This window comes from Streptomyces sp. NPDC057543, assembly GCF_042801895.1.
Classification (GTDB): Bacteria; Actinomycetota; Actinomycetes; order Streptomycetales; family Streptomycetaceae; genus Streptomyces.
In genome coordinates this window covers 1-44355 of record NZ_JBHVFF010000031.1, presented here as the reverse complement: position 1 = coordinate 44355, position 44355 = coordinate 1, and the positions used below count along the sequence as shown (strand labels likewise).

The 44355-nt window shown below is 71.6% G+C and carries 35 protein-coding genes and 1 pseudogene; 19 read left to right on the top strand and 17 right to left on the bottom strand.

Annotated features, from left to right (window positions below; all coding sequences use genetic code 11):
- Positions 1-79: 79 nt before the first annotated feature.
- Together ACFU8Q_RS08405 and ACFU8Q_RS08400 are read right to left on the bottom strand one after the other, a co-directional pair.
- Positions 80-574 (bottom strand): DUF402 domain-containing protein, encoded by a 495-nt coding sequence (locus tag ACFU8Q_RS08405; RefSeq protein ID WP_384449630.1) that lies wholly within the window; start codon positions 572-574, stop codon positions 80-82.
- Positions 555-1475 carry a GNAT family N-acetyltransferase gene (locus tag ACFU8Q_RS08400; protein ID WP_384449627.1) on the bottom strand — a complete coding sequence of 307 codons (921 nt, stop codon included), beginning with the start codon at positions 1473-1475 and terminating at the stop codon, positions 555-557. The genes ACFU8Q_RS08405 and ACFU8Q_RS08400 overlap by 20 nt, the downstream gene beginning before the upstream one ends.
- A gap of 69 nt (positions 1476-1544) precedes the next feature.
- Between ACFU8Q_RS08400 and ACFU8Q_RS08395 the strand changes: the two genes are divergently transcribed.
- Positions 1545-1922, top strand: a complete 378-nt coding sequence (locus ACFU8Q_RS08395; protein ID WP_384449624.1) for a GntR family transcriptional regulator — start codon at positions 1545-1547, stop codon at positions 1920-1922.
- Between the two features lie 83 nt (positions 1923-2005).
- Here ACFU8Q_RS08395 and ACFU8Q_RS08390 read toward each other — a convergent pair whose 3' ends face one another.
- On the bottom strand, positions 2006-3127 hold the full coding sequence (locus tag ACFU8Q_RS08390; RefSeq protein ID WP_384449638.1) for a DUF5925 domain-containing protein: 1122 nt from the start codon (positions 3125-3127) through the stop codon (positions 2006-2008).
- A 195-nt stretch (positions 3128-3322) separates the two neighbouring features.
- Between ACFU8Q_RS08390 and ACFU8Q_RS08385 the strand changes: the two genes are divergently transcribed.
- Complete coding sequence (locus ACFU8Q_RS08385) at positions 3323-4132, top strand: SGNH/GDSL hydrolase family protein (RefSeq protein ID WP_384449622.1); 810 nt, start codon at positions 3323-3325, stop codon at positions 4130-4132.
- A gap of 272 nt (positions 4133-4404) precedes the next feature.
- Positions 4405-4668: a hypothetical protein gene (locus ACFU8Q_RS08380; RefSeq protein WP_266745309.1), complete on the top strand. Its 264-nt coding sequence runs from the start codon at positions 4405-4407 to the stop codon at positions 4666-4668.
- A 246-nt stretch (positions 4669-4914) separates the two neighbouring features.
- Here ACFU8Q_RS08380 and ACFU8Q_RS08375 read toward each other — a convergent pair whose 3' ends face one another.
- Both ACFU8Q_RS08375 and ACFU8Q_RS08370 read right to left on the bottom strand, forming a co-directional pair.
- Positions 4915-5667 (bottom strand): ABC transporter permease, encoded by a 753-nt coding sequence (locus ACFU8Q_RS08375; RefSeq protein ID WP_384449635.1) that lies wholly within the window; start codon positions 5665-5667, stop codon positions 4915-4917.
- A gap of 71 nt (positions 5668-5738) precedes the next feature.
- On the bottom strand, positions 5739-6716 hold the full coding sequence (locus ACFU8Q_RS08370; protein ID WP_384449619.1) for an ATP-binding cassette domain-containing protein: 978 nt from the start codon (positions 6714-6716) through the stop codon (positions 5739-5741).
- Between the two features lie 64 nt (positions 6717-6780).
- Here ACFU8Q_RS08370 and ACFU8Q_RS08365 point away from each other — a divergent pair, with 64 nt between their 5' ends.
- Positions 6781-7488, top strand: coding sequence for a TetR/AcrR family transcriptional regulator (locus ACFU8Q_RS08365; RefSeq protein WP_384449616.1), 708 nt, complete (start codon positions 6781-6783; stop codon positions 7486-7488).
- Positions 7489-7511: 23 nt separating this feature from the next.
- Here ACFU8Q_RS08365 and ACFU8Q_RS08360 read toward each other — a convergent pair whose 3' ends face one another.
- The 3 genes from ACFU8Q_RS08360 to hmgA form a co-directional block, all read right to left on the bottom strand.
- Positions 7512-8738, bottom strand: coding sequence for a type ISP restriction/modification enzyme (locus ACFU8Q_RS08360; RefSeq protein ID WP_384449613.1), 1227 nt, complete (start codon positions 8736-8738; stop codon positions 7512-7514).
- 60 nt (positions 8739-8798) lie between these two features.
- Positions 8799-9566, bottom strand: a complete 768-nt coding sequence (locus ACFU8Q_RS08355; protein ID WP_384449611.1) for a GntR family transcriptional regulator — start codon at positions 9564-9566, stop codon at positions 8799-8801.
- Positions 9567-9648: 82 nt separating this feature from the next.
- Positions 9649-10977 carry a homogentisate 1,2-dioxygenase gene (gene hmgA / locus ACFU8Q_RS08350; protein ID WP_384449608.1) on the bottom strand — a complete coding sequence of 443 codons (1329 nt, stop codon included), beginning with the start codon at positions 10975-10977 and terminating at the stop codon, positions 9649-9651.
- 122 nt (positions 10978-11099) lie between these two features.
- Here hmgA and ACFU8Q_RS08345 point away from each other — a divergent pair, with 122 nt between their 5' ends.
- The 8 genes and pseudogenes from ACFU8Q_RS08345 to ACFU8Q_RS08310 all read left to right on the top strand — a co-directional run bounded on the left by ACFU8Q_RS08345 (position 11100) and on the right by ACFU8Q_RS08310 (position 21416).
- Positions 11100-13235, top strand: coding sequence for a right-handed parallel beta-helix repeat-containing protein (locus tag ACFU8Q_RS08345; protein ID WP_384449605.1), 2136 nt, complete (start codon positions 11100-11102; stop codon positions 13233-13235).
- 62 nt (positions 13236-13297) lie between these two features.
- Positions 13298-14080 (top strand): hypothetical protein, encoded by a 783-nt coding sequence (locus ACFU8Q_RS08340; protein ID WP_384449632.1) that lies wholly within the window; start codon positions 13298-13300, stop codon positions 14078-14080.
- The gene (locus ACFU8Q_RS08335; protein WP_384449602.1) at positions 14077-15360 is read left to right on the top strand and encodes a hypothetical protein; all 1284 of its coding nucleotides are present in this window, start codon (positions 14077-14079) and stop codon (positions 15358-15360) included. Before ACFU8Q_RS08340 ends, ACFU8Q_RS08335 begins: the two co-directional genes overlap by 4 nt.
- 48 nt (positions 15361-15408) lie before the next feature.
- Positions 15409-16029, top strand: coding sequence for a TetR family transcriptional regulator (locus tag ACFU8Q_RS08330; protein ID WP_384449599.1), 621 nt, complete (start codon positions 15409-15411; stop codon positions 16027-16029).
- Positions 16030-16118: 89 nt separating this feature from the next.
- Positions 16119-16340 (top strand): annotated as a pseudogene (locus tag ACFU8Q_RS08325) (molybdopterin dinucleotide binding domain-containing protein); the annotation flags it as partial.
- 284 nt (positions 16341-16624) lie between these two features.
- Positions 16625-18076 (top strand): CitMHS family transporter, encoded by a 1452-nt coding sequence (locus ACFU8Q_RS08320; RefSeq protein ID WP_384449596.1) that lies wholly within the window; start codon positions 16625-16627, stop codon positions 18074-18076.
- A 2-nt stretch (positions 18077-18078) separates the two neighbouring features.
- Positions 18079-19356: an MFS transporter gene (locus ACFU8Q_RS08315; protein ID WP_384449593.1), complete on the top strand. Its 1278-nt coding sequence runs from the start codon at positions 18079-18081 to the stop codon at positions 19354-19356.
- Positions 19357-19529: 173 nt separating this feature from the next.
- Entirely contained in the window at positions 19530-21416 is a 1887-nt protein-coding gene (locus ACFU8Q_RS08310) for an ABC transporter ATP-binding protein (RefSeq protein ID WP_384449590.1), read from the top strand.
- A 275-nt stretch (positions 21417-21691) separates the two neighbouring features.
- Here the strand turns inward: ACFU8Q_RS08310 and ACFU8Q_RS08305 are convergent, their stop codons facing one another.
- The 3 genes from ACFU8Q_RS08305 to ACFU8Q_RS08295 form a co-directional block, all read right to left on the bottom strand.
- On the bottom strand, positions 21692-25066 hold the full coding sequence (locus ACFU8Q_RS08305) for an ATP-binding protein (RefSeq protein WP_384449587.1): 3375 nt from the start codon (positions 25064-25066) through the stop codon (positions 21692-21694).
- 84 nt (positions 25067-25150) lie between these two features.
- The gene (locus tag ACFU8Q_RS08300; RefSeq protein ID WP_384449584.1) at positions 25151-28075 is read right to left on the bottom strand and encodes an FG-GAP repeat domain-containing protein; all 2925 of its coding nucleotides are present in this window, start codon (positions 28073-28075) and stop codon (positions 25151-25153) included.
- Positions 28075-30663, bottom strand: a complete 2589-nt coding sequence (locus ACFU8Q_RS08295) for a S8 family serine peptidase (protein WP_384449581.1) — start codon at positions 30661-30663, stop codon at positions 28075-28077. The genes ACFU8Q_RS08300 and ACFU8Q_RS08295 overlap by 1 nt, the downstream gene beginning before the upstream one ends.
- 288 nt (positions 30664-30951) lie before the next feature.
- On the opposite strand from ACFU8Q_RS08295, the gene ACFU8Q_RS08290 reads away from it, so the two are divergent.
- Entirely contained in the window at positions 30952-32340 is a 1389-nt protein-coding gene (locus ACFU8Q_RS08290) for an aldehyde dehydrogenase family protein (RefSeq protein ID WP_384449578.1), read from the top strand.
- Between the two features lie 49 nt (positions 32341-32389).
- Positions 32390-33469: a Zn-dependent alcohol dehydrogenase gene (locus ACFU8Q_RS08285; RefSeq protein ID WP_384449575.1), complete on the top strand. Its 1080-nt coding sequence runs from the start codon at positions 32390-32392 to the stop codon at positions 33467-33469.
- 249 nt (positions 33470-33718) lie between these two features.
- On the opposite strand, the gene ppk2 is transcribed toward ACFU8Q_RS08285, so the two are convergent.
- The 4 genes from ppk2 to ACFU8Q_RS08265 are packed head-to-tail and all read right to left on the bottom strand — an operon-like array spanning position 33719 to position 37154.
- Entirely contained in the window at positions 33719-34744 is a 1026-nt protein-coding gene (gene ppk2 / locus ACFU8Q_RS08280) for a polyphosphate kinase 2 (protein ID WP_384449572.1), read from the bottom strand.
- Entirely contained in the window at positions 34710-35693 is a 984-nt protein-coding gene (locus ACFU8Q_RS08275; RefSeq protein ID WP_384449569.1) for a DMT family transporter, read from the bottom strand. Before ACFU8Q_RS08275 ends, ppk2 begins: the two co-directional genes overlap by 35 nt.
- Before the next feature lie 33 nt (positions 35694-35726).
- Positions 35727-36449 carry an ArsR/SmtB family transcription factor gene (locus tag ACFU8Q_RS08270; protein WP_384449567.1) on the bottom strand — a complete coding sequence of 241 codons (723 nt, stop codon included), beginning with the start codon at positions 36447-36449 and terminating at the stop codon, positions 35727-35729.
- Positions 36450-36464: 15 nt separating this feature from the next.
- Positions 36465-37154 carry a TetR/AcrR family transcriptional regulator gene (locus ACFU8Q_RS08265; RefSeq protein ID WP_384449564.1) on the bottom strand — a complete coding sequence of 230 codons (690 nt, stop codon included), beginning with the start codon at positions 37152-37154 and terminating at the stop codon, positions 36465-36467.
- 65 nt (positions 37155-37219) lie between these two features.
- Between ACFU8Q_RS08265 and ACFU8Q_RS08260 the strand changes: the two genes are divergently transcribed.
- The 3 genes from ACFU8Q_RS08260 (at position 37220) to ACFU8Q_RS08250 (ending at position 39459) form a co-directional block, all read left to right on the top strand.
- On the top strand, positions 37220-38371 hold the full coding sequence (locus ACFU8Q_RS08260; protein ID WP_384449561.1) for an acyl-CoA dehydrogenase family protein: 1152 nt from the start codon (positions 37220-37222) through the stop codon (positions 38369-38371).
- Between the two features lie 91 nt (positions 38372-38462).
- Positions 38463-38753: a YiaA/YiaB family inner membrane protein gene (locus ACFU8Q_RS08255; RefSeq protein WP_384449558.1), complete on the top strand. Its 291-nt coding sequence runs from the start codon at positions 38463-38465 to the stop codon at positions 38751-38753.
- 82 nt (positions 38754-38835) lie between these two features.
- Positions 38836-39459 (top strand): TetR/AcrR family transcriptional regulator, encoded by a 624-nt coding sequence (locus tag ACFU8Q_RS08250; RefSeq protein ID WP_384449556.1) that lies wholly within the window; start codon positions 38836-38838, stop codon positions 39457-39459.
- Between the two features lie 12 nt (positions 39460-39471).
- Here the strand turns inward: ACFU8Q_RS08250 and ACFU8Q_RS08245 are convergent, their stop codons facing one another.
- On the bottom strand, positions 39472-39933 hold the full coding sequence (locus tag ACFU8Q_RS08245; protein WP_266745291.1) for a MaoC family dehydratase: 462 nt from the start codon (positions 39931-39933) through the stop codon (positions 39472-39474).
- A 164-nt stretch (positions 39934-40097) separates the two neighbouring features.
- Here ACFU8Q_RS08245 and soxR point away from each other — a divergent pair, with 164 nt between their 5' ends.
- Complete coding sequence (gene soxR / locus ACFU8Q_RS08240) at positions 40098-40571, top strand: redox-sensitive transcriptional activator SoxR (RefSeq protein ID WP_384449553.1); 474 nt, start codon at positions 40098-40100, stop codon at positions 40569-40571.
- 84 nt (positions 40572-40655) lie between these two features.
- Here soxR and ACFU8Q_RS08235 read toward each other — a convergent pair whose 3' ends face one another.
- The gene (locus tag ACFU8Q_RS08235) at positions 40656-41267 is read right to left on the bottom strand and encodes a hypothetical protein (RefSeq protein WP_384449551.1); all 612 of its coding nucleotides are present in this window, start codon (positions 41265-41267) and stop codon (positions 40656-40658) included.
- 227 nt (positions 41268-41494) lie between these two features.
- On the opposite strand from ACFU8Q_RS08235, the gene ACFU8Q_RS08230 reads away from it, so the two are divergent.
- A complete protein-coding gene (locus ACFU8Q_RS08230) occupies positions 41495-44323 on the top strand; it encodes a penicillin acylase family protein (protein ID WP_384449548.1) in 2829 nt (942 codons plus the stop codon).
- The last annotated feature ends 32 nt before the right edge of the window (positions 44324-44355 follow it).

Here is a 44355-nt window from a genome sequence, read left to right as displayed (position 1 = left end):
GACCCGGACCCGGACCCGGACCCGGACCCGGACCCGGACCCGGACCCGGACCCGGACCCGGACCCGGACCCGGGGCCGGTCAGGCCAGCAGCGTCGCGAGACCCTCCGAGCGGGCCAGGTGTTCCAGCTCGTCCAGGGCGCGGCGGGCAGCCCCGGCCGCCGCCGGATCGCGTCCGGCGAGACCGCTCTCCTCGAACTCGTCCTCGTCCAGCCGGAGTACGGACGTGCCGTCCGCCGACACCCACAGATCCAGGTCCAGATCCTCGACCAGCAGCTCCCCGTCCCGCAGCACCGCGGGACGGGTCACGTCGCAGTACCAGCCCTTGAGTTCACCCGCTCCGGTACGGACCTCCTTCACCGCGAACCAGCGATCGCGCCAGTAGTGCTCGGTGAACACATCGCCGGGCTCGAACCGTACGAAGCCGAAGTCACGCACCCCCGGCGCGGCCCACGGTGCACGCACCGTCACCCGGGTGCCGTCGTCGCGGACCACATCCGCCGGGTAGCGGATCTTGGTCCGTCCGGCCTTCACCAGGGCGACCGTCAGCGCGGTCTCAGCCGAGCTTGCGGACATACCGCACCTCCGTGGCACAGATCTCGTAGCCGAACCACCGGTTGACAGCCAGCATCGGGGCGTTCTCCGCGTCGTTCCCGGTGTACGCGTCCGTGTATCCGGCGGCGCGCGCCCGGTGCAGCGAGTCGTTCTTGGCGAGCCTGGCCAGGCCCCGGTTGCGGTACGCCCGGCGGGTGCCGGTCATCCCCGACATGTAGCGGGTCAGTCCGTCGGTCTGCGCCGCGCTGAACGCCGCCACCTCGCCGTCGACCACCACGACCGAGGTGAGCTCGTGGTCGAGTCCGGGATGGCGCCAGATCTGCCGGAGCCAGTCCTCATAGTCGGACAGTTCGGCCGGGGTGTCGCTCGGCTCGTCGGCCGTGGTCTCGGCGTCCGCCTCGAAGAGCGGGCGCGGATCGTCGGCGAAGTCCGCGCCGGTGCGCAGCTCGACGCCGGCCGGGGGATCCTGCTGGGGCGGCAGCGACCCGCCGGCCAGATCGAGGCGGAGGAAGTGCGCCGAACGGCTCGGTGCGTAGCCGCGCTTCTCGGCGAAGGCGCGGTTCGCCGGGGTGTCGAGCACCCAGCTGTAGACCGCGACCGCGCCCTCCCGCGCCAGATGCTCCTCGGCCGTGTTCAGCAGCAGCCCACCCGCCCCGAGCCCGGTGCGGTCCGGATGTGTGTACGGATTGCAGAACGCCTGGCCCGGTTCGGGGCTGTCGTGGGCGAGGCCGACCTGGGCGGTCCCGATCAGCTCTCCGTCCTTCTCGGCGACCAGCAGCCGGTAGCGCTTGTCGGGATGGGCGGAGGCGAGATCGAAGGCGACCTGCTCGGGCGTCGTCACCATGTAGGGCAGTGCGGCGCGCCGGACCCGCACCCAGGCCTCCGCGTCGGCGGGCAGGAAGTCGCGCACGAGGACAGTCATGGGCCGGACGTTACGCGTGGGTGCCTATCGGTCGCCCCTGATTTTCCGGCGGTGGGGGACAATCGGCGGGTGACTTTGAAGATCGCCCTTGATCCGGACGCCGGTACCGCCCCGTACGAGCAACTGCGGACGCAGATCTCCGAACTGGCCCGCTCCGGCGCGCTGCCCGTCGGTTTCAGGCTTCCGACCGTACGCGGCTTCGCCGAGGAGCTCGGCCTCGCCGCGAACACCGTCGCCAAGGCGTACCGGGCGCTGGAGGCCGACGGGGTGATCGAGACCCGTGGCCGCAACGGCACGTTCATCGCCGCCGCCGGTGATGCGGCGGAACGCCATGCGGCGGCCGCCGCACAGGAGTACGCGGAGCAGGCGCGGCGGCTGGGCCTGTCGCGGGCCGACGCGCTGTCCCTGGCCGAGGACGCGTTGCGGGCGGCGTACGAGCCGCGCTGAGGCGGGACGTGGGCCGGGGCTCCGGCCCGGGGCCGTCCGGCGGCCGGTTCGTCGTCCATCGCCGGACGGGCTTGAACGGCGGCTCAGAGATACAGGCCCGCGTCCGCGCCGGAGTCCTGCTTCGGTACCGACGCGGGACTGCTGCCCCGCCGCAACGCGTACAGCTCGGCGAGCGTGGCCCCCTCGCGGCCGAGCCCTTCCTCCGTGCCCAGCCAGGCCACCGCCTCCTTGCGGGTCAGTGAGCCCACCTCGATCCTGGCGAGGCAGCGGCCGGGCCTGACCACGGCCGGGTGGAGTCGCTCCAGGTCCTCGTTGGTGGTGACCCCCACCAGCACGTTGCGGCCCTGGCCCAGCAGTCCGTCGGTGAGGTTCAGCAGCCGGGACAGCGCCTGGCCCGCCGTGTGCTTCGCCTCGCCGCGGATCAATTCGTCGCAGTCCTCCAGGAGCAGCAGCCGCCAACGGCCCTTCGCGGTGCCCTCGTCCTCGCCGATCGCGATGTCCATCAGATAGCCGACGTCGTTGAAGAGCCGCTCCGGATCGAGCACGCAGTCGACCTGGCACCAGTCCCGCCACGAGCGCGCGAGCGTGCGCAGTGCGGACGTCTTGCCGGTGCCGGGCGGGCCGTGCAGCAGGAGCAGCCGGCCGGCGATGTCGTCGGGGGTGACCTTCATCAGCCGGTCCATGGCATCGGCCACCGGTGCCGTGTAGTTGTCGCGGACCTCGTCCCAGGTGCCGGCGGCGATCTGCCGGGTGGTGCGGTACGGGCCGCGGCGCGGGGACACGTACCAGAAGCCCATCGTCACGTTCTCGGGCTGCGGTTCCGGTTCGTCCCGGGCGCCGTCCGTCGCCTGGCCGAGGATCCGCTGCGCAAGCTCCGGGCTGGTCGCGGTGACCGTGACGTCGGCGCCGCGGCTCCACCGTGAGATGAGCAGCGTCCAGCCGTCGCCCTCGGCGAGGGTGGCGCTGCGGTCGTCGTCACGGGCGGCACGCAACACCTTGGCGGCCGGGGGCAGCAAAGTGGCCCCGGTCTTGACGCGGTCGAGGGAGGAGCTGTGCGAGTACGGCTGCTCGCCCGTCGCGAAGCGGCCGAGAAACAGCGCGTCGACGACATCGGACGGGGAATCGCTGTCGTCGACGGTGAGCCGGATCGGCAGAGCGGACTCAGGGTTGGCAGACATGGCGCCCATGATCCGGCACGAGGGCATCCCGCGCACCCAGGTTTCATCACCTTCCGCCCCGCTCGAGCGGGGCAATTACGGACATGACACGGCGTCAAGGGGGCGCACAGGAGAACTCGTCGGAGCAACTTGGCATGGACACTTCCAATTGGAGCGTGCCTACTGCTACCACGGACACGGCAGACCGGCGGAGATCCTGCCGGTCGGTCCAAGGGAGGTTCCATGAAGATGTCCAGACTCGTGGCGTTCTCGTCCTCGCTCCTGCTCGGTGCCGTGCTCGCTCTGACCGGAGCGGCCACCGCCAACGCCGCCACGTCTGTTCAGGCCGTCGACTACGTAGCCCTCGGTGACTCGTACTCCTCGGGTGTCGGATCCGGCAGTTACGACAGTGCCAGCGGGGACTGCAAGCGCAGCACCAAGGCCTATCCCAAGCTCTGGGCCGCCGCCAACTCGCCCTCGTCCTTCGCCTTCACCGCCTGCTCGGGTGCCCGTACGAGTGATGTCAAGGCCGGCCAGCTCGGCCCGCTCAACTCCTCGACCGACCTCGTCTCGATCTCCGTCGGCGGCAATGACGCGGGCTTCGCCGACGTCATGACAACCTGCGTCCTGCAGTCGGAGGCCACCTGCCTCAGCCGGATCGCCACGGCCCGCAGCTATGTCGACACCACCCTGCCCGGCAACCTCGACTCGGTGTACTCGGCGATACGTGCCAAGGCGCCGTCCGCGCGTGTCGTCGTCCTCGGCTACCCGCGCTTCTACAAGATCGGCGGCAGTTGTGTCGTCGGTCTGAGCGACAAGGTGCGCGCCGCGATCAACGACGCCGCCGACTACCTCAACGCGGCGACCGCCAAGCGCGCCGCCGACCACGGCTTCACCTTCACCGGTGTCGCGGGGAAGTTCACCGGGCACGAAATCTGCTCCGGAGACGCCTGGCTGCACAGTCTCAACTGGCTCAACATCGGTGAGTCGTACCACCCCACCGCGGCCGGACAGTCGGGCGGCTACCTGCCCGCCTTCGCCTCGGCCGCCTGACCCCCCACCCAGTACCTGCGCCGGGCCCGTCCGGTCGTCCGACGGGCAGGAGGCCCCCGTCCGCAGGGGTCTCCGTCCGGCACCCTGTCGATCGCTGCCGGCGAACCACTTCCGTTCTGTCCAACTCGCCCTGGAATCGGGTGGATTCGGAGTGGGTGTGTCAACCTCCGTATGTGTGTGCTCAATCCTGCGACCGGGATACACGAGTGTCGTCGCGGGGGGATAGGGTTAATCTGCCCGGGCCGGGTGCCCTCGTACGGGTGGGGAGTGACATGGAACAGATAACGATGCGCAGCAGGCCGCGTGTGCCTGCCATCACATGCGGGAGCAGCGCGACGAGTTCGCGCCTCGACCGCCATCTCGCGGTGCTCGGCGGACCCGCCGTCCCGCAGCGGGAGTCCGCGGAGGCGACGCTGCTGATGCGCGAGCTCACCTCGCGCGATGCCGCCCATCGCCGTCGGAGCAAGAGCGCGCGGGTCTCCCTCTTCGCGCCGCTGCGTCGACTGCGCCGCTCGCTCTTCGGCAGCCGCCACTGACCCGACGGCCCGTCACGACCGCCCAACGGTCCACCGCCCGGGCTCTCCCCGGCCAGGGTTCATCGTCCAGCTGCCCCCGCTCGGGCCGGTCGGACGATCTCACCGTCCCGGCGCTGCGCTGCTGTCCGCTCTCCCGTCTCCCCGGAGCCCGCAGCAGCGCTTCGGTGTGTTTGCCGTGGCCCATCGGTCTGCCCGGCGCCCCGGGTCGGCCCACCGTGCCGCCTCGGTGAGCGCGGAGCGTGGCGGTCATTCGCCGCCGCGCGCGTAACGCCGTACGGCCAGCGGCACGAACACCGCGAGGAGCACCACCGACCAGGAGAGCGTCCCGGCCACCGGATGGGCGACCGGCCAGGCGGCGTCGGCCGCCGGGGACGCGTTGCCGAACAGTTCGCGGGTGGCCGAGGCCATCGCGCTGATCGGGTTCCACTCCGCGACCGTCCGCAGCCAGCCCGGCAGGTTGTCGGTCGGGATGTACGCACTCGACAGCAGCGGCAGGATGAAGGTGGCGCTGCCCAATTGGCCGGCGACCTCCTCGTTGCGGATCAGCAGCCCCAGCCAGCAGCCCAGCCATGACGTGGCGAACCGCAGGAGCAGCAGCAGCCCGAAGGCGCCCAGGGCGGCGAGCAGGCCGCCCTCGATCCGCCAGCCGACCGCGAGGCCGACGAGGATCAGCGGAATCATGCCGATGGCCGTGGTCACCAGATCGGCGGCGGTCTGGCCGAACGGTACGGCGGTCCGGCTCATCGGCAGCGTAAGGAGCCGGTCCATCACCCCGCGGTGGCAGTCCTGCGAGGCCTGGAACATCCCGACCATGATGCCGTTGGCCGCCGTCGCCGCCAGCAGACCCGGCACCAGGAAGGCGCGGTACTCCTGGCCGGGCATGGCCAGGGCGCTGCCGAACACGTAGCCGAAGAACAGCAGCATCGTGATCGGCATGGTCTGGGTCAGGATCATGACGCCCGGCGCGGCCTTGATCCGCTGGAGGTGGCGGCCGAGCATGGCCAGGGCGTCGGCGACCGGGGTGCTCGTGGCCGGTGTGGCGTTCAGCTCGTGGGCCGGTGCGATGCTGCTCATGCTGCCGTCTCCTTCAGGGGTGGGGAGGTGCGGCCGTCGCTGCGGCCGGTCAGGCGGAGGAAGACCTCGTCGAGCGTCGGCGGGCGCAGGCTCGCGTCGACCAGCGCTACGCCCGCCGCGTCGAGTTCGCGGACGATGCGGGGGAGGGTGAGCGTGGTGTCGGTCGTGACGGCGCCCACGGTGCGGCGCTCGTGGTCGAGCACCGGTTCGGTGCCGGTGAGCTGATCGAGTACGGCTGCCGCCGGGACCAGCGCCGAATCATGGGGGACGACGACTTCGGCGTAACTGCCGATGCGGGCCTTCAGCTCGGTGGGGGTTCCGCGGTGGGCGGCCCGGCCCCGGTCGATCAGCACGATGTCGTCGGCCAGTTGGTCGGCCTCCTCCAGGTACTGCGTGGTGAGCAGGACGGTCGTGCCCCGGCCGGCCAGTTCCCGTACGGCCGTCCAGATCTGGTTGCGGCTGTGCGGGTCGAGTCCGGTGGTCGGCTCGTCCAGGAACAGCACCCGGGGGCGGGTCAGCAGACTGGCGGCGAGGTCGAGACGGCGGCGCATGCCGCCCGAGTAGGTGCGGGCCGGGCGGTCGGCGGCCTCCGCCAGCTCGAAGCGCTCCAGGAGCTCGTCGGCGCGGGTGCGCGCGGCCTCGCCGCGGAACCGGAGCAGCTTCGCGAAGAGCCGCAGGTTCTGCCGGCCGGACAGCTCACCGTCGACCGAGGCGTTCTGCCCGGTGACGCCGATCGCCGCGCGCACCGCACCCGCCTCGCGCACCACGTCGTGGCCCGCCACCCGGGCGCTGCCGCCGCCCGGGGGTGTCAACGTGGTGAGGACCCGGACGGCGGTGGTCTTGCCCGCGCCGTTCGGCCCCAGTACTCCGCAGACGGTGCCCTCGGCAACCGCGAGATCGAGTCCCCGCAGCGCGTGGACATCGCCGTAGCGCTTCTCCAGACCTTCACTAAGTACACCGTACGTAGTTGTCATGCGACCTACCGTACCGCACTACGTACGGTGTACGTAACTACGATGGTGGGAGAGGTGATGATCAATGGTGGGGCGACCCGCTGTACCCGAAGTGATCTGGGCGCGCCCCGAGCGTGCGGGCCGCGGCCCCAGGCCCGCGTTCAGCCGCGCCGACATCGCGGCGGCCGCCGTCCGCATCGCCGATGCGGAGGGTTTCGACGCGGTGTCCATGCGGAAGGTCGCGGCGGAGCTCGGCTGCGGCACGATGTCGCTCTACAACTACGTGCCGCGCAAGGAGGACCTGTACGAGCTGATGCTCGACGCGGTCAGCGCCGATTACGAGTTCCCGGAGCCGTCCGGCGACTGGCGCGCCGATCTCGTCGCGCTGGCCCATCAGGCCCGCGCGATGATGCACCGCCACACCTGGGCGCCCCGGCTGATGTCACCCGTGTACGGCTTCAGCCCGAACGCCCTGCGCTATCTGGAGTACACGCTCAGCTGTCTGGACGGGGTCGACGCGCGGTTCGGCGAGAAGATGGAACTCATCGCCATGGTCAACGGTGTGGTCACCACCTACGTGGCCAACGAGATCGCCACGGCGGAGCGCAGCCGTTCGCTGCCCTGGTCCGAGGAGCAGGAGCACGCCGCGCGCACGAACTATCTGATCAGCCAGATCGCGACCGGGAAGTATCCGCGGATGGCGGCGGGATTCGCCGAGGACTCCGGGCCGATCGATCTGGAGGGGGTCTTCGACCGGGCGCTGCACCGGGTGCTGGATTCTTTCGACCGGTAGCGCACGGGCCCCCGGGCGCCCCGTCACAGCAGTGCGAACTGCCCGTCCGGGCCCTCCTCCTGATGATCGAGCACCGAGGCCGGCCGCCGGACCGCGGCCGGGACCGGCAGGACACCCGCCGCGCGGAGGTCGTCGGCCGTGATCCGCGGGCCCTCCGCCAGGCCCTCCTGCCGAGGCCGGAGTTCGGCCAGCAGGGCGAGCACGGTGATCAGTTCCAGCAGCTCCGAGGTCCACTCCTGGGGCCAGGTACGCGGCCGGACCGCTTCCAGGCCGTCCATGTCCTTCGCCCCGGCCGTCGCCGTACGGCGTGCGAACCAGAGCTCCAGAATCCGGACGCCGCCCACCCGGAACTCCCATGCCCCGGCGGGCACGGGCGAGATGCGGCCCGTGCCGAGCAGGAGCGCCTCGTCGGCCGGGTCGTACTCCAGCGTGGCCGGTACGGGCGGAACCGAGGCCCGCACATAGGGGCGGCGCCCGGCGGGCAACCGCGGGCGCTCCCCGCCCCGGGCGCCGCGCAGTTGCAGCCGCAGCAACTCCTGCCCCAGCTCCACGCCCGCCGACCAGCGCGCCGTGTCGGCCGGCAGCGGGACCACGCACCCGGCGGGGGAGTGACGGGCCGCCGCGAGTGTCCACGCCAGCACGGAACGGTCCGTGACCGCGTCCCCGTGGCGGTCCCGGAGCAGTGCGAGGAGTCCCGGGGCCAGGTTGGGTTCGAGACCTCCGGGGCGCCGGTACAGCGGCCGGATCCGGCCCGGCCGGCCGGCGGGGGAGTGGCCGTCGGGCAGGAGCGCCGTCACGGACAGGGCGGGTCCGGTGTCCTGGGGCACGTACCCGTGCTCGACGGCGAAGAGCTGGTGCCCGTCGGCGACCCGCCACAGCTCGGGGCGGGCCGCGTCGATCAGCCGGTGGTCGGGGAGCAGCCACTGTTCGTCGAACGGGCCGTGCAGGATCCGTACCGGCTCGGGGCACGGTCCGGTCTCGCGGGCGAAACGTCCGGTGCCGGTGGCCTGTCCCGGAAGCGCCGCCACCGGCGTCTGCGGGGTACGCAGTCGGGTGGGCCGGAACAGCCGTTCGCGCTCGGCGGCCTCCGCCCGGACCAGCCGCCCCCAACGGGCCTTGAGCGAACCGGCGTCCGGGGCGGTCACCCAGGGGCGCCCGGTCCGCAGCGGCCGTACGGACCATGGCATGAGGTCGTCGAGCAGCGGGCTTTCGTCGCCCCCGCCGGTTCCGGCCGCCGCCCGTGCTGCCACCGTGTCGTCCTCCCCGTCGCCACCGCCTCCGGCATCGTAACGGCGCCGGAGGGCGGGCCGTCAGTGCGCTTCCACGGTCACCGAGAAGGAGAACCGGTCGCCCCGGTAGCGGATCTGTGCCACATCCACCACCCGGCCGCTCTCGTCGTACGTCACCCCCGTGTAGAAGAGGATCGGGCTCAGCAGCGGGACCTGGAGGAGTTCGGCGGTCGCCGGGTCCGCGAGGCGCGCCTCGACGGTGTCGGTGATGCGCGCGATCCGGACGCCGACCCGGTCGCGCAGCACCTTGGTCATCGGCCAGCGTTCGAGATCGGCGACATCGAGCCGGGCCGCCACCTCGGGACGCACCGCGTTCTCCGCCCAGTTGGTGGGCTCGTCGCTCTCCCCGTCGCGGCGCAGCCTGCGGTAGCTGACGACCTCGGCGCAGTCGGGGAAGTACTCGGTGAGATCGCCCGGCACGGCGATCGGACCGTGGCCGAGGACCTCGGCCCGCTCGCCCGACTGCTGGGCCACGATCGCGTCGATCGAGCCCAGCAGCCGGACCGGTGACACCCGGCGGGCGCGCGGCTCGATGAACGTGCCGCGCCGCCGGTGCCTGCTGATCAGCCCTTCCGTCTCCAGCTCCTTGAGTGCCTGGCGCATCGTCAGGACGCTGACGCCGTAGTGCGCGGCGAGTTGCTCCTCGGTCGGCAGCCGCGCCGAGGCGTCCTTCGTGCGGCCCAGTATCGAGGCGCGCAACGACTGCGAGACCTGGTACCACAACGGCAGTTTGCGGTTCAGGACCAGCGAATCGGGGGCGAAGGCGTGTCCCTGGGACAGCTTGGGCATCTGAGGCACCTGGGTCACCTGGTCTCTCCGTACTGCGACACAGCGGACGCGACGACGCGGGGCCGATACGTGGCGTCGTCGCCTACGGCCTGAAGTTGCGGCTCAGACCCTGCCACACGTCGTCGTAGCCGCGTTGCAGATGGTCGGCGGCGGTCGCCTGCCCGGTCGCCGTCACCGGCCAGCGGGTCTCGAACATGAAGGCCAGGCCGTCGTCGATCTTCTGCGGCTTCAGCTCCGCCTCGCTCGCCCGGTCGAAGGTCTCCCGGTCGGGACCGTGCGCCGACATCATGTTGTGGAGCGAGCCGCCGCCCGGTACGAACCCGCCCTTGCCGGCCGTCTTCGCGTCGTACGCGCCCTCGATCAGGCCCATGTACTCGCTCATCACATTGCGGTGGAAGTACGGCGGCCGGAACGTGTCCTCGCCGACCAGCCAGCGCGGTGCGAAAACGACGAAGTCGACCCCGGCCAGCCCGGGGGTGTCGGACGGCGAGGTCAGCACCGTGAAGATCGACGGGTCGGGATGGTCGTAGCTGATCGAGCCGATGACATTGAAGCGGTGCAGGTCGTAGACGTACGGGGTGTGGTTGCCGTGCCAGGCGACCACGTCCAGCGGCGAGTGGTCATAGGTCGCGGACCAGAGGTTCCCGCAGAACTTGTTGATCACCTCCACCGGGCGCTCGTCGTCCTCGTAGGCGGCGACGGGGGCGAGGAAGTCCCGGGCGTTCGCCAGGCCGTTGGCGCCGATCGGACCGAGGTCGGGGAGGGTGAAAGGCTGACCGTAGTTCTCGCAGACGTAGCCGCGGGCGGTGGCGTCGAGCAGTTCCACACGGAAACGGACGCCGCGCGGGATCAGCGCGACGTGCCCCGGTTCGGCGCGCAGCAGGCCCAGTTCGGTACGGAGCAGCAGGCCGCCCCGCTCCGGGACGATCAGCAGCTCGCCGTCCGCGTCGCTGAACACCCGGTCGGTCATGGACGCGTCGGCGTGGTAGAGGTGCACGGCCATGCCGGTGCGCTGCGTCGCGTCGCCGTTGCCGCCGAGGGTCCACAGGCCGGCCACGAAGTCCGTACCGGCCGTGGGCGCGGGGAGCGGATCCCAGCGCAGCCGGTTGGGATCGGGTGCGGAATGGGTGAACGGGGCTGTCCGGATCGCCCCGTTGTCGATACGGACGAACGGGGGATGAGCGGCCGACGGGCGGATCCGGTAGAGCCAGGAACGGCGGTTGTGTGCCCGCGGTTCGGTGAAGGCCGAGCCGCTCAGTTGCTCCGCGTAGAGTCCGAGGGGCGCGCGCTGAGGAGAGTTACGGCCGTGTGGCAGCGCCCCCGGCACCGCCTCCGAGCTGTGCTGATTGCCGAAACCGGCGCAGTACTCAAGTCCTTCCGCCGTCTTCCTCGCCTGCTCGATGCCGCTCATGTGCGCTCCCGGTGCCGAAGAAATCCTATGGATAACCGTAGGAATCGAAGCGAAGCGCGTCAACGGCATTCGTGGTGCACAGGGGGGTTCCAAAAGTTGAACAATGCTCTACTCTCCCGCACATGTCGTGGACACGAAGACTTCTGGTGGTTCTGGCGGCGCTCGCCGTCGCCCTCCTCGCGGCTCCCGCCGCCCAGGCGCACGAGGAACGTCCGGTCACCCTGCCCGACGGAACCGGCAGCGTCCCCGTGTACCGCTCCGGCGAACCGGATCTGCTGGTCTGCAAGAGCGACCGGGCGGACTTCGAGCGCCGCACATCCGGCTTTCCCCAGGGGCTGCGGGACCGGAACCTGAAGTTGTTCGACCGGTGTCTGAAGTCCGGCTACCGCCATCTGCAGCAGGCCGTCGACGCGGTCGACAGGCCCGGCATGAACATCGCCATCCTGCCCGGCCTGTACGAGGAGGAGCCCTCGCTGCCCAAGCCGGTGGGGGAGTGCGCCCGGCTGAAGGCGCCCAACTCCAAGCTCGGCTACCAGATCCTGTCCTACGCGCAGCAGGCGCAGTGCCCGCACAACCAGAACCTGGTGGCGATCCTCGGGAAGAAGAACCTCCAGATCGAGGGGACGGGCGCCGAGCGCACGGATGTCGTCGTCGACGCCAAGTACCAGAAGCTCAACGCGATCCGCGCGGACGGCTCCGACGGCGTCTACTTCAAGAACTTCACCGCCCAGCGCACCACGTTCAACTCCCTGTACGTCCTCGCCCAGGACGGTTTCGTCATCGACTCCGTCCTCACCCGGTGGAACGACGAATACGGCTTTCTGACCTTCGCGAGCGACCACGGGCTGTACAAGAACTGCGAGTCGTACGGCAACGGGGACTCGGGCATCTACCCCGGCAGCGCGTCGAACATCAATGACGCGTACGGCTACGACGTGCCGCGCTACTCGATCGAGATCACCGGCTGCCGCAGCCACCACAACATGGTCGGCTACTCCGGCACCGCGGGCGACTCCGTCTACGTCCACGACAACGAGTTCGACCACAACATGGGCGGCGCCTCGATGGACAGCGCCTTCCCCGGCCACCCGGGACTGCCGCAGAACCACGCCCGCTTCGAACGCAACCTGATCCACGACAACAACGCCGACTACTACCCGTACGTCGCCGACGGGACCTGCGCCAAGCCGCCCGTGGACCGCGGCTACGAGGACGGCGTCGTCTGCCCGCAGATCTCCATGCCGCCCGGCTCCGGCATCATCACCGCGGGCGGCAACTGGAACCTCTACGAGAACAACTGGATCTACGGGCAGGAGCGCGCCGCCTTCTTCCTGACCGCGGTCCCCGCCTTCATTCGCGGTGAGAACGCGCTGTCCAAGCAGGCCGACACCTCCCACCACAACCGGTACGCGGGCAACCGCCTCGGCACGGACAAGGCGGGCAACTCCCGCCCCAACCGCACCGACGTGTGGTGGGACGGCCAGGGCGACGGCAACTGCTGGCAGTCGGACACCGGCCCGTCCTCCCCGCGCGCCCTGCCCACCTGCGGCTCCGAGCGCGGCGCCGTGTCCGGACGTACCGACCGGCTCGTCGGCGAACCGGTCAAACTGGCCCAACTGCTGGTCTGCGCCGACTACAACGTGCAGGCGCGGCGGCTGCCGGCCGGCTGCGACTGGTACGGAGCACGTGGCATCGAGCGCATCGAGGTGCAGCTGGCGCTGGCGGTCGCGGTGGTGCTCGCGCTGGTCGGCGGGGTGCTGTGGTGGCGCAGGCTTCGCGGCAGCGGGTTCGCCACCGCCGTCACGGTGCTCGGCTTGATCGGTCTCGGGCTGGACGTGGCCGGATCGACGATGGGGGCGGCCTCCTCCTACGTGCCCGCGCTGGCGCTGCTGCTGACCGGGGTGTGGTGGACCGGGATCGGGCTGGTGCTGCGGGGCAAACGGCCCTGGCTGGGCTGGACCACGGTGGTCCTGGGCGCGCTCACGCTGCTCGACGCCGTCGACAAGGCCGTGTTCATGATCCCGTGGATTCCGCTCAGCCCTGCCTGGGTGCGTGGACTGCTCGGCGTCATCTGGGTGGTGTGGGCCGTCGTGGCCGCCGCCCGGCACGGCGAACGGGCAGCGGCGGGCGAACAGGCAGTGGCGGGCGAACAGGGAGCGCCGACGGCGGGCCGGGCTACGGACGCGGTCGCCGCACCGGCCCCTGCCCGGGGCCCCGCCCAGGCCCCGACCCCTGATCCGGAAGGAGACGCATCGTGAAGCGTGCCCCCAGGCGACCGCGGGCCGTCCGGCCGGGCGTCGCAGTCGTCACCGCACTCACCGTGGGCGCCCTCCTGTTCGGAGCGAGCGCCTGCGGCGGCCGGGCCACCACCCACCACAAACCCGGCACCAGCCACGAGCAGGCCGCCGGCAGCGTCGGCCGGCTCCTCACCACGGACGACGGATCCGGCCACCGGCTGCGTCAGGTCGACGCCAAGGGCGCCCCCGAGGTGACGGTCGACGTCCGGCCGGACTCCGAGGACGGGTGGAACGTCCACCTCTCCGTACGGAACTTCCGGTTCACCCCGGACAGCGTGGGCGGCGCCGCTCTCCTCGGGCGCGGCCACGCCCGCCTCTTCCTCGACGGCCACCCCCTCGCCCGGGTCTACGGCTCCTGGTACCACCTTCCCGAGTCCCTCGTCCGCGGCGCCGGTGGCGGCACCGGCCTCACCGCCCGGCTCTATGCCGACGACCACACCGCCTGGGCCGTGAACTCCGCCCTGATCCAGGCCACCACCTCCCTCGCCACTGCCACCGCACCGCCGACCGCACCCGCGACACACCCACCGGGGACGCCCCGGCCCGACACGACCCTGGAGATCGTCGTCTCCCACGGCAAGGTCAGCCCCGCCCCCGGCCGCACCGAGATCAGGAAGGGCCGGATCATCGCCCTCCGGGTCCGCAGCGACCACGCCGACACCGTCCACGTCCATGGTTACGACAAGGAGGCCCGGCTGCCCGCCGGAAAGACCGTCACGCTCACGTTCACCGCCGACCGCACCGGGCTCTTCGAAGTCGAGACGCACGAGTCCGACCTGCTCCTGACCCAACTCGTCGTACGGTGAGCGTCCTCGCCCATGGCATCGGCGCCCAGCACGATCTCCCGCTGTCCCCCTTCTACGCCTTCGCCGGTGCCTTTGCCGCGCTCTTCGTCTCCTTCCTCGCGCTCGGCCTGCTCTGGTCCGCCTCCCGATTCCGCGGCGACCGGGCCGGCCGACCGCTCCCGGCCGCCGTCCAGCGCCTCGCCGACGCCCGCCCCACCCGTATCGCCGCGCGCGTACTCGGGCTGGCCGCCGCCCTGTTCGTCACGCTCCACCTCCTCCTCGGTCCGGACGACCCGGACCGCAATCCGGCCCCCGGCGCCGTCTACGTACTCCTCTGGGTCGGGCTCGTCCCCGCCTCACTCCTCCTCGGTCCCGTCTGGCGACTGCTCAACCCGCTCCGCACCATCCACCTCCTCGGCTGCCGCGCGCTCGGCCGCGACCCGGCCGCGGGCCGTCCCCTTCCCCCGCGCCTCGGGCTCCGGCCCGCCGCAGCCGGGCTCCTCGCCTTCACCTGGCTCGAACTCGTCGCACCCGACCCCGCGTCGACCACCGCTCTCCTCCTCTTCCTCGCCGTCTACGCCGCCGTCCACCTCGCGGGCGCCGCCCGCCACGGCGCCGGATGGTTCGACCGGGCGGACGCCTTCGAGGTCTACTCGGGGCTGCTCGCCCGGCTCTCCCCGCTCGGCCGCCGCCCCGCCGACCGCCGCCTCGTACTCCGCTCCCCTTTCAACGGCCTCGATGCCACCCCGCAGACCCCCGGACTCGTCGCCACCGTCTGCGTCATGCTCGGCTCCACCGCCTATGACGGCTTCTCGGACGCCCCGTCCTGGATCACCACCGTCCAGACCTCACCGCTGGGACGCACCACCGCGGCCACGCTCGGACTCCTGGGCGCCGTCGCTCTCGTCGCCACCCTCTATGCCCTCTGCACCGGCGCCACCCGGCTCATCTCCGGTCGGCTCCGACATCCCCTCACCGCCTTCGCGCACTCGCTCGTCCCGATCGCCCTCGGCTATCTCGTCGCCCACTACTTCACACTCTTCGTCACCGAAGGGCCACGCACCGTCATGGTGGCATCCGGCACTGACAATCCCGTCCCGCCCCAACCACCCCTGGGCCCGGGCGGTGTCGCCACGCTCCAGGTCGCCGCGATCGTCCTCGGCCACGTACTCGGCGTCGTCGCAGCGCACGACAGGTCCGTACGCCTCTTCCGGTCCGGCCGCGCCGTCGCGGGGCAACTCCCGCTCCTCGTCCTGATGATCACGTACACCATCGGCGGGCTGTCCCTGCTCATCGCATGAGGCCGCGCCCGCACCGGGCCGCCACCCGCAGAGGAGACCCACGGCATCATGGAGCCCGTGCCCCATGCGAATACGAACCTCCGCCGCGCCCCCGTGCAGCAGCGCAGCGCCGAACGCCTCGCGCGGATACTCGACGCCTGCGCCGAACTCCTCGACGAGACCGGCTACGAGCAGCTCTCCACCCGGGCCGTCGCCGTCCGCGCCGAGGTCCCCATCGGCTCCGTCTACCGGTTCTTCTCCAACAAGCGCGCGCTGACCGACGCTCTCGCCCGCCGCAATCTGGACAGCTACGCCGAACGCATCACCGCCCGCCTCGCCGTCATCCCGGCCGACGACTGGCGCAGCGCCATCGATGCCGTCCTGGACGAGTACCTGGGGATGAAGCGCTCCGTGGCCGGCTTCGCCCTCGTCGACTTCGGCGCACCGGCCCCCGACGACGACCCGGCCCACGACGCCAACCAGCGGGTCGCCGGCCGGCTCACCGAACTCCTCTCCGGGCACCTCGGCCGCGCCCCCGACGAGGATTTGCTCCGGACGGTCCTGGTCTGCGTCGAGGCCGCCGACGCCCTCCTCCAACTGGCCTTCCGTGCCGACCCGTCGGGCGACGCGGCCATCGTCGCCGAGACCCGTGTCCTGCTCCGGGCCTACCTCGCGCAGGTCCTGGACTGACCGCGCCGGCCCCGAACGCCGCCTCGACCTGATGCTCCGCCCCGGCCCGTACGGCGAGGGCTTCGGCGTCGCCCCGAAGGACTCACCCTGGAGCGGCTGCTCGCCCACCCGCAGGGCACGACGGCGGCGCGCCGACCGTCCCGGCCGAGCTCACGGAGAGCGGACGGACGGGAGTGGTGAGCCTCCCGCACGGGTGGGGGCACGACCGCCCCGGCACCCGGCTGTCCGTCGCCGCTGCCCGTCCCGGTGCCGGCGTCAACCAACTCCTGGACGGCACCCGGCTCGACCCGCTCTCCGGTACCGCCGTGCTCACTCGACCCGCTCTCCGGTGCCGCCGCGCTCAACGGCATCCCGGTGACCGTGACGCCTGCCGAGGCACCGGACGGCGTGCCGCCGGTTCCACCGGCGGAAATGCCCCCGGTGGTGCCGCCGGACGCGCCGCCGGTTGTGCCCGCCGCGTGACCACCGCGTTGACCTGGGGTTTTGCTCGTATTGCTCGCATGTCAACATCTTGTTAACGCGGTGAGACGCGCCCTAACGTCATCCGGACCGCCGACTCCGGCGGGAGTTCAAGGGTGAACGATAGGTATCCCACATGCTGACAATCCTCGGCTTCGCCATGATTGCGACCTTCCTGGTCCTGATCATGATGAAGAAGATGTCGCCGATCGCGGCGCTGGTCCTCATCCCCGCACTGTTCTGCGTAGCCGTCGGCCAGGGCGCGAAGCTCGGTGACTACGTCATCGAGGGCGTCGGCAATCTGGCCCCGACCGCCGCGATGCTGATGTTCGCCATCGTCTACTTCGGCGTGATGATCGACGTCGGCCTCTTCGACCCGATCGTGCGGGGCATCCTGCGCTTCTGCAAGGCCGACCCGATGCGCATCGTCATCGGTACGGCGGTGCTCGCGGCGATCGTCTCGCTCGACGGTGACGGCTCCACCACCTTCATGATCACCGTCTCGGCGATGTATCCGCTCTACAAGCGCCTCAAGATGAGCCTGGTCGTGATGACCGGCGTCGCCGCCACGGCGAACGGCGTCATGAACACCCTTCCCTGGGGCGGCCCCACCGCCCGTGCCGCCACCGCGCTCAAGCTGGATGCGGGTGACATCTTCGTCCCGATGATCCCGGCGCTCGGCGTCGGACTGGCTGCCGTCCTGCTCCTGGCCGTCGTGCTGGGCCGGCGCGAGCGCAAGCGGCTCGGCACGCTCACTCTCGACGAGGTGCTGACCACGGAGACGGTCACGGAGTCGCAGACGGTTCTCGTCGGGTCGGGCGGCGGCAGCGACCGTACCCGCACGAACTCCGGCGGAGCCGGTACGGGGACGGGCGCGGACGCCGGCGACGCCCGGGGCGCCGAAGCCGAAGGAGACGAGGACGAGGACGAGGACGAGGACGAGGGATTCAAGGGGCTGGACCCGAACCGTGCCACCCTGCGTCCCAAGCTCTACTGGTTCAACGCGGGCCTCACCGTCGCCCTGCTCACCGCGATGATCATGGAACTGATGCCGATCCCGGTGCTCTTCCTGCTCGGCGCGGCCCTCGCCCTGACCGTCAACTTCCCCCACATGCCCGACCAGCGGGCCCGCATCGCCGCCCACGCCGACAACGTCCTCAACGTCTCCGGCATGGTCTTCGCGGCCGCCGTCTTCACCGGCGTCCTCTCCGGAACCGGCATGGTCGACCACATGGCCGACTGGCTCGTCGGCGCGATCCCCGACGGCATGGGCCCGCACATGGCGATCGTCACCGGCATCCTGAGCATCCCGCTGACGTACTTCATGTCCAACGACGGCTTCTACTTCGGCGTCGTCCCCGTACTCGCCGAAGCCGGCGCCGCCCACGGTGTCTCCCCGCTGGAGATCGCCCGCGCCTCCCTGGTCGGCCAGCCCCTGCACATGTCGTCCCCGCTGGTCCCGGCCGTCTACGTCCTCGTCGGCATGGCGAAGGTGGAATTCGGCGACCACACCAGGTTCACGGTCAAATGGGCCGCGCTCACCTCACTGGTGGTGCTCTGCGCCGGACTCCTCTTCGGCATCATCTGACCGTGCCCCGTTCCCAAGAGCCCGGCAGGAGCTGGCTGCTGCGCCTCGTCATCGCCTTCGCCTTCGCGCAGGGGGCGGTGTCGATGGCGCGGCCCGCCGTCTCCTACCGGGCCCTCTCGCTCGGCGCGGACGAGCGCGCCATCGGTGTGATCACGGGCGTGTACGCGCTTCTGCCGCTCTTCGCCGCAGTCCCGCTCGGGCGCAGAACGGACCACGGCCGGTGCGCGCCCCTGCTGCCGTTCGGTGTCGTCCTGATCGCGGGCGGCTGCGCGCTCAGCGGCCGGGCAGGTTCGCTGACGGCGATGGCGGCCTGGAGCGGCGTCATGGGGCTCGGCCATCTCTGCTTCGTCATCGGCGCCCAGTCGATCGTCGCCCGGCAGTCCGCCCCGGCCGAACAGGACCGCAACTTCGGCCACTTCACCATCGGCGCCTCCCTCGGCCAGCTCATCGGCCCGATCGCCGCCGGGTACGTGATCTCCGAGCGGGACGGCGCGATGGCCCGTACGAGCGCACTCGCACTGATCGTCTCGGCGGCCGTCGCCGCCGTCTCCTTCGGCTCCCTCTGGCGCATCGAACACCGCTCCACGCCCGCGGCCCGCCACGCGGAACCGGTCGCCAAGGTCCCCGTCGGCCGCATCCTGCGGGCCCGCGGGGTTCCGGCCGGGATCTTCATCAGCCTCGCCGTGCTCTCCGCCACCGACATCCTCACCGCGTATCTGCCCGTGGTCGGCGAGCACCGCGGGATCGCCCCCGCCACCATCGGGCTGCTGCTCAGCCTGCGCGCCGCGGCCACCATCGCCTGCCGCCTGGTGATGACCCCGATGCTCCGCGTCCTCGGCCGTACGGCGCTGCTCACCTCGACGTGTCTGCTGGCCGGATTGCTCTGCGCGGGCATCGCCCTGCCCGTCCCCGTGGCGGCGCTGGCCGCGATGCTCGCCGTACTCGGCTTCTGTCTCGGGGTCGGCCAGCCGCTGTCGATGACCACCGTGGTCCAGGCCGCCCCGCCCGAGGCCCGCTCCACCGCACTCGCCCTCCGGCTGACCGGAAACCGGCTGGGCCAGGTCGCTGCCCCCGCGTCCGCCGGTCTGATCGCCGGAGTGGCCGGCACCGCGGCCCCGTTCGTCATGCTGGGCGCGCTCCTGCTCGCGGCGGCCGGGCTGGCGACACGCGGCGGGCGCGGCCAGAACGCAGGAGAGCCCCCGGCGCTGCCGGAACCCCGGCACCGCCCGTGCCCTCGTGGACCGGAACCGCAGCTCACAGATGACGGGAACCGCCCCTGACACTTCCGGCTCACCCGCCCCCTACCGCGCAAGCTTTGCGCGAATCATTCCCACCACCCGGGCCGTGGGCCAATTTTCGGCCCACAGCAGCAGCCGCTCCCCACCGCTCCATCTCACCGGTCCCGGCGGCAGTCATTGACCTCAAGTCCGCTGGAGGTCGTACGTTTCCTCCCATGAGTATGGAAGCCACCGCGTGGACACAGCTCCACAACGTCATGAACGCGCAAGCGGACCGACGCCCCTTCGACCGAGCCACCCTGCGGCGCATCGCCGCGTTCGCCCGTCCGCACCGGCGCCGCGTCGCCCTGTTCCTGCTCCTGAGCGTGGCGACGGCGTTGCTCGCGGTCGCCACGCCCGTCCTCGCCGGACGCGTCGTGAACGCGATCGTGGCCGGCAAGGAGGGCGGCACCGTCACCCGGCTGTCCCTGCTCATCGCGGTGATCGCCGTCGCGGAGGCCGCGCTCGGGCTGGCGGGCCGCTGGCTCTCGGCGAACCTCGGCGAAGGACTGATCCTCGACCTGCGCACCGCGGTCTTCGATCATGTGCAGCGCATGCCGATCGCGTTCTTCACCCGCACCCGCACCGGCGCGCTCGTCAGCCGCCTCAACAACGACGTCATCGGTGCCCAGCGCGCCTTCAGCAACACACTCTCCGGCGTCGTCAGCAATGTCGTGACGCTGCTCCTCACCCTCGGCGTCATGCTCTCCATCTCCTGGCAGATCACCGTGCTCGCCCTGGTGCTGCTGCCGGTGTTCGTGCTGCCCGCGCGCCGCATGGGTACGCGGATGGCGAGGCTCCAGCGGGAAGCGGCGGCCCACAACGCCGCGATGGGCACCCGGATGACGGAGCGCTTCTCCGCACCCGGCGCCACCCTGATCAAGCTCTTCGGCCGGCCCGCCGACGAGTCCGCCGAATTCGCCGCCAGAGCGGCCCGGGTGCGCGACATCGGCGTACGCACGGCCATGGCCCAGTCCGCGTTCATCACCGCCCTGACCCTGGTGTCCGCGCTGGCACTCGCCCTGGTCTACGGGCTCGGCGGGTTCTACGCGCTGCGCGGCCAGTTGGACGCGGGCGCAGTCGTCGCCCTCGCCCTGCTGCTGACCCGGCTGTACGCACCGCTCACCGCCCTCGCCGGGGCGCGCGTCGAGGTGATGAGCGCTCTCGTCAGCTTCGAGCGGGTCTTCGAGGTTCTCGACCTCGAGCCCCTCATCGACCAGAAGCCGGACGCACGGGCGGTCCCGGAAGGCCCGGTGTCCGTGGAGTTCGACCAGGTACGGTTCGGCTACCCGTCCGCCGACAAGGTCTCCCTCGCCTCGCTCGAAGACGTTGCGACCCTTGACACCCGTGGCGGCGACGAAGTGCTGCGCGGAGTCTCCTTCCGCGCCGAACCCGGTCAGACGGTGGCACTCGTCGGCTCGTCGGGAGCGGGCAAGTCGACCATCGCGCAACTGCTGCCGCGCCTGTACGACACGGACGAGGGTTCCGTACGCATCGGCGGCATCGACGTACGCGACCTGTCCGCCGACACCCTGCGCGACACCCTCGGCATGGTCACCCAGGACGGCCACCTCTTCCACGAGTCGGTCCGCGCCAACCTCCTGCTCGCCCGGCCCGAAGCCACCGAGGAGGACCTCTGGGACGCGCTGCGCCGCTCCCGCCTGGACGGTCTGGTCGCCTCGCTGCCCGACGGGCTCGACACCGTCGTCGGTGAACGCGGCTACCGGCTCTCCGGCGGTGAACGCCAGCGGCTGACCATCGCCCGGCTGCTCCTGGCCCGCCAGCGCGTCGTCATCCTCGACGAGGCCACCGCCCACCTGGACAACACCTCGGAGGCGGCCGTCCAGGAGGCACTCACCGAGGCCCTCGCCGGACGCACCGCGGTCGTGATCGCCCACCGGCTCTCCACCGTACGGGCCGCCGACCTCATCCTGGTCGTGGAGAACGGGCAGATCGTCGAGCGCGGCACCCACGAAGGACTCCTCGCGGCCGGCGGACGGTACGAGGAGCTCTACCGCACCCAGTTCGAGACCCCCGGCACGGAGCCCGCGGAACTCGGCTGACAACGGCTGCCCGGGGGCCTACAGGCGCCCGGGCCGACGGCCGTCCGGGGACGTGGGACGGGCGATAGTCACCGGGGCTGACGGCCGTCCGGGGACGTGGGACGGGCGATAGTCACCGGGGCTGACGGCCGTCCGGGGACGTGGGACGGGCGATAGTCACCGGGGCCGACGGCCGTCCGGGGGATTTGGAACGGGCGACGGTCACCCGGGCCGATGGCATCCCGGAGGAACCGGAACGGGCGGGGTCACCCGGCGAGTCCGGTCCGGACGCCGGGTCAGCCGGGGAGCCCGTTCCCGGCGGCGGTCCAGTCCGTTCCGGCGGCCTCGACCACCGCGAACGCCCCTGCCGGGTAAGGGAGTTCTGCTGCCAGGGCCGCCGCCCGGCCGAACTCATGGTGCGCCACCCGCTCCCGGCCCAGTGCCGCGAGCGCGGCCGCGCGCACCGTATAGGCCTCGGTCAACGACAGCCGCTCGCCCGCCTGTTCGGCGCGCACCGTCTCCTGCGACGCCAGCCGTTCCGCGTGCTCCGGACGCCCCGACAGCAGGTGCGCCCAGGCCAGCAACGGGGCCGTGCCGGGCCCGCTGTCGTCGGCCAGCACCGCCAGCGCCTCCCGCGGGCGGCCCTCGCGCACCAGGAGCTCCGCCCGTGCTGTGCGCACCTCGTGCACGGCCTGCTGGTCGCCCTGGGCCCCGGCCGCTTCCCCGGCTCGTGCCAGCAGCTCCGCCGCCCCCGGCCCGCCGGTCCTGATCCGGACCCGGGCCAGCGCGGCCAGGGCGTACGGGGTGCACCACTCGGCGCGCTCGCCCGTCTCCCGTACCGCCGCCCGGGCCAGCTCCTCGGCCTCCGTGAACTCCCTTAGCAGTAGGTGAAGTTCGGCGAGGTTGGCCCGTTCGAACGCGACCGCTGTCGGATCACCGGTGTGCTCGGCCAGCCGCAGCGCACGCTGCCCCGTCGAGACGGCCTCACCGAGCCGCCCGGACCTGCGGGCATGCTCCCGCTGGACGGAGAGGACCGTGACGAGCAGCTCCTGATCTCCGTACGCCTCCGCGTGCGGGAGCGCCAGATCGGCCGCCGGACGGGCCTCCGCCAGCCGGCCCGCCAGTCCGAGCGAGGTGGCCTGCATGCCCAGTGCACGGGCCAGCAGTCCGCGCCGCCCGCTCTCCGGCACGGCATCGGCCGCCTGCTGTGCCGTCCGGGCGCTGGCGTGCGCCTCCTCGTACTGCCCGGTCACGAACTTCAGGACCGCCGCCGCCAGATGGTGGGTCGCGGCCGTGAGCGCCGGGGTGTCCGGCCCCGGCGGATACGTGCGGAGCAGCGCCTCGCCCTCGTCGGTGGCGCGGTGCTTCACCAGCACCTCGGTCAGCCGTGCGGCGGCCAGCACCCGGCCGTCCCGGTCGCCCCGCCGCACCATGTCGTCCAGGGCCTCGCGCAGCACCGCCGCCGCCTCGTCGTAGCGGGCCATCCGGCGCAGCACGGCGCCGCGGTCGATCCGGACCCGGGCCGCGTCGGCGGCCAACGCGTCGAGCCGGGTCGTCAGTTCGGCGTAGTAGCGGTCCGCCGTGTCATTGGCGCACAGCGCGGCGGCGCGTTCGGCGGCCTGCCGCAGATACTGCGTGGCGCGGGGGTCGTCGGCCCGGGCCAGATGCGAGGCCAGCGTGTCGACCGCGTCCGGCCTGCGCCGCAGGACCGCCTCCGCGTACGCCGAGTGCAGCCGGCGGCGACGGGCGGCGGACAGGCCGTCGTAACAGGTCAGCCGCACCAGCGGATGGCGGAAGGCGAGACCGGGCAGCGGCCGGCCGCCGACCACCACCGGCCGTTCCGCCACCACCGACGCCGCGACCGCCGCGTCCACGGCCTCCGTCGCCTCCGCGGCCGACAGCGGCGGATGCAGCCCGCGTTCGGCGACGTCCAGCACCTCGGACAGTGCGGCGCCCCCGCCCGCCACCGAGACCGCCTCCACGACCCGCCGCGCCGCCGGACCGAGCCGGGCCAGCCGCGCGGCCACCAGTTGCCGCACCCCCTCCGGGGCGCTGAGCCCCGCCGGATCGGAGCCCTCGGCGACGGTACGGGCCAGCTCCAGGGCGAAGAGCGGGTTGCCGAGCGACAGCTCCCAGACCCGGTCGAGCCCGGTCCGCGCACCCGCGTCCTCGGCGACCGCCAGGCAATCCGCCCGGCCGAGCCTCCCCAACTCCACGGCGCGGGCCATCCCTTGACGTACCAGGGAGTCCAGCGCGGTGCGCCGCGCGTCCGTCGCGTCGAGCTCCTCCGCGCGATAGGTCACGACGAATCGCCAATCCGTCCCAGTGGTCACCGCCCGGCGGGCCAGATGGCTGAGCAGCTGGTACGACCCGGTGTCGGCGGCGTGCAGATCGTCCAGGACCAGCAGCACGGGCGCGGTCGCCGCGAGATCGCCGAGCAGCCCCGCCGTCGCCCGGAACAGCCGGTCGCGCTCCTCCTCCGGACTGCGCTCCGCGCCCGCTCCGATCTGCCCCAACGAGGGGAGCAGTGAGGCGAGTTCGGGGTATTCGCCGCCGATCCGGGCCCGCTCGGACGGCGACCGGTCGGCCAGCCACGCATCCAGCGCCTCGACGAAGACGCCGTACGGGGTGTGCCCCTCCGCGTCGTGGCCCGCGCCCCACAGGACCGCCGCGCCCTCGCCCGCCGCCCGCCGTGCCGCCTCGGTCACGAGCCGCGTCTTGCCGAGCCCCGCCTCGCCGCCGACGAGTTGCACCGGTGGCGCGTCGGGTGCGAGCAGCAGGCCGAGCGCCGCCTCGCGCCCGCGCAGTGGCGTGGGGGCCGGGCCGCGCAGCACGGCGGGCGGCGCGAAGCCACCGGCGGGCCGCGCCACCGGGGCCACGGAGCTGCCGCTGTCGAGGGCGAGCAGATGGAGCCGCTCGGTCTCCGGGCCGGGCCGCAGGCCGAGTTCGGCGTCCAGGGACTCCCGGCAGGCGTGGAACTGACGCACGGCCTGGCGCCGGAGCCCCTGCCTCAGATAGGCGCTGATCAGGACCTGGTGGGCGCGTTCGTCGGCGGGGTTCTCGTCGAGGGCGCGCCGGGCGACGGCCGCGGCCTCCTCGGGTGCGCCCTCTTCGAGGAGGGCCTCGGCGAGCGCGATCCGCAGCCGCTCGGACACCACGGCCAGTTGCTCGCGCCGGGCCTCGGCCCAGGGTGCGTACCGGTCCTCGGGCAGCAGATCGCCCGTGAACGCGTTGAGCGCGGCGGCGAGTTGCGGCGACGATCCCGACGCGAGCGCCAGGTCCGCGAGGTGTTCCGCGTGGTCGGCGTCGATCCAGACGGCGTCCGGATCGAGGCGCAGGAGCGCGCCGTCGGAGGTGAGGTAGGACGAGGCGGCGCGCGGCGCGAGTTCGGGTTCGAGGGCGCGGCGCGCGGCGTGCAGGGCGACGCGCAGGCTGCCGAGCGCGGCGGAGGGGTCGGCGTCGGGCCAGCAGATGTCCATGGCTTGCTCGCGGTGCAGGCTGTGTCCGGGGGAGACCGCGAGGAGCTTGACGAGGGCGCGGGCGCTGGGCCGTGGCCATCGCTCGGCGAGCGCGGGCCCGCCGTCGCGAGTCACCCGGAACCCGCCGAAAAGGTGCAGGCGCAGCAGCGGAGGAGCGGATTCCGTGCCGTGGTTCGTGTCGTCCGCACCCATAAGGGCGCACTTTAACCCCCTTCTCCGGACACACGGCAGGCCCCCCGAACGGATGTCCGGAGGGCCTGCGGGTGACGGCGAGCGTCAGGAGAGGGTGTTCACGGTCATCTGGGAGATGGCGGTGAACTGCTGGAGGTACCGGCCGCCGAGCAGCTCGGTCGTCCGGTCGAAGCCCGTCTCGTCGAAGCCGAGGTTCACGACCTCGTCGACACCGTCACCGTCCAGGTCGCCGGAGAAGTACTCCCGGGCGCCCAGGAGCGTGACGCGGCCCACGGCGTCGGGGTAGTTGCGGCCCGCGGTGAGCACGGCCGGGTCGTAGAGGTCGAGGCCCGCCTGCGTGCCCGCGCCGAGGAGCCGCCTTCCGCCGGGTCCGGTCAGGAAGCCTCCGGTCTCCGTGGTGGCCATGGTGAACATCGAGTAGTCCTGGCCGCCGGCCCCGTAGGTGCGGAACGCGGCGGTCCCCGCGAGGATCAGCCCCTCCGGCCCGGTGAAGTAGTCCCCGAGCGTCCAGGCGCCGCCGGCCAGGCCCTGGTGGAGGACCTCACCCGTGCGGCTGTCGCGGATCTCGACGACGTTGCGCAGGCCGGTCGCGTCCGGGGCACCCGACGCGGTCGCGGAGGTCGCCGCCATCCAGGTGTAGACGACTGCGTGCCCGTCGGCGTACGGGATCTTCGGCGAGGTGAAGACGCCTCGGCTCAGGGCGGCGCCGTACAGCTTGCCGTCGACCGCCTCGGCCGGGGCCTTCGGGGACGCGGTCCAGCGCACGGTGCCCCGCGCGGCGTCGAGGGCGACACCGTCGACGACGGGCGATTCCTTGTCGAGGGAGTCGGCGCTGGTGTACTGCGCGTACACCCGGCCCTCGCCCACCGCGGGGTCGCCGAACACCACGTCGCCCGCGCTGTCTGGAGCCGCGTACGTCCACAGCGCCGACCCGTCGCCGCGGTAGGCCCGCAGCTTGTCCGTGGGCACCAGGATGTCGGCGCGCTCGTCACCGTTCAGGTCGGCGACCGTCACGGAGCGGACGAACTGCCCGTTCCCTTCGATGCGTTCGAGGACCTTGCCGGTGCGGCCGTCGAGGACCGCGACCGCCGTGTCCGCGGCCACCGCGAAGTCGTCGACGCCGTCGCCGTTGACGTCGCCCTTCTCGATACGGTGGACCTGGCCCGGGACAGTGGCCTTCCACAGGAGCTTCGGCTTGCCCGCGGTCAGCGAGGGACCCGAGTAGGCCCACACTCCGTTGGACTTGCCGCCGACGACGAGGTCGTTCTTCTTGTCGCCGTCGAGGTCGGCCGAGGCCGAGGACGACAGGTCGCCCTGGAAGGGCAGCACGCCCTGCTGCTTGCCGTTGCCGAACCCGTAGGTGCGCAGGTTCTGGTTCTGGTCGACCGTACGGACGTGCTGACCGCTGCCGTCGCGGTAGACCTGGGCGAACATCGGCGACGCGCCGACGCCCTTCTCCTGCCAGCGCACGGCGCCTTTGCCGGAGAACACGGTGAGCGAGGCGTACTGCCCGCCCCCAGGGTTCTCCGCGGTGTTCATGCCGGTGTCGTCCTGGGCGGTCGTCACGAGGCTGCCGTCGACGACGTCGAGGCTCCAGACGCTCGGCCCGTCGTGGCTGTTGTCGGCGGCCCGCTTGACGGTGGAGGACCACAGCATGGAGGCCGGGTCCGCGCCGTCCACGACCCGGACGGTGTTGGAGTTGAGGTACAGCTGCGGGTCGAGCGTGGACTCGCTGACCACGTACTCGGGCTTCCGGTCGCCGCGCAGGTCACCGATTGTCATGTCGGTGGGCAGCGCGTTGATCCGGGTGTCGAGCGTGGTCCGCTTGCCGTCGGCCAGGGAGTACGAGTCGATCTCGTACTTCACGCCGTCGTTCGGGTCGGACTGCTCCAGGGCCACGAGCCGTCCGCGCGCGGTGTCCAGGTGCAGCTGGCGCGAGTAAAGGGCGCTGTCCGTCTGCCACTTGACCTTGCCGTCGACGGTGTCGAGCACAAGGGTGCGCCCGAGCCCGGCCGACGTGGCGGTCTTGCGCCGGCTGTACGACGCGGCGACGAGCCCGCCGCCCAGATCCTCCAGGGCGCCCCAGGCGGTAGTGGTGCGCACCCCCGTGTCGTACGTCCACGTGTCGGTGGGCTCGAGCGCCCCGTCGGCGTACGAGAAGCGGATGCCGGAGACGGTGGCGGTCGCGGCGGCCGGGGAGTTGAGGTTGTAGTACGGCGCGTCCGTGACGACGAGCGTCTTGCCGACGAGCTTCACGTTGGAGGCGTACGAGTACAGCTTCGACCACAGCGTCCGGCCGGTCTTCCCGTCGAGGACCGTGACGAAGGTGCCGTTGGCGAGGGTCGAGCCGGGCGAGGTGAAGGGGCGGTACGGGTTCACGCCGACACTCGCCGAGAACACCACGTCGTCCACGCCGTCGCCGGTCAGGTCGCCGGTCGCGTACCCCTGGTCGGAGGCGGGTGTGAACGGGCTGACCGCGTTGTAGCCCATGACGATGCGCGCCGGGTACGGCTCGTTCTGCCAGGGCCTGGAGTTCTTGACGCCCCAGTCCGCGTACAACGAGGCGTTGTCGCGTCGCCACAGGGCGGTGCCGTCGGCCTTGCTGCGCTGGACGCTGCCGAGGCTGTGCAGGGTGAAGTAGTCGCCACCCTTGCCCCCGGCGGGGACGGTGGCGGCCAGGCCGCGCACGCCTTCCAGCGCGGACTTGGGGGAGAGGGTGACGGCACCGTCGGTGCCGGTGCCCTCGTCGAGGTGCGAGCCGGAGCCGTCGTCCGTCCCGGAGGTGTCGGAGCCCTCGTTCGAGCCCTGCGGGTCGACCGTCTCGTGGTCGGCGGCGGCGTAGGCGTCCAGCCGGGCGTGGTCAGCCAGTTGTTCGGCCTGGCTGTTGGTGAGGGTGAGCAGGCCGTTGCCGTCGTCGGCGGCCAGCGCGGGCGGCGCGGCGCTCAGCGCCAGACCGGCCGCGACCAGCGCGGAGGCGAGCCGCAGCGCCCGCCGGGAGTCGGTTCTCATCACTTGGTCCCCTGCGCGATGCGGATGGCGGACCGGTCCGTGAGGACCGGCTCGTTGAAGGAGTACTGGAGGGCGTCGGTGCCGGCCTGGTTCTCGATTCCGACGGTGGCGCTCGCGCCGCCGCCCGGCACGGCGAGGTACTGGAGGGTGACGGCGCCGGTGGCCTCGTCGAAGACGGCCTCGAAGGAGACGCGGCCCGAACTTCCGTCCGCGAAGGCGGCGTTGTTCCAGACGACTGCGAACGTGCGGTTGCCGGCCCTGCCGGTGACCGCGGTCTGCACGCTGGACTTCTTGTCGAGGGTCAGATCGTCCCAGAAGGCGGCGACGGTGCCGTTGGGCTTGTCCACCGAGGGGAGCGCGACGTTGTCGTAGTCGCCGAGCCGCGGCTCCAGGAAGTTGATCAGGCCGTTCGTGGTGACGCTCGCGCTGGAGTAGGAGACGCCGTACAGCTTCACCGGGAAGGGCAGCGCGATCGTCTTCGCGTCCTCGTCACCGCTGAGCGCGACCTTGCCGCTGCCGCCGATCCAGGAGTACGTCGCCGGGGTGCAGCTGTTGCCGGCGCTGTCGGAGCGGGCGGGCACCCGGGCAGTGAGCGTCTCGTCGCCGTCCACGGCCAGCTTGCCGTTGTACGTGCCGTTGCACAGGACGGGCTCGGCGGGCGCGGCGGTCAGCGTGTACGAACCCTCGGCGACCTTCGGCAGGTCGAAGTGTCCGGTCGCGTCCGTGGTGACGGGGGCGACCGGAGTGCCCGCGACCTGGACGGTGGCCTTGGCGAGGGGCTTGCCGGTGACGTCGAGGACGGTGCCGGACACCGCGTGGGAGGCGACCGCCTCGAGTACGAAGTCCTTGGTGAGCTGCTCACCGGTGGCGACCGTGAGGCCGGACGCGGAGCCGTCCGCGTAGCCGTAGCCGCTGAGGGCGAAGTCGTACGTGCCCGCCGGCAGCGTGAGCCGGTAGGAGCCGTCCGCCGAGGTCGTCACGGTGCGCGTCGAGGCGGACCCGGAAGCCTTCACCGTGATGCCGGTCAGGGCGGTGCCGGTCGCCTTGTCGGTGACCTTGCCGGTGAGGACGGCCGCTGTGTGCGGAGCCTTGTCGACGGAAGCGAAGATGTCGAGCTTGCCCTCGCCCCACACGTTGTTCGCGTCGGCGGTGCCTCCGCAGTGCGTGTCGTCGACGTCGACGGCGCCCTCGTTCAGCAGCGCGCGGGTCTCGTCGATGTTGCCGATGAGGGAGGGGGCCGACGACCACAGCAGGGCGACGGCGCCGGCGACGTGCGGCGTCGCCATCGACGTGCCCGAGATGGCCTTGTACGTGTTGCCCGGCCAGGTGGAGCGGACGTCGACACCCGGGGCCGAGATGTTCGGCTTCATCGAGCCGTCGAGCCTGGACGGTCCGAAGCCGGAGAAGTCGGCGATCCTGCCGTTGACGTCGTATGCGCCGACGCCGTACGCGGGCGCCTGCGAGCCCGGCGCGTGCCCGGTCGAACAGGTCGTGCCGTCGCCGTCGTTGCCGGAGGCGAACGCCTCGAAGATCCCGGCCGCGTTCCACGCCTCGACGATGTCCTGGTAGAAGGTCGTGTCACCGCCGCCCCAGGAGTTGTTCACGATGTCGGGGGCGAGATCGGGGCGCGGGTTCTGGCCGGTGTGGTCGGTCGGCGCGAGGATCCACTGGCCTGCCGCGAGGAGCGAGGAGTCCGAACAGGATCTGGACTCACAGCCCTTGGCCGCGATCCACTTCGCACCCGGCGCCACACCGACACCGCCCGCGCCCGCCATGGTGCCCATGGTGTGCGTGCCGTGGCCGTTGTTGTCGCAGGGGGCGGAGGTCGGGCACTGGCCCGTCGGGTCGTACCAGTTGTAATCGTGCGTGAAGGAGCCGTCGCCGTTGTTGCCGCGGTAGTTGGCCTTCAGCGCCGGGTGGTCGTACTGGACGCCCGAGTCGACGTTGGCGATGACGATGCCCTCGCCGCGGTCGTCGTACTGGTCCCAGACCTGGTCGGCCCTGATGTCCGCGACGCCCCATTCGGGGGTGCCCGGATCGGCGTCGGCCGCGGCGTCCGAGGCCGCGCTCTCGGTGGCATCGAGCTCGTAGTGGTGCTCCTTGACGATGCTCGCCACGTCGGAGCGGTGTGCGAGGGCCTCGACGAGCCGCTGGTCGCCGGTCACCTTGACCGTGTTGGCGATCCAGAAGGACTCGTAGCCGACCTTCTCCTTGTCCAGGAAGGACGTGAGCGGCCGCTGGCTGTTCCTCGCCTCGGCGCGCAGCGACGCGAACGCCGCCTTCGCCTTCGCGGCGTGGCCGCGCCCGCGCTTGGCCGAGGACAGGTCGGCCTGCTTCTTCAGGACGACGAAGAAGGTCGACTCCTCGCCCTTCTTGACGGTGTCGAGAACGGCGGAGTCGACCTCGGCGGTGCTCTGCGCGGCGGTGCTCCTCACCGTCGCGTCGGACTGTGCGAAGGCGGGGGCCGGGCCGATCAGCACGGCCGCCGCCGTGATCGCGGCCGTGGCCCACGAATGGGGTCTCCCCTGTTCGAGCGAAGTCGAGAACTTGGGGAAGGATCTGCGCCGGGGGGATCGGGGCAGGTGCATGGGAATGCTCCTCCTGGATTGGTACGGGGAAGCCCGTCCCGGTACTCCCGGAACTGCGGGGGAAGTCACGGAGTGGGGCGGGCCGGTCCCGGACGCTAGGAGGAGGGCGTTACTGGCGTATTACTGGCCCCGCCGGACAGACATCCGGCGCATGGCATGACACGGTGACGGGAGCCATGGCACACGGTGACGGGAGCCATGGCGAGCACCCCTGGCGCCGAAAAACTAACAGCGCTAGTTTGGGGCGCGGACGACTACGCCGTAACCACGGCCCCCGGGAGGAACGCGATGAAGGCCCACGACGGGATGTACATCGGCGGCGAGTGGCGCGCCGCCGCGGGCACGGACACGATCGCGGTGGTTGATCCGGCGGACGAGCAGGTCATCGCCCATGTCCCGGCCGGCGCCGCCGAGGACGTCGACGCCGCCGTGTCCGCCGCGCGCGGGGCCTTCCCCGCCTGGGCCGCGACGCCGCCCGCCGAGCGCGCCGCGAGGATCGCCGCCCTGCGCGACGTCCTCGTCGCCCGCAAGGACGAGATCGCCGCGACCGTCACCGCCGAACTCGGTGCGCCGCTGCCGTTCTCGCAGGCGGTGCACGCGGCCGTACCGATCCTGGTGGCCGGCTCGTACGCCGAGCTCGCCGCGTCGTACGCCTTCGAGGAGCAGGTCGGCAATTCCACCGTCTACGCCGAACCGGTCGGTGTCGTCGGCGCGATCACCCCGTGGAACTACCCGCTTCACCAGATCGTCGCCAAAGTCGCCCCCGCGCTCGCGGCCGGCTGCACGGTCGTCCTCAAGCCCGCCGAGGACACCCCGCTGACCGCCCAGCTCTTCGCGGAGGCCGTCCACGAAGCGGGCGTCCCCGCGGGCGTGTTCAACCTGGTCACCGGCCTTGGCCCGGTCGCGGGACAGGCGCTCGCCGAACACCCGGGCGTCGACCTGGTCTCCTTCACCGGCTCCACCGCCGTCGGCAAGCGGATCGGCGCCACGGCCGGCGCCGCCGTCAAGCGCGTCGCCCTTGAACTGGGCGGCAAGTCCGCCAACGTCATCCTGCCGGGCGCGGACCTCGCCAAGGCCGTCGGCGTCGGCATCGCGAACGTCATGGGCAACTCCGGCCAGACGTGCAGTGCCTGGACCCGGATGCTCGTGCACACCTCCCGGTACGACGAGGCGGTCGCCCTCGCCGCGGAGGCCGCCGCCAAGTACGGCGACCGCATCGGCCCCCTCGTCAACGCCAAGCAGCACGCACGGGTGCTCGGCTACATCGAGAAGGGCGTGGCGGAGGGCGCGCGCCTGGTCGCCGGCGGCCCCGAAGCCCCGCGCGAGCAGGGCTACTTCGTCAGCCCCACCGTGTTCGCCGACGTCACCCCGGAGATGACCATCGCCCAGGAGGAGATCTTCGGCCCGGTCGTCTCGATCATCCGTTACGAGGACGAGGACGACGCCCTGCGCATCGCCAACGGCACCGTGTACGGCCTCGCGGGCGCGGTCTGGGCGGGCGACGACGCCGAGGCGGTGGAGTTCGCCCGCCGGATGGACACCGGGCAGGTCGACATCAACGGCGGCCGGTTCAACCCGCTCGCCCCGTTCGGCGGTTACAAGCAGTCCGGCGTCGGCCGCGAACTCGGAGCGCACGGGCTGGCCGAGTACCTCCAGACCAAGTCCCTGCAGTTCTGACCGTCCGCCCCGCACCGATCCCCGCTGCCGACCGTCAAGGAGCCTGTTCGTGGTCCGCGCCGCCGTTCTGCCCGCCGTCGGAGCTCCCCTGGAGATCACCGACATCGAACTCCCGGAGCCCGGCCCCGGCCGGGTGAGGGTCGCTCTCGCCGCTGCGGGTGTCTGCCACTCCGACCTCTCCCTGTCCAACGGCACCATGCGGGTGCCCGTCCCCGCCGTCCTCGGACATGAGGGCGCGGGCACCGTCGTCGCGGTCGGCGAGGGCGTCACCCATGTCGAGCCCGGCGACGGTGTCGTGCTCAACTGGGCGCCGTCCTGCGGGAGTTGTTACTACTGCGGGATCGGTGAGGTCTGGCTCTGCGCCAACGCGCTGACGGGGGCCGGGGGCATCCACGCCCGCACCGCCGACGGCACCGAACTCCACCCCGGGCTGAACGTGGCCGCGTTCGCGCAGGAGACCGTCGTCGCCGCGAACTGCGTCCTGCCCGCCCCGGACGGCATCCCGCTCACCGACGCCGCGCTGCTCGGCTGTGCCGTCCTCACCGGATACGGCGCGGTCCACCACAGCGCCCGGGTGCGCCCCGGCGAGTCCGTCGTCGTGTTCGGCATCGGCGGCGTCGGCCTCGCGGTGCTCCAGTCCGCCCGGATCGCGGGCGCCTCGAAGATCATCGCCGTCGACGTGTCCCCCGAGAAGGAGGAACTGGCCCGGCAGGCGGGCGCGACCGACTACGTGATCGCCTCCGACACCACCCCGCGAGCGATCCGTGAACTCACCGGCGGCCAGGGCGCCGACGTCGCGATCGAGTGCGTCGGACGGCCCGCCACCATCCGCGGCTCCTGGGACGCCACCCGCCGCGGCGGCCGTACCACGGTCGTCGGCATCGGCGGCAAGGACCAACTGGTGTCCTTCAACGCCCTGGAGATCTTCCACTGGGGCCGCTCGCTGACGGGCTGTGTGTACGGGAACAGCGACCCGGCCCGCGACCTGCCGGTCCTCGCCGAGCACATCCGGGCGGGCAGGTTCGATCTCTCCATGATGGTCACCGAACGGATCGCGCTGGACGGCATCCCGGCGGCCTTCGACAACATGATCGCGGGCAAGGGGGGCCGCACACTCGTGGTGTTCTGAGCCCGGTCGTCGCCGGGTCTACGGTCTGTCCGGCGAATCAGCACCCTCCCAGGGTCCGTCCGGCCCTGATCCGCCGGCCAGGCCCTAAGGGATGTGCCGTCATCCCTGGCGGGCACACGACGACAGCTACGGCACCTCGCCCGCGTTGTCGGAACGCACGAATACAGCCAGTATGCGAGCGCCCCTCCGCCTTGCGATGCACCGCATCTGACGCCGCGCGCTGATCCACCAGGGACTACGGGACAGCCCTTAGGCCATCGGTCCGGGCTCCGCCCGCTCCGTGGTCAGCAGCCGGGCTTCCATCTCACCCCGTTCGAAGAGCCGGGAGGCCGGGCCGACGATCAGCGGGTCCGGCTCGCCGACCACCTCCGTGTTCTTGTCCGGGTACTCGAAGCGGTGCAGCACATGGCGGATCGCCTCCAGCCGGGCCCGCTTCTTGTCGTTGCTCTTCACCACCGTCCAGGGCGCGTCCGCCGTGTCCGTGTGGAAGAGCATCAGCTCCTTTGCCTCCGTGTACGCGTCCCACTTGTCGAGCGAGGCGAGGTCGACCGGGCTCAGCTTCCACTGCCGCACCGGATCGATCTGCCGGATCATGAACCGGTTGCGCTGCTCGTTGCGCGAGACCGAGAACCAGAACTTCACCAGGTGGATGCCGTCCCGGGAGAGCATCCGCTCGAAGCCCGGTGCCTGGTGCATGAATTCGAGGTATTCACGGGTGGTGCAGAACCCCATCACCCGCTCCACCCCTGCCCGGTTGTACCAGGACCGGTCGAACAGCACGATCTCCCCGGCGGAAGGCAGATGGGCCGTGTACCGCTGGAAGTACCACTGGGTGCGCTCGCGTTCGGTGGGCTTCTCCAGCGCCACCACCCGTGCGCCACGGGGATTGAGATGCTCGGTGAAGCGATTGATCGTGCCGCCCTTGCCCGCCGCGTCGCGCCCCTCGAAGAGGATGACGATGCGTTCGTCGCGCTCCTTCACCCAGTGCTGGAGCTTGAGCAGTTCGATCTGCAGGGCGCGCTTGGACTTCTCGTACGCCTTCCGGCCGAGCTTTTTTCCGTACGGGTAGTCCTCGCGCCAGGCGTCCCGGGCCCGGCCCTCGGGTGTCACCAGGACCGGGTCGTCGTCACCGCTGTCGGCCACGGTGAAGCCGTCGAGCCCGGAACCGCCGTAGCGGGCCGCCTCGGTGAGGGCGTCCGGCGTGGCTTCCCGGGCCCCGGCCGACCGCTTCTTCGTGTTTCTACGGCCGCTCGGTTCCTTGGCGCTCCGCGTCATGTCGGCGTCCCTCCACCGGCTGTGCCGGAATCTTCCGCGTCAGGCCAGTCTGCGTACGCGCACGGGAGACCGCCACCCCGGCCAGACAGAGCAGACCCCCGCCCACGGTGAGCGGCGCGGGCACCTCGTCCAGCAGCAGCCAGGACATCAGCACCACCAGCGCGGGCACGGCATAGGTGGTCGCGCCCATCCGTCCCGCGGTGGTCCGGGCGAGTGCGTAGGCCCAGGTGGTGAAGGCGAGCGCGGTCGGGAAGAGGCCCAGATAGACCATGTTGAGGGTGGCGGACAGCGGCGCGTCGGTGGCTTCGGAGATCAGCGCGCCGGAGAACGGCAGACACGCGACGGTGCCCACCAGGCAGCCGAACGTGGTGATCTGCAGTGCGGAGCCGTGCCGCAGCGCGGGCTTCTGCCCGACCACCCCGGCGGCGTACGCCACCGCCGCGAGCAGACACAGCACCACACCGGGCACCGACGCGTTCCCGTGCCCCGATATGGAGAGTCCGACCACGACGGCGCCCGCGAACGACACGGCCATACCCGCCAGCAGCCTGCCGGGCAGCGCCTCCCCGAGCATCCGGGCACCGAGCAGCGCGATCAGGAGCGGACCGATGTTCACCACCATCGCGGCCGTGCCCGCGTCGACCTGCTGCTCACCCCAGTTGAGGAGCACCATGTACAGGCCGAACCAGAGCAGCCCGGACTTCAGGATTCCGGGCCATGCGGCCCGCGGCGGTATCCCCTCGCGTCGCAGCAGCAGGAGCGTACCGAGCGCCAGGGAGCCTGTGAGCAGCCGGCCGAGTGCGAGCGCGCCGGGCGAGTAGGCCTCGCCGGCGCTGCGGATGGAGACAAATGCGGAGGCCCACAGCAGCACGGTGGTGCCGGCCGCGGCGGCGGCCCGCCAGTCACGATGTACCGAGGGTGTCGCCGCTGGGGCGGGTGTCGTCGTCATGGATCCGACCGTAGGGCCGCGACCGTTCGGCACCTACCGAATTGTTGTCGCCTCGATACCGAGGTGTTCGTGCAGCGCCCGTTCCCCGGCCGGTGTCGCCTTCACCGCACGTCCGGACCCGATCCGGACGCACCAGCCGGCGTCCAGCACGTGCCGGCACAGCGCGGCGCCCGCGATCCCCGCGAGGTGCGGCCGGCGCTCCGTCCAGTCCAGGCAGCTCCGTACGAGCGGACGCCGCGACCTCGACTCCAGATCGATGCCCAGCCCGCCGAACCAGCCGAGGCCGTCGTCGGTGAGCGCGAAGCCGGTGTCCTGTTCCAGCAGTCCCCGTACGGTCATGGCATCGGTGATCGCGATGCCGATGCGGCCCGCGAGATGGTCGTAACAGGTGCGGCCACGGGCCAGCGCGCTGCCCGCGCCGGTCGCGCTCAGGGTGCGCGGCCGCTCGGCCGCGGAGCCGGGGACCACCTGGGCCGCCAGATCCTCGACGAGGTGCGCGGTCCGTTCGTCGGCGAGCCGCAGATAACGATGGCGGCCCTGCCGCTCCTCGGCCAGCAGCCCGCCCGCGACGAGCTTGCCGAGATGTTCACTGGCGGTGGAGGGCGCCACCGAGGCGTGTCTGGCCAGCTCGCCCGCAGTCCAGGCGCGGCCGTCGAGCAGGGCCAGGCAGAACGCGGCGCGGGTCTCGTCGGCAAGGAGCGCGGCCAGAGCGGCGAGCCGGGGTGCGGCAGGGTCGGGATGTGCCATGCGTGCCATGTGTTCCAGGGTGCGTCAGGAACGCTTCGGCAGCGGCCGAACTGTCCCGGTGGGCGCCAGCTGCCCGCGCTCCAGCTGCTCGTACTGGAGCGAGAGGCCGTCGACCAGCGCCCGCAGCCCGGTCTCGAACGCTCCCTCGTCGACCTTCTGGCGGCGGTCGGCCAGCAGATGGGCCTGGCCCAGGTGCGGATAGTCCGCAGGGTCGTAGGCCGTCTCGTCGTCCACGAAGCCGCGGGCGAACGAACCGAGGGCCGAGCCGGTGACGAAGTAGCGCATCAGGGCCCCGATGTACGTCGCCTGGGCGGGCGGCCAGCCGGCCCTGACCATCGCGCCGAAGACCGCGTCGGCCACCCGCAGCCCGGCCGGGCGGCGGCCCGGTCCCTGGGCGAGCACCGGGACGATGTGCGGGTGCTCGGCGAGCGCCGCACGATAGGAGACGGCCCAGTCGTGGAGGGCGGTGCGCCAGTCACGGGCGTCCGGCTCGTCGAACATCGACAGATCGACCTGGGCGGACACGGCGTCCGCGACCGCGTCCAGGATCTCGTCCTTGTTGCGGAAGTGGTTGTAGAGCGAGGGCCCGCTGACCCCGAGTTCGGCGGCGAGCCGGCGGGTGGAGACGGCGTCGAGCCCCTCGGAGTCCACGAGTGCGCTCGCCGTCTCGACGATGCGGTCTCTGCTGAGGAGGGGCTTGCGCGGTCGGGCCATGCGGCACATAGTAGGGCCTGCGAACGAAAAACTAGCAGTGCTAATTAAAAGTGGAGAGTCGAAGGATGAACCTGGAGCTCAGCGAGGAGCAGGAAGCCGTCCGGCAGCTCGCCAAGGACTTCGTCGCCCGGGAGGTCGCCCCCCACGTCGTGGCATGGGACCGGGCCGAGAACGTCGACAAATCGATCGTGAAGAAGCTGGGCTCCGTCGGCTTCCTCGGGCTGACCGTCCCCGAGGAGTACGGCGGCTCGGGCGGCGACCACCTCGCCTACTGCCTGGTCACCGAGGAGCTCGGCCGCGGCGACTCCTCGGTCCGCGGCATCGTCTCCGTATCCCTCGGCCTGGTCACCAAGACGATCGCGGCCTGGGGCGACGAGGAGCAGAAGCGGCACTGGCTGCCGAGGCTCGCCGCGGGCGAGGCGATCGGCTGCTTCGGCCTCACCGAGCCCGGCACCGGTTCGGACGCCGGGAACCTGACGACGAAGGCCGTCCGGGACGGGGACTCGTACGTCATCAACGGCAGCAAGATGTTCATCACCAACGGCACCTGGGCCGATGTGGTGCTGCTCTTCGCCCGTACCGAGGACACTCCCGGCCACCGGGGCATATCCGCCTTCCTGGTCCCCACCGACACCCCGGGTCTCGGTCGCCGCACCATCCACGGCAAGCTCGGCCTGCGCGGCCAGGCCACCGCCGAGCTGGTCCTGGAGGACGTCCGCGTCCCCGCCTCGACGCTCCTGGGTCCGGCGGGCAAGGGCTTCTCGATCGCCATGTCCGCCCTCGCCAAGGGCCGGATGTCGGTCGCGGCCGGCTGCGTCGGCATCGCGCAGGCCGCCCTCGACGCCGCCGTGGGCTACGCGGGCGAGCGCGAGCAGTTCGGCAAGCCCATCGCGAGCTACCAGCTCGTCCAGGAACTCATCAGCGACATCTCCGTGGACGTCGACGCGGCCCGGCTGCTGACCTGGCGGGTGGCCGACCTCATCGACCGGGGCGAGGACTTCGCCACCGCCGCGTCCCAGGCGAAGCTCTTCGCGTCCGAGGCCGCCGTCCGCGCCGCCAACAACGCCCTCCAGGTCTTCGGCGGCTACGGCTACATCGACGAGTACCCGGTCGGCAAGTTGCTGCGGGACGCCCGGGTGATGACGTTGTACGAGGGCACCAGCCAGATCCAGAAGCTCATCATCGGCCGCGCGCTCACGGGGGTCTCCGCCTTCTGACCGCTGCGTCGCCGCTCGAACGGGAGTCTGAGTACCGGACTGAGTACGGGGGCGGATGTGGTGCACACCGCGTGGGCCGATGCTGGGCGCCATGAGTGAGACAGCATCGGTCAAGCAGCAGAGCACCGCGGCCTTCTACGGGCAGGCCGTCGCGTCCTTCGGGGTGGCGATGGCCGCGGTCGCTCTCGGTATCTACTTCCTGGATGCCGACGCCTGGGTCCGCGGATTCCTCGCGATCGGCGTCCTCTACCTCGTCACCTCCTGCTTCACCCTGGCCAAGGTCATCCGTGACCGTCAGGAAGCGGGACAGATCGTCAGCCGGGTCGACCAGGCCCGGCTGGAGAAGATCCTCGCCGAGCACGACCCCTTCCAGAAGCTCTGACGATCCCGCCCGGACGGGCCCTAAGCGCTTGCTCAGGTTCGGGGTATGGTGTTCGTCCTGCTGACGAGAGGGGCGAGTGACGATGAGCACGGCGGAGGAGACCGACGGCGACAGTGCGCCGTGGGCCGAGGTGACGCCCGAGGCGGCCAGGCGGCTCCTCGTCGCCGCCGTCGACGCCTTCGCCGAGCGTGGGTACCACGCCACCACGACCCGCGACATCGCCGGCCGGGCGGGGATGAGTCCCGCCGCGCTCTACATCCACTACAAGACCAAGGAAGAACTGCTCCACCGGATCAGCCGGATCGGTCACGACCGCGCCCTGTTCGTCCTGGAGGCCGCGGCCGACGGCGGCGGCACGGCCGCCGAGCGGCTGGCCGAAGCCGTACGGTCCTTCGTCCGCTGGCACGCCGAACGGCACACCACGGCCCGCGTGGTCCAGTACGAACTCGACGCCCTCGGTGAGGAGCACCGCGCCGAGATCGTCGAGCTGCGCCGCAGGAGCGACGCGGTGGTGCGCCGGATCATCGGCGAAGGCGTGCGGGCCGGGGAGTTCGACGTACCAGACATCCCGGGCACCACGCTCGCGGTGCTCTCGCTCTGCATCGATGTGGCGCGCTGGTTCAACGCGCAGGGCAGCCGGACGCCGGACGAGGTCGGCGAGCTGTACGCCGACCTCGTACTGCGCATGGTGGCTGCCCAGCGGTAGCACCGGGCGCCGTCAGAAGTAGTAGCGCGACACCGACTCGGCCACGCAGACCGGCTTGTCGCCGCCCTCGCGCTCGACCGTGACGACGGCGGTGACCTGCACGCCGCCCCCGGCCTCCTCGACGCTCTTCAGGACGGCCGTCGCGCGCAGCCGGGAACCCACGGGCACGGTGGACGGGAAGCGGACCTTGTTCGTCCCGTAGTTGATGCCCATCTTCATGCCCTCGACCCGCATGATCTGCGGGACGAGTGCCGGCAGCAGCGAGAGCGTGAGGTAGCCGTGCGCGATCGTCGTGCCGAACGGGCCGGTCGCGGCCCGCTCCGGGTCCACATGGATCCACTGGTGGTCACCGGTGGCCTCGGCGAAGAGGTCGATCCGCTTCTGGTCGACCTCCAGCCACTCGCTGTGCCCCAGCTGCTCGCCCACCCCGTCGCGCAGCTCCTGCGCGGACGTGAAGATCCTCGGCTCTGCCATGTCCCTGGTCCCTGCCCTTCCCGCTGTCGGCCATCCGGCGTCACAACGCCTGTCCAGGACCGCCCCTCGATTGCCGGTCGGTCTAAGCGCTTGCTCAGCATGGTTGGCGGTGCGGTTCCTGTCAACGACGGACCGGCCCGGGGCGGCCAAGTAGGGTGGGAGGGGTGCCCCAGATCCCACAGACGCTCCAGGAACTCACGGTCGGCCAGCTCTCCGCGCGCAGCGGTGCCGCTGTCTCGGCGCTGCACTTCTACGAGGCCAAGGGCCTGATCAGCAGCAGTCGCACGAGCGGCAACCAGCGTCGCTACAGCCGGGACGCGCTGCGCAGGGTCGCCTTCGTCCGCGCGGCGCAGCGGGTCGGAATCCCGCTCGCCACCATCCGGGACGCCCTCGCCGAACTCCCGGAGGAGCGCACCCCCAACCGTGACGACTGGGCGCGGCTCTCGGCCACATGGCGCTCCGAACTGGACGAGCGCATCGAGCAGTTGGGGCGACTGCGGGACCATCTCACCGACTGCATCGGCTGCGGCTGCCTGTCGCTGGAGAATTGTGTGCTCTCCAACCCGAACGACATCTCCGGTCAGCGGATCAGCGGCTCGCGCCTGATGCCGGAGCGCCCGTCGGCGGACCGCCGGTAGATCGGGGCCCGCCGGTTGCCGTTCGGCCGCCTGCGTAAGCGCCGGACGGGCCCGGCGGGTCCGGGCGCCGATCGTGCCCGCCCGTTACGCCGCCGACGCCAGATCCCGGCGCCGTTCGCTCCGGGCCTTCGCCAGTGCCCCCGGCGTGAGCACCGGCTGCGGCACCAGGATTCCGCACCCCGTGCAGAGCGGCCCCGACCACGGCTCGCACCCCAGCTCCGACGCCCAGGCGATCTCCGTGCCCGCGCACACCGGGCAGGCCGTGCCGGGCTCGGACTCCAGGGCGGCGATCAGCCGGCCGAGGACCTCGGCGAGCGGCGCCGCGGGGTGCACCTCCGGGTCCGCGCAGCGGGCGACCCCGTACCCGCCCCAGGCGCGCCGGTGCCAGTCGTCGAACGCGCTTGGCCTGCGCAGCCCGTCGTGCTTCTCCCGCCTGCGGCGCTCGGCGAACCCCGCCTCGTAACCGAGCCAGACGGCCCGCGCCGCCTCCAGCTCGTCCAGCGCGCGCATCAGCCGCACCGGATCGGGGGACCGGTCCTCGGGCCCGATCCCGTGCCGGGCGCACAGATGATCCCAGGTCGCCCGATGCCCGTAAGGGGCGAACCGCTCCAGGCACTTGCGCAGCGAATACCGCCGCAGCGCCAGGTCGCCCCGAGGGTCGCGGGCCTGTCTCGCAAGACTCCGGAATCCGGCCACCGCACTGCCTCCTCCGTCGCTCGTACTTCGGCGTCGAGGAGTAGACGTACGAGCGCCCGATCCGGATCCATCCACCTGGAATGACGTCCAGCATGCGAGATGACCGGCCGTCATGGGAGCGCGCGCAAGGGGCATGTGATGATTCGGAAAAGGTGACCGTTGTTCACCTTACCGGCGAGTCATACCGCCAGTAACCTCCGGCCCATCGGCCTCTCGGAGGAGCACGCATGCCCCCACGCACCGTCAAGTTCAGAGCCGCCACCGTCGCGGCGGTTCTCGCGCTCGGCACCACTCTGCTCGCGGCCTCGCCCCGGTCGGACGCTGCCGCGGCGGAACCCGCACCCGTCACCGACTACTGCCAGGGGCAGTGCGACGACATCCTGCCACCCGGCGAGAACGGCAACGCCACACTCGTCGACATCCTCGGCAACAAGGCGTTCGGCACGCACCCTGCCCACAGCGATGACCAACTCGACCGCTACAACGGCCTGGTGGCCGGGCACACCGGTCTCACCGACCAGAAGCTGACCGACTTCTTCAACGACGCCTCGTTCGGTGTCCCGAAGGACCGGGTCGAGTCCGTCACCTCGCCCCGCGACGACGTCACCATCACCCGTGACAAGGCGTCCGGCGTCCCGCACATCAAGGGCACCACCCGTTATGGCACCGAGTTCGGCGCCGGATTCGCCGCCGGCCAGGACCGGCTCTGGCTGATGGACCTCTTCCGGCACATCGGACGCGGCGAGCTGACCTCGTTCGCCGGTGGCGCCCTGGCCAACCAGGGTCTGGAGCAGCAGTTCTGGCCGCAGGCCCCGTACACCGAGGCCGATCTCGAAGCCCAGGTCGCGTACATCAGGACCCACGAGGGCGCCCGCGGTGAACAGGCCATGGCGGACGCCCAGGCGTACGTCGACGGCATCAACGCCTACCGCGAGAAGTCCAAGAAGGGCCGCTACTTCCCCGGCGAGTACGTCCTCACCGGCAAGATCGACGCCATCACGAACATCGGGGAGATCCAGCCGTTCAAGCTGACCGACCTGATCTCGATCGCCTCCGTGGTAGGCGGCCAGTTCGGTGGCGGTGGCGGCGGCGAGGTGCAGGCGGCGCTCTCACTGCTCTCCGCCCAGCAGAAGTACGGCGTCGCCGAAGGCACCAAGGTCTGGGAGTCGTTCCGGCAGCGCGAGGATCCCGAGGCCGTGCTGACGGTTCATGACGGTACGTCGTTCCCGTACGCGGGCAAGCCCGCCACGGCGCGCGGCACCGCGCTGCCCGACAGCGGGTCCGTCACGGCCGAGCCCCTGATCTACGACCGCACCGGCTCCGCGGGCACCGACAACAAGGCCCCCGTCAAGGCCCCGGCCACGCTCAAGAAGGCCCAGGGCATCTACGACGACGGAGTCATCCCCGCGGGCTCGCTGCCGGGCTCCGGCTCCGGTGCCCAGAAGCGCGGCATGTCCAACGCCCTGCTGGTCTCCGGCAAGCACACCGCGAGCGGAAACCCGATCGCCGTCTTCGGGCCGCAGACCGGCTACTTCGCCCCGCAGTTGATGATGCTCCAGGAGCTCCAGGGCCCGGGCATCAGCGCCCGGGGAGTCTCCTTCGCCGGTGTCGGCATGTACATCCAGATGGGCCGCGGCCAGGACTACGCCTGGAGCGCCACCTCGGCCGGCCAGGACATCACCGACACGTACGCCGTCGACCTGTGCGAGCCCGACGGCGCCGCACCCACCAAGGACTCCACGCACTACCTCTACCGCGGCACCTGCACCGCCATGGAGACGCTGGAGCGCACCAACTCCTGGAAGCCGACCGTCGCCGACTCCACGGCGAAGGGCTCCTACCGGATGCAGGTCCGGCGCACGAACTACGGCATCGTCACCCACCGGGCCACCGTGGGCGGCAAGCCCGTCGCGTACACCTCGCTGCGTACCACCTACCGTCACGAGGCCGACTCGATCATCGGGTTCCAGATGCTCAACGACCCGTCGTACGTCAAGGACGCCGCCTCGTTCCAGCGGGCGGCGAGCAACATCGACTACGCGTTCAACTGGTTCTACGCGGACTCCCGCACCGCCGCGTACTACAACAGCGGCATGAACCCCGTGCGCGCGGCGGGGGTCGACCCGGCGCTGCCGGTGAAGGCCGAGCGGACCTACGAGTGGAAGGGGTACGACCCGGCCGCCAACACCGCCGCGTACACCCCGTTCGCCGAGCACCCGCACTCCAGCGGCCAGGACTACTACGTCTCCTGGAACAACAAGCAGGCCAAGGGGTACGCGGCCGCGGGCTTCGGGCTCGGCGCGGTGCACCGGGCCGACCTGCTGGACGACCGGGTGGCGAAGCTGGTCGAGGAGGGCGGTGTCACCCGCGCCTCCCTGACCCGGGCCATGGCCCAGGCCGCCGTCACCGACCTGCGCGGCGAGCAATTGCTGCCCGAACTGCTGAAGGTTATCCGCTCCCGGCCGGTCACCGATCCGGAACTGAACGGCATGGTCCAGCAGTTGGAGGCCTGGCGGGCGGCGGGGTCGCAGCGCAGGGAGAGCAGTCCCGGGTCGCACACGTACAGCTACGCCGACGCGGTACGGATCATGGACGCGTGGTGGCCGCAGCTGGTCGAGGCCGAGTTCAGGCCGGGGCTCGGCGACGGGCTGTACGGGGCGCTGACCGCCAACCTCGCCACCGACGAGTCCCCGGCGGCCAGCCACGGACCGAGCGGGGCGCACAGCGGTTCGGCGTTCCAGTACGGCTGGTGGGGCTTCGTGGACAAGGACCTGCGCCAGGTCCTGGGGCAGCCGGTCAAGGGTCCGCTGGCCAGGACGTACTGCGGGAACGGTGACCTGGACAGCTGCCGCGACGCGCTGCTGACGTCCCTGAAGCGGGCCGCGGCGGAGCCTGCCGCAAAGGTGTACCCGGGGGACGACAACTGCAAGGCGGGCGAGCAGTGGTGCTCGGACTCGATCGTGCACCGGCCGCTGGGCGGGATCGCGCAGAAGTCCATCCACTGGCAGAACCGCCCGACCTACCAGCAGGTGGTGGAGTTCCCCGCCCACCGGTAGGAACCTTCCGGTTCCGTCCTCCGGCGGAGGAC

Excerpts from the sequence above, each read along its gene's own strand:
- ACFU8Q_RS08320 (WP_384449596.1), top strand. The coding sequence starts at position 16,625 with ATGCTGACAATCCTCGGCTTCGCCATGATTGCGACCTTCCTGGTCCTG.
- ACFU8Q_RS08310 (WP_384449590.1), top strand. The coding sequence starts at position 19,530 with ATGAGTATGGAAGCCACCGCGTGGACACAGCTCCACAACGTCATGAAC.
- ACFU8Q_RS08365 (WP_384449616.1), top strand. The coding sequence starts at position 6,781 with ATGGTGGGGCGACCCGCTGTACCCGAAGTGATCTGGGCGCGCCCCGAG.
- ACFU8Q_RS08275 (WP_384449569.1), bottom strand. The coding sequence starts at position 35,693 with ATGACGACGACACCCGCCCCAGCGGCGACACCCTCGGTACATCGTGAC.
- ACFU8Q_RS08375 (WP_384449635.1), bottom strand. The coding sequence starts at position 5,667 with ATGCTCGGCCGCCACCTCCAGCGGATCAAGGCCGCGCCGGGCGTCATG.
- ACFU8Q_RS08390 (WP_384449638.1), bottom strand. The coding sequence starts at position 3,127 with ATGCCCTCGTGCCGGATCATGGGCGCCATGTCTGCCAACCCTGAGTCC.
- ppk2 (WP_384449572.1), bottom strand. The coding sequence starts at position 34,744 with ATGACGCGGAGCGCCAAGGAACCGAGCGGCCGTAGAAACACGAAGAAG.
- hmgA (WP_384449608.1), bottom strand. The coding sequence starts at position 10,977 with ATGAGCGGCATCGAGCAGGCGAGGAAGACGGCGGAAGGACTTGAGTAC.
- ACFU8Q_RS08260 (WP_384449561.1), top strand. The coding sequence starts at position 37,220 with ATGAACCTGGAGCTCAGCGAGGAGCAGGAAGCCGTCCGGCAGCTCGCC.
- ACFU8Q_RS08385 (WP_384449622.1), top strand. The coding sequence starts at position 3,323 with ATGAAGATGTCCAGACTCGTGGCGTTCTCGTCCTCGCTCCTGCTCGGT.
- ACFU8Q_RS08355 (WP_384449611.1), bottom strand. The coding sequence starts at position 9,566 with ATGCCCAAGCTGTCCCAGGGACACGCCTTCGCCCCCGATTCGCTGGTC.
- ACFU8Q_RS08370 (WP_384449619.1), bottom strand. The coding sequence starts at position 6,716 with ATGACAACTACGTACGGTGTACTTAGTGAAGGTCTGGAGAAGCGCTAC.
- ACFU8Q_RS08345 (WP_384449605.1), top strand. The coding sequence starts at position 11,100 with ATGTCGTGGACACGAAGACTTCTGGTGGTTCTGGCGGCGCTCGCCGTC.
- ACFU8Q_RS08230 (WP_384449548.1), top strand. The coding sequence starts at position 41,495 with ATGCCCCCACGCACCGTCAAGTTCAGAGCCGCCACCGTCGCGGCGGTT.
- ACFU8Q_RS08405 (WP_384449630.1), bottom strand. The coding sequence starts at position 574 with ATGTCCGCAAGCTCGGCTGAGACCGCGCTGACGGTCGCCCTGGTGAAG.
- ACFU8Q_RS08290 (WP_384449578.1), top strand. The coding sequence starts at position 30,952 with ATGAAGGCCCACGACGGGATGTACATCGGCGGCGAGTGGCGCGCCGCC.
- ACFU8Q_RS08245 (WP_266745291.1), bottom strand. The coding sequence starts at position 39,933 with ATGGCAGAGCCGAGGATCTTCACGTCCGCGCAGGAGCTGCGCGACGGG.
- ACFU8Q_RS08265 (WP_384449564.1), bottom strand. The coding sequence starts at position 37,154 with ATGGCCCGACCGCGCAAGCCCCTCCTCAGCAGAGACCGCATCGTCGAG.
- ACFU8Q_RS08330 (WP_384449599.1), top strand. The coding sequence starts at position 15,409 with ATGGAGCCCGTGCCCCATGCGAATACGAACCTCCGCCGCGCCCCCGTG.
- ACFU8Q_RS08295 (WP_384449581.1), bottom strand. The coding sequence starts at position 30,663 with ATGCACCTGCCCCGATCCCCCCGGCGCAGATCCTTCCCCAAGTTCTCG.
- ACFU8Q_RS08305 (WP_384449587.1), bottom strand. The coding sequence starts at position 25,066 with ATGGGTGCGGACGACACGAACCACGGCACGGAATCCGCTCCTCCGCTG.
- ACFU8Q_RS08270 (WP_384449567.1), bottom strand. The coding sequence starts at position 36,449 with ATGGCACGCATGGCACATCCCGACCCTGCCGCACCCCGGCTCGCCGCT.
- ACFU8Q_RS08300 (WP_384449584.1), bottom strand. The coding sequence starts at position 28,075 with ATGAGAACCGACTCCCGGCGGGCGCTGCGGCTCGCCTCCGCGCTGGTC.
- ACFU8Q_RS08380 (WP_266745309.1), top strand. The coding sequence starts at position 4,405 with ATGGAACAGATAACGATGCGCAGCAGGCCGCGTGTGCCTGCCATCACA.
- ACFU8Q_RS08255 (WP_384449558.1), top strand. The coding sequence starts at position 38,463 with ATGAGTGAGACAGCATCGGTCAAGCAGCAGAGCACCGCGGCCTTCTAC.
- ACFU8Q_RS08250 (WP_384449556.1), top strand. The coding sequence starts at position 38,836 with ATGAGCACGGCGGAGGAGACCGACGGCGACAGTGCGCCGTGGGCCGAG.
- ACFU8Q_RS08400 (WP_384449627.1), bottom strand. The coding sequence starts at position 1,475 with ATGACTGTCCTCGTGCGCGACTTCCTGCCCGCCGACGCGGAGGCCTGG.